The organism is Pseudomonas sp. ES3-33 (assembly GCF_000952175.1).
GTDB lineage: Bacteria > Pseudomonadota > Gammaproteobacteria > Pseudomonadales > Pseudomonadaceae > Aquipseudomonas > Aquipseudomonas gregormendelii.
In genome coordinates this window covers 1-57,671 of record NZ_JZRI01000119.1, presented here as the reverse complement: position 1 = coordinate 57,671, position 57,671 = coordinate 1, and the positions used below count along the sequence as shown (strand labels likewise).

The following is a 57,671-nucleotide window of genomic DNA, read 5'->3' as shown; positions in this document are numbered from 1 at the left end:
GGCCCTGCATGCGGGTCTGGCCCACGTGGGAGGCGCTTTGCCGCGGACCATCGAACAACTGGCACGCGGCAAACAATGGCAGCAAGGCAACAAGGACAAGGGAACGGGCAACACGCATCTTTGGTTCTCCAGACAAGTGCCGCCACGTTACGCAGCCTGACCGCTCATCACAACCCCGGCGATGCAGTGGGCCCCCCTGGCTCCCACTGCCTGAAACCGGATCAAACTGGATCAACCTGGATCAACTGTGGGAGCAAAGCTTGCTCGCGATAGCGATCTCAAGGGCGCCATCGCGGGCGAGCCTTGCTCCCACAGATTCACTGGCAAGGCCCCACAGGTCACTGGCGAGCTTCCCGCAAATTATTTCAGGCTCAGCCCACGTGAAAAGTCTGACCCGTCTGCAAGCCTTCTACGCTTTTGGCGTAAGCCAAAGCCACATCGGCCGCAGGAACCGGTTTGTACCCGCGGAAGTACGGCGCATAACTGCCCATCGCCTCCAGCAGCACGGTCGGGCTGATGGAGTTCACGCGTAACCCGCGAGGCAATTCGATAGCCGCCGCGCGCACGAAGCTGTCCAGCGCACCGTTGACCAGGGCCGCCGAAGCGCCGCTGCGGATCGGGTCATGGCTCAGGACGCCAGTGGTGAAGGTGAACGAGGCGCCATCATTGGCGAACTCGCGGCCGATCAACAGCAGGTTGACCTGCCCCATCAGTTTGTCCTTCAGCCCCAGTGCAAAACTCTCCTCGGACATCTCATCCAGCGGCGCGAATGTCACGTTGCCAGCGGCACAGACCAGGGCGTCAAATTTTCCGGTCTGCTCGAACAGTTTGCGAATCGAGGCGCTGTCGCTGATATCCACCTGCAGATCGCCACTGTTACGACCGATGCGAATGACTTCGTGACGTTGCGACAACTCCTTGTCGATCGCTGAACCGATGGTGCCGCCTGCGCCTATCAACAGAATTTTCATGCCCTGATCCCCGGGTGGTTTAAACGAGGCTCCAGTCTAGGGGTGGTTTTTTTCGCTGATAAGCGTGCTAATAGGCAACCTTTGGTTTTTAAACGGAAACAATCAATGAGCGAAATGGATGACCTTGCGGCGTTCGCGGTATTGATCGAGGCGGGGAGTTTTACCCTGGCTGCGCAGCAACTGGGTTGCAGCAAGGGGCAATTGTCCAAGCGCATCAGCCTGCTGGAAAGCCGATTTTCCGTAGTCCTGCTGCAGCGCACCACCCGCCGCCTGAGTTTGACGGCGGCCGGCGCTGCGCTATTGCCCCAGGCCCAGGCACTGGTGGTGCAAGTGGAGAGGGCGCGGCAGGCATTGGCGCGATTGAAGGACGATATGGCCGGGCCAGTGCGCATGACTGTGCCGGTGTCGCTGGGCGAAACTTTCTTCGATGGGGTGTTGCTGGAATTCTCCCAACAGTACCCAGAGGTGCAAATCGAGCTGGACCTGAGTAACGAATTCCGCGATTTATCCCGAGAGGGTTTTGATCTTGCAGTGCGCTCCGAGGTTGGTAACGACGAGCGGCTGGTGGCCCGACCGCTGTTGGCCTGGCATGAGATGACCTGCGCCAGCCCGGTGTACCTTGAACACTATGGTGAGCCCACAACACCGCAGGCACTGGCAGAGCACCGCTGCCTGCTCAACAGCCATTACAGCGGTCGCGAAGAATGGCTCTATCACCAGCAGCACGAGTTGCTGCGGGTGCGAGTGATGGGACCGTTCGCCAGCAATCATTACAGTCTGCTGAAGAAAGCGGCGCTGGCGGGGGCGGGGATTGCGCGGTTGCCGTCGTATTTATTGCAAACGGAGTTGGCCGACGGGCGCTTGCGCTGGTTGTTGCGTGATTATCAGACCCGCAGGATGCCAATGTATCTGGTGCATCCGTATCAGGGCGGTTTGCCGAAACGCACGCAGGTGCTGGCGGACTATCTGATGGGGTGGTTCAAGCGCAGTGGTGAGGCCTTGGACAAGCTTTGAGGCACGACACATGACCACTGTAGGAGCTGCCTCCGGCAGCTCCTACAGGGTATTGTGCTTAGCCGCCCAGATAAGCCTCGCGCACTTTCGGATCGGTCAGCAGCGCTTCACCAGTGCCTTGCATCACCACCCGACCGTTCTCCAGAACGTACGCTCGGTCAGCGATTTTCAGCGCCTGGTTGGCGTTCTGCTCCACCAGGAAGACCGTGACGCCATCCTTGCGCAGCTGTTCGATGATGTCGAAGATCTGCTGGATGATGATCGGCGCCAAACCCAGTGACGGCTCGTCCAGCAGCAGCAGCTTGGGCTTGCTCATCAGCGCGCGGCCGATGGCGAGCATCTGCTGTTCACCGCCGGACATGGTGCCGCCGCGTTGACTGAAGCGCTCCTTCAGGCGTGGGAAAAGTCCGAGGACCTTGTCCATCTGTTCCTGGAAATCGCCCTTGTCGGTGAAGAATCCGCCCATGGCGAGGTTTTCTTCCACGGTCAGGCGAGCAAACACTCGACGGCCTTCCGGCACCACGGCAATGCTCTTGCGCATGATCTGCGCCGAAGTCTGCCCGACCAGTTCCTCGCCCATGTAGCGAATACTGCCGCTGTGAGCTTGAGGTGAACCGCACAACGTCATGAGCAAGGTGGACTTGCCGGCACCGTTGGCACCAATCAGGGTGACGATTTCACCCTGGCGGATTTCCACATTGACGCCGTGCAAGGCCTGGATTTTGCCGTAGAAGGTGGAAACGTTTTCGAACTGCAGCATTACGCTTCCCCCAGGTAGGCTTTGATCACTTCAGGATTATCGCGGATCTGTTCCGGCGTGCCGTCGGCCAGGGGAGTGCCCTGGTTGATGACGACAATGTGGTCGGAAATACTCATCACCAGCTTCATGTCGTGTTCGATCAACAGCACGGTGACGTTGTGCTCTTCACGCAACACGCCGATCAGCGCCTTGAGGTCTTCGGTTTCCTTGGGGTTCAGGCCAGCAGCCGGTTCGTCGAGCATGAGGATCCGCGGGCGGGTCATCATGCAGCGGGCGATTTCCAGGCGACGTTGCTGACCGTAGGCCAGCGTGCCAGCCGTTCGGTTGGCGAATTCCCTGAGGTTGACCTTGTCCAGCCAGTACTCGGCAAATTCCATCGCCTCGCGCTCGCTTTTGCGGAACGCCGGGGTCTTGAACAGACCCGCCAGGAAGTTGGTGTTCAGGTGACGATGCTGGGCGATCAGGAGGTTCTCGACCGCCGTCATGTCCTTGAACAACCGCACGTTCTGGAAGGTTCGCACCACGCCTTTACGGGCGATCTCATGCCCGGCCAGGCCTTCGATCGCCTGGCCGTCGAGCAGGATGCTGCCACCGCTCGGCTTGTAGAAGCCGGTCAGGCAGTTGAACACCGTGGTCTTGCCAGCGCCGTTAGGGCCGATCAAGGCGACGACCTGTTTTTCCTTGACGGTCAGGGCCACGCCGTTGACCGCCAGCAAGCCGCCGAAGCGCATGCTCAGATTTTCGACTTTCAGGATCTCGCGGCTCATTTGCGCAGCTCCATGTGAGGACGTTGCATGGGCAGCAGTCCCTGAGGACGCCAGATCATCATCAGCACCATCAAGGCACCGAACATCAACATGCGGTATTCACTGAATTCACGCATCATTTCCGGCAGCAGGATCATCACCACGGCAGCCAGGATCACCCCCAGCTGCGAGCCCATGCCACCCAGAACGACGATGGCGAGGATGATCGCCGACTCGATGAAGGTGAATGACTCGGGCGTGACCAGGCCCTGGCGGGCAGCAAAGAAACTGCCTGCAAAACCGGCGAAGCTGGCGCCCAGGGTGAAGGCCGACAGCTTGATGACGGTCGGGTTGAGACCGAGTGCACGGCAAGCGATCTCGTCTTCACGCAACGCTTCCCACGCACGGCCGATTGGCATGCGCAACAGGCGATTGATGACGAACAGGGCCGCCAGGGCCAGCAACAGCGCAACCAGGTAGAGGAAAATCACCTTGTTGATCGAGTTGTATTGCAGCCCGAAGTACTCATGGAACGTCTGCATGCCTTCGGCCGCTTTGCGTTCGAAGGTCAGGCCGAAGAACGTGGGCTTCTCGATGTTGCTGATGCCGTTCGGGCCGCCAGTGATGTCCGTGAGGTTACGCAGGAACAGACGGATGATCTCACCGAAACCCAGGGTCACGATCGCCAGGTAGTCACCCCGCAAGCGCAGAACCGGGAAGCCGAGCAGGAAGCCAAAGGTGGCTGCCATCAGGCCGGCGACCGGCAGGCAGACCCAGAAGCTCCAGCCCAGGTAGTGCGACAACAGCGCATAGCTATAGGCACCGACGGCGTAGAAACCGACGTAACCCAGGTCGAGCAGGCCTGCGAGACCGACCACGATGTTCAGGCCCAGGCCCAGCATCACGTAGATCAGGATCAGGGTCGCAATGTCCACCGCGCCACGGGAGCCGAAGAACGGCCAGACCAGGGCACCGATGATCAACGCGATGATGATCCAGCGCTGAGTGGTCGGCAGGGTCAGGAAGTTGCTGGCCTTGGCCGGAATCAACGGCATGGACGGCGAGGATTTCCAGGCCTTGCTGATAGGGTCGTCGAACAGTACCCGCAAGAACATGAGTGCCGAGCAGATCGCGATGATTGCAAGGGTCATGTTGCTGGTGCCGTGGACTTCCAGGTTGATGCCAACGATGGTCAGTTTGAGGCCGAGCACCGGATAGGCAACTGCCCAGACCAGGAGCGCGCTGAAGAGCGCTTGCTTAAGATTCTTAGTCATACCTTTTCAACCTCCGGACGGCCCAGGATGCCGGTCGGCCGGAACAACAGAACCAGAACCAACAAGCCGAAAGCCACGACGTCCTTGTACTGGTCGCCGAAGATATCGGCACCAAAGGCTTCCGCCACCCCAAGCACCAGTCCGCCGAGCATGGCGCCGGGAATGCTGCCGATGCCGCCAAGTACCGCAGCGGTAAAGGCCTTGAGGCCAACGAGGAAGCCGGCGTTCGGGTTGATCACGCCGTATTGCATGCTCAACAACACGGCTGCAATGGCTGCCAGCGCCGCACCGATGACGAAGGTCAGGGCAATGATGTTGTTGGTGTTGATACCCAGCAGGTTGGCCATCTTGATGTCTTCGGCGCAGGCGCGGCAGGCGCGACCCAGTCGGGAACGGGAGATGAACATCGTCAGGCCGAGCATGGCGACCAGGGTCACCACGAACACGACGATCTGCATGTACGAAATCAGCACTTCATGTGCACCACCTGGCCCGAATGAGAGATTCCCGGGGATCAGGTTGGGGATGGATTTGTCCTTGGAGTCTTGCGACAGCAGAACGGTGTTCTGCAGGAAGATCGACATGCCGATGGCCGAGATCAGCGGAATCAGACGGTTGCTGCCACGCAAGGGGCGATAGGCAATCCGTTCGATGCTGTAACCGTAGGCACTGCAGACGACGATGCTCGCGATGAAACCGGCAGTCATCAGGAGCGGGACGCTGTCGAGTCCCATCATGGCCAGGCCTGCGATGGCGATGAACGCCACGTAGGAGCCAATCATGTACACCTCGCCGTGGGCGAAGTTGATCATTCCAATGATGCCGTAAACCATCGTATAGCCGATGGCGATCAGGGCATACGTGCTGCCAACGGTCAGGCCGTTAACCAGCTGTTGGAAAAAGTGATAGATGTCAGGCATTACAGCGCTCCTAAAAACCTGATACGCATTTCACTGGTGGAGTCATTTTCCCGCCCGATCCCGCGGATCTGCATCCACTTCGAATTCGGGGTTTGCCAGCGAACCGCTGATGACGGTTTTGAGATTTTCAGGTGGGGAGACTTGCGGATCACGCAAGCGCGGCCCAGTACATTTGTAAAACAAAGCCCACGGCACGCCGTGGGCTTTGTGGGCAGTCAGTCAGGCAAGGCCTTACTGAGGCGAAGCTTCAGTTTTAGGTTTGCCGAAGTGCCACTCGTAAACCACAAATTTGAAGTCTTTCAGGTCGCCCTTGGCGTCGAAGCTCAGGTCGCCAGTCGGGGTTTTGAAAGTGCCAGCGTGAATGGCTTCAGCCACTTTTGCCGGGTCTTCGCTCTTGGCGGCAGTGATGCCACCAACAATGACTTCAACAGCCGAGTAGGAAGGGAACACGAACGGACCGCTCGGATCTTCTTTCTTGGCTTTGAATGCGTCAGCCAGGGCAATGTTGGCAGGGTCCTGGTCGAAGGATTTCGGCAGGGTTACCAGCAGGCCTTCGGAGGCGTCCTTGGCGATCTGCGAAATGGAGTCGTTACCCACGCCTTCCGGACCCATGAACTTGGCTTTCAGGCCTTTTTCCGAGGCTTGACGCAGGATCAGGCCCAGCTCCGGGTGGTAGCCGCCGTAGTAAACGAAGTCGACGTTGGCTTGCTTGAGCTTGGCGATCATCGAGGAGAAATCCTTGTCGCCGGCATTGATGCCTTCGAACACGGCAACCTTGGTGCCTTTCTTCTCGAGTGTTTGTTTCACGGCGGTAGCGATGCCTTCACCGTATTGCTGTTTGTCGTGCAGGACGGCAACGATTTTCGGCTTAACGTGATCGGCAATGTAGTTACCGGCTGCAGGGCCCTGGGCGCTGTCGAGACCGATGGTGCGGAACACCATCTTGTAACCACGGGAGGTGATGTCCGGGCTGGTGGCGGCCGGAGTGATCATGATCACGCCTTCGTCTTCGTAGATGTCCGAAGCCGGTTGAGTGGAGCTGGAGCACAGGTGGCCGACCACGAACTTGACGCCGTCGTTGACGACTTTGTTCGCAACCGCTACCGCTTGTTTTGGATCACAGGCGTCATCGTATTCAACGGCTTCGAGTTTCTTGCCGTCTACGCCGCCTTTGGCGTTGATCTGCTCGATGGCCATTTTGGCGCCACTGAACTGCATGTCGCCGTACTGGGCTACAGGACCGGTCTTAGGGCCGGCGATGCCGATCTTGATGGTGTCAGCTGCGAACGAATGGCTGGCAACCCCGGCCAGAACCATAGCGGCAAACAGTTTGGAAATCTGCTTAGTAGCCTTAGTCATAGTGCTCCACTCTTACTGTTGTAGTTTTTATAGTCCTGGCGCCGTAGCAGCAGAACCGGGTCAGATATCGTCGATACCCTCCGGAAATGCCCCCGACAACTGTACCGGTACAGTGTAGAGCGCCGATTGTCAGCCTGGGAAGGCAGCGCCGGGGGGCAAAACCAGAGGGTGTCGCTTAATTGAAAGAAAAATACAGAATCGCGGCGGGATGTTAGCTGGCTAATAGCTTGATTCACCTGCATTCCTTGGCTTTCCTGCGGTTTTCAATCGGTGAAGCAAATTGCATCCGGGTTTTGCTGCCAGACCATCGACGTTTATCATTCGCGTCGATTTCTTTTCCGGACAGAACCCATGAATCAAGAACCTAGCACCCTCTATGCCAAGCTGCTTGGTGAGACCGCATCTATTACCTGGAAAGAGCTTGAACCCTTCTTTGCCAAGGGTGCCCTGTTATGGGTCGACCCGGCTCTGGATTTGATCGCCGCGGCCGAGGCGGTGGCGGTTGACGAAGGTGAGAAAGTGGCTGCCTGGCTGGCCGACGACAAACTCGCCAAGGTCTCTGAATCGCGGGCGCTGGATCTTTTCGAGCGAGATCCAGAGCTGTGGGCCGTGGTGGTTTCGCCGTGGATTCTGATCCAGGAAAGGGCGGGCGAATAATCCTCTGCGCTTTTTTGGTGCATGAGCTGCTTGCTGGAAAGTGTGTAGGCCCGTAGCGTGATGGCATGTTGCCGTGGAGAAAGGCCACATCGAATGCCTGGCGAGGGTGACGTGCACGTAACGGGAACAGTTGGCTGACCCGCCATTGGTCTATTTAATTGTTTCCAGATGTTGGCCCAGTTCGAGCGCACCAGGCTTTTTACCGCTATTCAAATGGAGGAACCACCCGTGGCAACTTTACCTTCCCTGGGATTTGCCGGTATCGGCCTGATGGGCTTGCCGATGTGCCAACGATTGATGGCGGCGGGCTTTGCGTTGACTGTGTGGAATCGCAATCCGGACAAGTGCTTGCCGCTGGTCGAGGCCGGGGCGCGACAGGTTTCGACGCCGGCCGAGCTGTGTGCGCACGCGGACGTGGTCATGCTTTGCCTGGCGGATACTGCAGTGGTGCGCGAAGTGGTGTTTGGCGCGGCAGGCATTGCCGAGGGTGCGAGAAACGGCCAGTTGCTGGTGGACTTTTCCAGCCTGGAGCCTGCGGCCACCAGGGAAATGGCCGCTGCGTTGAACGCATCAAGCGGCATGCAATGGCTGGACGCGCCAGTGTCTGGTGGCGTGGTGGGCGCCGAAGCGGGGTCGCTGGCGATCATGGTCGGCGGCGCGGCATCAGACCTCGAACGGGTCAGGACTGCATTGCTGAGCGTCGGTCAGCGGGTGACCCACATGGGGGGCGTCGGTGCGGGGCAGGTGACCAAGGCCTGCAACCAGATGATCGTTGCCTGCAATGCATTGGTCATTGCCGAGGTGGTGGCCTTGGCCGAGCGGTCCGGCGTTAACGCCAGCCTGATTGCCGAAGCGCTGGCAGGGGGGTTCGCCGATTCGAAGCCGTTGCAGATACTTGCGCCGCAAATGGCCGACAACCGTTTCGAACCGGTGAAATGGCACGTTCGCACACTGCTCAAGGATCTCGACACGGCAGTGAAATTATCCCGCGAGCAGGGGGCAGCGACACCCCTCAGCGCACTGGCCGCGCAATTGATGCGGTTGCACGGGAGTAAGGGCTTCCTGGAAAAGGATCCGTCGACGTTAGTGCAGATGTACCGCGAGCCTGGCCCGAGGGAATGACCGGGCTCGAATACTGGCGCTGGTTGATTTCGTTAAGGACGGGGCGCAGTTCGGCCAGCGGAACCGGGCGACTGAGCAAGTAGCCCTGGACGAAATCACAGCCGTAGCGCTCCAGGAATTCGTATTGCTCCAGCGTTTCGACGCCCTCGGTGACAACCTGCAAGTGCAGGGTATGGGCCATGATAATGATCGCCTGGACGATTTCCATGTCCTGGGTCGACTCGGGAATCTCCTGGATAAATGACCGATCGATCTTCAAGGTGTTGAGCGGCAGGCGTTTGAGATAGGCAAGGGAGGAATACCCGGTGCCGAAGTCGTCGATCGACAGGGATACCCCCAGCGCACGAATCTGGCGCAGCAACACCAGCGTGTTGGCGATGTTGCCCATCAGCGCATTTTCCGTGACTTCCAATTCCAGCCGTTGCGGGGCTACGCCGGCGACCCGCAACGCCTGTTCGATTTCATCGGCGAGTTCCTCGCGCGCCAGGTTCAGGGGTGAACAGTTCACCGCAATCCTGAGTGCTTCGCAGCCCTGGCGGGACAATTCACTCAAGTCTTCGCAGGCTTTGCGAAGCACCCAGTTGTCCAGTTCCGCAATCAGGCCGTTGGCTTCGGCGATGGCGATAAACCGCTCTGGCGAGAGCAGGCCATGCACCGGATGCTGCCAGCGCACCAGGGCTTCGAGCTTGCTCACCAGCCCGGTCTTGAGGTCGAAGATCGGTTGGTAATACAGCATCAGTCCGATGTTCTCGCGCAGGGCATGACGCAATTCTTCTTCCAGTTGCAATTCCAGCGTTGCACGGGTCTTCAGGTTCGCGCTGAAAAAATTCAGGCCGTTGCGGCCATTGCCCTTGGACTGGTAGAGCGCCAGGTCGGCGTTTTTCAACAGTTCTTCGCAGGTGCTGCCATCTTCGGGAAACAGGCTGATGCCAATGCTGGTGGTCATCACCATGCGCCGTCCCGCCAGCTCGATGGGTTCCTTCATTTTCATCATGATGCGCTGGGCCATTTGCCGGGCTTCTTCACGGTCCTGCAACCCAATGAGAATGCAGAACTCATCACCGCCGAAGCGTGCCACCACATCTTCATGGCTGCGTACCGAACTCTTGATGTGACTGGCCAGGACCTTGAGCAATTCGTCGCCGGCGTCATGGCCGAGGCTGTCGTTGATACGCTTGAAGTGGTCGATGTCCAGGAACACTACCGCGAGCATGCCGCCTTCCTTGGTCTTTTCGCTGAGCTTCTCGGCGAACAGTTGGTTGAACCCGCGGCGGTTGACCAGGCTGGTCAGGGCGTCGTAATGCGCTACCTGCTGCAACGACATCCGTGCCTGGTCGAGTTGGCTGAGCAAGGCATTGACCCGTTGCAGGTCGTGCTCCTTGTGTTGCAGCTTTTTGTCGGCCAAGGCCGCGCTGATACTGCTGCCGATGATCAGCAGCGTAATGACGGCCAGGGTGAGTCCCAGTTGCAGGTGATCGTTTTCGCCAGGCGGCGTCAGGACACTGCCTGCAGGCAGCACCAGATTGAACGCGGCCATGCCCGTGAAGTGCATGCTGAAGAGACCGGCGCCAAGCACCAGGCTGGCGGTGTATTTCTTCAGTTGATGGGGCAGGCCCATGCCGCCGCGCAACTGCCGGGCGATCAGCAGGGCGGCAAGGCCGGCCAGCATGGCGATTAGCACAGACAGTGTGAACAACGTCGGCTCGAAGTAAGCGGCGGCTTCGGAGCGCATGGCACCCATGCCGACGTAATGCATGGCGGCGATACCCAGGCCAATGCACACCGAGGCTTTTACGTAACACCACAGGGTTTGTTGCGCCTGGCTGAGGGTGAGCATCACCAGCCATGAGGCGAGCAGGGCAATCATCAGGGAGGCGAGGGTGATGGGCAGGGCGTAATGGACTTCGACAGGCGCTTGAAACGCTAGCATGCCAATGAAGTGCATGGCCCAGATTCCACCTGCCAGGCAGGCGGTTCCTGTCAGGCGCCACAGGCGCTGGGATTGCGCCTTCTGTGCATGATCCACCCGTTCGGCCATGTCCAGCATGGCAAAGCTGCCAACGCACGCAACCACGTATGCCAGCAGCACCAGAAAAGGATTGTGGGTGCAACCCAGGATTACCTGTCCACTGTCTGGTAGGCCGGTAATGAAAGGCAAACCAAGCCATTCCATAGCATTTCCCGTTTGTCGTCATCCTGGCTGCCGCCACTGCTGCAGGCGGGTTGCCTTGGAGTATAGAGCGCACGGCGGAAGCGCAAGCCGTGGTGGCAGTTTGGCGTCAATCGATTTGGAATGAGTATTAGAGCGTTTGGCAATAACCAAATCGCGCCGGCAGTTGGCTCTTCATGGCCGCCTATCAGCTTAACGAATAATTACAGACAGCTTGTGCGGGCGTGACTAGATTGCATGTTCCGGGGGCAGTTAAGCCCCATAACAATAAAAGAGACGGAAGCATGCAGAACTCGACCCAAGCGGCGAATGCGTGGCGCATTCTGTTCCTGTTGTTCCTGGCCAACCTGTTCAACTTTTTCGACCGCACCATCCCGGCCATCATCATCGAGCCCATCCGCATGGAATGGCACTTGAGTGATTTTCAGCTGGGGATCATCGGTACGGCATTTACCATCGTCTATGCAATCGCCGGCCTGCCCCTTGGGCGAATGGCCGATACCGGTTCACGGGCCAAGTTGATGGGGTGGGGGCTGGCGGCCTGGAGCGGGCTGACAGCGGTCAATGGCCTGGTCGGCAGTTTCTGGACGTTTTTGCTCGTGCGCATGGGTGTTGGTATTGGCGAAGCCAGTTATGCACCGGCAGCCAATTCGTTGATCGGCGACCTGTTCCCGGCGCACCGGCGTGCCCGGGCCATGGGTATCTTCATGCTGGGCCTGCCACTGGGTCTGTTGCTGGCTTTCTTCACCATCGGCTGGATGGTCAAGACATTCGACAGCTGGCGTGCGCCGTTTTTCATTGCCGCAGTGCCGGGCCTGCTTCTGGCGGTGTTCATGTTTTTCATCAAGGAACCCAAGCGTGGTGCCGCGGAAAGTGTGCAGGTGTCCCAGGAGCGCGTCGAGCGGCCAATCCGTCGGGTATTGGCCGTGCCGACCTTCCTGTGGCTGGTGATGGCGGGGTTGTGCTTCAACTTCGCGACTTATGCCTGTAACTCATTCCTGGTGCCGATGCTGCAACGCTACTTCCTGATGCCACTGCATGACGCTGCGGTGGCGACCGGGGTGATTGTCGGTGTCACCGGGTTGTTCGGCCTGACCCTGGGCGGGTTGGTCGCTGACAAGATCCACCAGCGGGTCGCCAATGGGCGGCTGCTGTTTGCAGCCTTCAGCCTGATTGTCTCGACCGTATGCACTGCCTGGGCCCTGCACGCCGGGCGAATCGAGATCGGACTCTTTGTCGGGGTATTCAGCCTGGGCTGGCTGTTTGCCTACAACTTCTACACCTGCGTCTACACCGCGATCCAGGACGTGGTCGAGCCGCGCTTGCGAGCAACGGCGATGGCGCTGTTTTTTGCCGGCTTGTACCTGCTGGGCGGCGGAATGGGGCCGGTGGTGGTAGGTGGGCTGTCCGATCACTTCGCCCACACGGCGATGCTGGCGGCTGGCGCCGGGCAGATGACCGAAGCGTTCAAGGCGGTAGGCCTGCACGATGCGATGTACCTGATACCGGTGGCACTGTTCTTCACCATGGTGTTTCTGTTCATGGCTTCGCGGTGTTTTGTGCGGGATGCGAAGCGGATGAAGGATGGGCTGGTGGCTGTGGTTGAGCCAGGGGGTTGTACGGCGACTGCGTAATCGCCTGCGTCGGAACGCCGCCCCGACCAAGCCCTCCCACAGCGGATCTGTGGCGTTCAAAAATCCACTGTGGGCGCGGGCTTGCCCGCGAAGAGGCCATCAGCAACACCACAACAAACAGGAATAAAAAAGGCCCGCATCGCTGCGGGCCTTTTCCGTTTGCCGATGGGGCAGGGGACTTACCCCGCCACCAGCACCCGAATCGCTTCCAGTCGCAACGCAGCCTTGTCGAGCATGGCCAGGCCTTGCTCGCGTTGTTTGCGCAGTGCTACCAGTTCGCTGTCGCGTACCGTCGGGTTGACCGCTTGCAGGGCGGTCAGGCGTGCCAGTTCTTCGTCCGTGTCGGCGGCCAGGCGGCGCTGGGCTTCGGCGACGCGCTCGGCATGGCGCGGGAAGATCTTTTCTTCACCGGCGTTGATCCGTGGCGTCAGCTGGTCACGCTGGGCCTGGATGAACTTGTTGGCGCTGGCCCGAGGAACGCTTTCGAGCTGGTCGTTGAGGGTTTCGAACGCTACGCGAGCCGACAAGTCGTTGCCGTTGGCATCGAGCAGGCAGCGCAGGGCTGCTGGCGGCAGATAGCGCCCCAGCTGCAGTGAGCGCGGCGCCACCACTTCGCTGACGTAGAGCAGTTCCAGCAACACGGTGCCAGGTTTGAGCGCCTTGTTCTTGATCAGCGCCACGGCGGTATTGCCCATCGAGCCGGACAGCACCAGATCCATGCCACCCTGGACCATCGGGTGTTCCCAGGTGATGAATTGCATGTCTTCGCGAGACAGCGCCTGGTTGCGGTCGTAGGTGATGGTAACGCCTTCGTCGTCGCCCAGCGGGAAGCTGGCGTCGAGCATTTTTTCACTCGGCTTGAGGATCAGCGCGTTTTCCGAGTGGTCTTCGCTGTCGATGCCGAAGGCGTCGAACAGGGTTTCCATGTAGATGGGCAGGGCGAACTGATCGTCTTGCTCAAGAATGTCCTCGACCAGTGCATCACCTTCGCCGGCACCGCCGGAGTTGAGCTCCAGCAAGCGGTCGCGGCCGGTGTGCAGCTCGGCTTCCAGGCGCTCGCGCTCGGCGCGGGCTTCGTCGATCAACGCTTGCCACTCGCCGTCGTCGGCATTTTCCAGCAACGGCAGCAGGCGCGAGCCGAACTGATGCTGCAGCGCGTTGCCGGTCGGGCAGGTGTTGAGGAACGCGTTCAGGGCCTCGTGGTACCACTGGAACAGACGCTCCTGCGGACTGGTTTCCAGGTAGGGCACGTGCAGCTCGATAATGTGCTTCTGGCCGATCCGGTCGAGACGACCGATGCGTTGCTCCAGCAGGTCCGGGTGCGCAGGCAGGTCGAACAGCACCAGGTGATGCGAGAACTGGAAGTTGCGACCTTCACTGCCGATTTCCGAGCAGATCAGGACTTGGGCACCAAATTCCTCGTCGGCGAAATAGGCGGCGGCGCGGTCACGCTCAAGGATGTTCATGCCTTCGTGGAACACCGTCGCCGGGATGCCGGAACGCACGCGCAGGGCGTCTTCCAGGTCCATCGCGGTTTCGGCATGGGCGCAAATCACCAGAACCTTGGTGCGCTTGAGCATCTTCAGTTGATCGATCAGCCACTCGACACGTGGGTCGAACTTCCACCAGCGCTCTTCTTCATTGGCATCCGGCTGGGCCTGGAAGCTCACTTCCGGATACAGCTCGGCGTGATCGCCCAGGGGCAGCTCGAGGTATTCGTCCGGGCACGGTAGCGGATACGGGTGCAGTTTGCGTTCCGGGAACCCCTGCACGGCGGCGCGGGTGTTACGGAACAGCACGCGTCCGGTGCCATGGCGATCCAGCAGTTCGCGAACCAGGCGCGCACTGGCTTCGGTGTCGCCATCGTTGACCGCAGCCAGCAGCGCTTCGCCTTCATTACCGAGGAAACCGTGGATGGTCTTGTGCGCTTCAGGCGACAGACGCCCCTGGTCCAGCAGCTCCTGAACGGCTTCGGCCACCGGGCGGTAGTTTTCGCTCTCGGCGCGGAAGGCGTGCAGGTCATGGAAACGGTTCGGATCGAGCAGGCGCAGGCGTGCGAAGTGGCTGTCCTGGCCGAGTTGTTCCGGGGTGGCGGTCAGCAACAGGACGCCGGGAATGACTTCGGCCAGTTGCTCGACCAGGGAATACTCAGGGCTGGCCTTTTCTTCGTGCCAGACCAGATGGTGTGCTTCATCGACCACCAGCAGGTCCCAGCCGGCAGCAAACAGCGCGTCCTGGGCTTTTTCGTCGTCCACCAGCCACTCAAGCGCAACCAATGCCAGCTGGGTGTCTTCGAACGGGTTGGTCGCATCGCTTTCGATAAAGCGTTCTTCGTCGAACAGCGCGACCTGCAGGTTGAAACGGCGGCGCATCTCTACCAGCCACTGGTGCTGCAGGTTTTCCGGAACCAGGATCAGCACACGGCTGGCGCGGCCCGAGAGCAATTGGCGATGGATCACCAGGCCGGCTTCGATGGTTTTACCCAGGCCTACTTCGTCCGCCAGCAGAACCCGAGGGGCGATGCGGTCAGCGACTTCGCGGGCAATGTGCAGCTGGTGGGCGATCGGTTGCGCCCGAACGCCGCCCAGGCCCCACAAAGAGGACTGCAGCTGGCGGCTGGTGTGTTCCAGCGTGTGGTAGCGCAGGGAGAACCAGGCCAGCGGGTCGATCTGGCCGGCGAACAGACGGTCGCTGGCCAGGCGGAACTGAATGAAGTTCGACAGCTGGGTTTCCGGCAGGGTGACGGTTTCGTTCTGCGCGTTGAGGCCGTGGTAGACCAGCAGGCCGTCGACATCGTCGACTTCCTGTACGGTCAGTTTCCAGCCTTCGAAGTGAGTGATCGAGTCACCCGGAGAAAACCTCACGCGGGTGAGGGGCGCATTCCGTAGCGCGTACTGGCGGGTATCGCCAGTGGCCGGATAGAGCACGGTCAACAAGCGGCCGTCCTGTGCCAGAACGGTGCCCAAACCCAGCTCGGCTTCGCTGTCACTAATCCAGCGTTGCCCCGGTTGATACTGCTGCGCCATGCTGCCTGACTCCCACCTTGAAAAAGCGGGCTATCTTAACGGAATGAGGGCTCCAGGCCAAAGGATAACGCGCGCAGGCGCTGCCGCAAGCGGCGATCTTTTTGATCCTGGTGGAACGTCTGGGTCAGACGTTGTCCGATAAATGACAGTCCAATCCCCCAAGCCCGCCGCCACCGCGCAAGTGCCAACCGGGTCACAGTTTGCGTGAGCTGGCTCAAGTCGCGGTCCCCGCAGCCGACAGCCTGCTGACAGGAGAACAAAAATCATGCTGCCACCGATGCTCCCATTGAGTGCCGTGCCGATCACTTCACAGCAGGACCCGGTTCGCCAGCGCCCGGACATCGCGCCCGTGACCCCGGTACAGCAGACCTCCAGCGACAGCACGATCGACCTGCAGCAGCGCGACCCCGAGGAAGCAGCATTTCAGCTGCGCGAAGAACAGCGCCGTCAGCAGCAGCGAGAAAAGCGTCGGCGAGAAGCCGATGGCCAATCTGATCAGCATTTGCCGATTCCCGGCTATGAGTTGAACGCGGACAACACGGTGCCAGTGGCGCCGTTGATCGAAGACGAGCCGAGGCAGGGTTTGTGGGTCGATATCGAGATCTGATGCCAGCACTGGTCAGCGCCGTCGTCAGGCTCCATTATTGGCGGGAACATGCGTGCAAGCGCAGCACCTTTAAACGATGCGATGTATTAAAAAACATGAGCCAGGACGACAAACTGATCGATCTCAACACTGAACGCGCCAAGCGGGTTCATGACCTCAACGAGAAGCGCCTCAATGAAGTGCGCCAGGCATTCGAGCAGGCCATGCCTTTGGGAAAACCCAAGAAGAAGCCGAAGAACAAGCCGAAAAAGCGTTAAGCCCCCCCCCTGCATTGTTTGATGCAGGTCAGTTTTGCCTCTCCTTTACGCCCAGTCTCGGGCGACATTGATCCCGGTCAATTTTCTCTCCTGCCCGATTGGTTAACTTAGCCCTATCGCAACAGGGCAAGTGCTGGAGGCCAGTCATGTTTTTCGACAACGTGGTGATCGCCGGAGTGCTGACAGTCGGCCTCATGGTTCTGTTTTTTGCAGGGTTTGGATTTTTCATCTGGCAAGACTCGCACAAACGGAAAAAACCGTAGGTCTTTCTGGAAACAATGAGCACGCAAGGCATTTTGGGCAACTTCGGTTGCCCTTTTTTTTTGCCCGCGAAAAGGCCGGGGCTTCCCAAGATTGGCGGTTGTTTGCAGGCATAAAAAAGGCGCGAACCTCACGGGACGCGCCTTTTTTGTGCCGCTGACTATCAGCTACCCAGCGCCTTCGACGCCAGCCAGAACAGGCCGGCCGACAAGCCTACCGTTGCCGGCAGGGTCAACACCCAGGCCAGCAGGATGGTTTTCACGGTGCCGCCTTGCAGGCCACTTTTGTTCGCGACCATGGTACCGGCCACGCCCGAGGACAGTACGTGAGTGGTGGAAACCGGCAGGCTAAAGATGTTTGCCATGCCGATCAGGCTCGCGGTGGTGATCTGCGCCGACATGCCCTGGGAATAGGTCATGCCCTGCTTGCCGATTTTCTCGCCGATGGTCAGTACCACGCGCTTCCAGCCAACCATGGTGCCCAGGCCCAGCGCCAGGGCGACCGCCAGGATGACCCAGAACGGGGCGTATTCGGTGGTGGTGGTCAAGTCCTTGCGCAGCTTGTCCAGGTCGGCCTTTTCACGTGCGGCCAAGCCAGGCAATTTGCTGACTTTCTTCGCCGTGTCATCCAGGCAGAGCAGGTAGCGACGCACTTCGATGCGACTGTCCGACGGCAGCGAGTGGTAGTCGGAAACACCTTTCAAAGTGCCGAGCAGGGCGGTGATGGTCGGTTCGGTCTGTTGCGGGTTGCACCGGAATTTCTCCGGCAGATCGCCTTCCACGCTCTTGCCCAGGGCCAGGAACTCGCCCAGGGTATCGGCATTGCGCTTGTAGAACTGGCTCAAGTGCAGGGTCGCGTCGCGAGTCCGTTCGATCTGGTATGTAGTGCTGCCCAGGTCAAGTACGAACTGCGCCGGGACGATACCGATCAGCACCAGCATGATCAGGCCGATACCTTTCTGGCCGTCGTTGGAACCGTGCACGAAACTCACGGCCATGGCCGAAATAACCAGGACCAGGCGGTTCCAGAAAGGCGGGTGTTTCTTGTCGTCGACCTTGCGGCGCTGTTCCGGCGTCTTGTGCATCTTCGACAGCGGGCGCCACCATTTCAGGCCGATCAGGATCAGCGCGGCGATCAGGAAACCAGCCATTGGCGAAAAGACGAGGGAGGCGGCGATATCGATCGCTTTCTGCCAGTTCACACCGTCTGCCAGCGGAATGTCGTTGATCAGGGCGTTGGCCAGGCCGACACCGAGAATCGAACCGATCAGCGTGTGGGAGCTGGAGGCCGGGATACCGAAGTACCAGGTGCCCAGGTTCCAGGTGATGGCCGCGGCAAGCAGCGAGAACACCATGGCCAGCCCGTGACCGGTGTTCACATTGATCAGCAGTTCTACCGGCAGCAGGTGGACGATGGCATACGCCACGCCGACACCGCCCAGCAGCACGCCGAGAAAGTTGAACACACCGGAAAAGAACACCGCCAGATGGGGCGGCATGGCTTTGGTGTAAATAACGGTGGCCACCGCGTTAGCGGTGTCATGAAAGCCGTTGATGAACTCGAAGGCGAGGACAAAGGCCAGGGCGAGCAAGAGGCTCACGAGCACCCAAGCATCCAGTCCGCTGAATAAATCGATCATGAAGGTTTTCTGACCCGGTCGTAAGGGGGCGCGATTATGCCAGAAAAGGATGGAAATCGATGCACTAGCTGCTCATCGGTAACATTCTTCAACGATTTAGTTTGCGCTTGGCGGTGCCTCGGCGGGTTTTGCAGGTCTTTGAATCTTAAGGTAAAGGCTGCACACACAGGGGTTTCTCCGAGCAGCTGGAAAAATATGAACACCCGTAGGAAATTTCTGAAATAAGGGTCAGAAATGAACCTGTCACCTCATCCGGTGGACAAGGTAGCCGCTGCCCGCTCGTAGCGGGCGCGAAGGCATCATCGACTCAAGCCGCTTTTAGCAGGCCCGCATCCAGACCCCTGGAAAGATCAAAGCCTAGCGATTCATGGCTCTTCGGCTTTGAGTTCCTTTTCCATCTTTTGCAGTTCCTGGCTGAACGCCTGATCCTGAACGGTGGCGCGTTTACGCCAGGGTTTACGTTCCGGTTCGGGCTGTGCGGCGTAGGTGGTGACTTCCCCGCCGTAAACTTCCTTGTAACGTTGTTCCTGGCGCTCAAGTTCCGCGCGCAGTTCGTCTTTCGTCACAGTGCTACCTGTATGAGTTGAGATTGATTCTGGTGAAACGCACTGCACAGCGGTATCGAGTGCAGTCGGCGTCAACCCGGGAGGTTTTCGTTGGCGAGAGCATTCAATACAGGTTACAGGCGGCCACGGCACCAGAGATAAACAGCTGACGTAGCATCAGTCTCCAGTTTCAGCGAGCGCGTTGGCGTTGAATCCAGTGATCAGCGGCAGGCGCTTGCTGCTGGGGGCGACAATGGAACATTGCGCCACCCAATGGTGGACTCGGCAGGTGAGTAGCCGAGTCGCCATTGAATTGTATTATAGCGGCCGTTTCGTAGAACACTATCTCTAAACCGTTAAAACAAGATATTGCGCGAAGTTTGTTTAATGCGACATAAGTTTTACCCTGAACTAGGCCGTTCAGCGTATGTATTTTGTGACGCTGTCTTTCTGACGCCATTGTGGCCGGCAAGTTCGCAGCCAATTGCCCACCCTTAGTTGTACGAGAGTTCCGTTCCAGGAAAACTTCCGGCGCTCGTCAGCTGTGTGGCCGACAGTGGGTTTGCGATAATCGGTTGATGGTTCGATAATCGCCCGATGTTGACCGGTGTCTCTTGTGCACCGTACCGGAGCCGCTTGTAATGGCTCCCGAATCGTGTGGGAAAAGGACCTGATATGAACGACCAACTGCGCAACTCCTTCGCTTCAGTGGCGCCGCCGATAGTCGCGTCTCCCGCCAAACGGATCCAGGCGCTGACCGGCGACCCGGATTTCATGACGTCGCTGGCCCGCGGCCTGGCGGTGGTGCAGGCCTTCCAGGAGCGCAAGCGCCACCTGACCATTGCCCAAATCAGCCACCGCACGGAAATACCTCGCGCTGCAGTGCGACGTTGCCTGCACACGCTGATCAAGCTCGGCTACGCCACCACGGACGGGCGCACCTATTCACTGCTGCCCAAAGTCCTGACGCTCGGCCATGCCTACCTGTCATCGACGCCGCTGGCGGTCTCCGCCCAGCCGTACCTGGACCGCATGAGCGAACAACTGCACGAGGCCTGCAACATGGCCACGCTGGAGGGCGATGACATTTTGTACATCGCGCGCTCGGCGACCACCCAACGGCTGATCTCGGTCGACCTCTCGGTGGGCGGGCGGCTTCCCGCCTATTGCACCTCTATGGGCAGAATCCTGTTGGCCGCGCTGGACGACACTTCGCTGCGCGAGTACCTCGATCACGCCGAGTTACAGGCCAAGACCAGCCGTACCCTGCACACCCCCGAAGCCTTGCTCGAATGTTTGCAAGAGGTACGGCAACAGGGCTGGTGCATCGTCGACCAGGAACTCGAACAAGGCCTGCGCTCGATCGCCGTTCCCGTGTATGACGCCTCCGGGCAGGTGGTGGCGGCATTAAACGTCAGCACCCACGCTGGCCGGGTCAGTCGCAACGAACTCGAACAGCGATTCCTGCCTGGGCTGCTCAGTGCCAGCCGCGACCTCAGCAGTCAGCTCTTTGCCTAGCGCACAGCTGCGAAGTGTTCGATAAACGCACAGACTCGCGTTTATCGAATTGACGCTGTTTCCCCAGGATTATTAATGTCGCCGCAGCGCCAGCACCAGGCTGGCACCTGTTCGACTGCGTTCTTGCGTGGAATAAAAATAATGAACCAGCCCCAGTCTGTTGTAGGTAACTGCCTCGACGTGCAGTCCTTCATCAATGCCCAACCCATTTCGCGCTACCAGTGGCGAGTGGTGATCCTGTGTTTCCTGATTGTCTTTCTCGATGGCCTTGACACGGCGGCCATGGGTTTCATCGCGCCGGCCCTGTCCCAGGACTGGGGGATCGATCGGGCCAGCCTCGGCCCGGTAATGAGTGCTGCCCTGATCGGCATGGTGTTTGGCGCATTGGGCTCCGGCCCGCTGGCTGACCGCTTCGGACGCAAAGTGGTGCTGGTCGGTGCGGTGGTGCTGTTCGGCGCATTCAGCCTCGCGTCGGCCTACAGCACCAACGTCGACCAACTGCTGGTATTGCGGTTTCTCACGGGCCTGGGCCTGGGGGCCGGGATGCCGAACGCGACCACACTGCTGTCGGAATACACCCCGGAGCGCAAAAAATCTTTGCTGGTGACCAGCATGTTCTGCGGTTTTAACCTGGGCATGGCGGGCGGCGGGTTCATCTCGGCCAAGCTGATCCCCATGTTCGGCTGGCACAGCCTGTTGTTTATTGGCGGGGTCCTTCCGCTGATCCTCGCCGTTGTCCTGCTGTTCTGGTTACCGGAATCGGCGCGTTATCTGGTGGTACGCAATCGCGGCACCGATAAAGTGCGCAAGACCCTCGCGCCCATCGACCCGGTCGTTGTCGCCCAGGCTGCAAGCTTCAGTGTGCCGGAACAGAAAACCGTCAAAGCCCGCAACGTGTTTGCGGTGATCTTCAACGGCACCTACAGCACTGGCACGTTGCTGTTGTGGCTCACCTATTTCATGGGGCTGGTGATTGTCTACCTGCTGACCAGCTGGTTACCGACCTTGATGCGCGATAGCGGCGCCAGCATGGAACAAGCGGCCTTCATCGGCGCGTTGTTTCAGTTCGGCGGGGTATTGAGCGCCGTAGGAGTGGGCTGGGCGATGGATCGCTTCAATCCGCACAAGGTCATTGGCACTTTCTACCTGCTGGCGGGGGTGTTTGCCTACGCGGTGGGACAGAGCCTGGGCAACATCACTCTGTTGGCGACGTTGGTGCTGGTGGCCGGGATGTGTGTTAACGGTGCGCAGTCGGCCATGCCGTCGCTGGCGGCGCGGTTTTATCCGACACAGGGGCGGGCGACCGGCGTCTCGTGGATGCTGGGTATTGGCCGCTTCGGCGCGATTCTCGGCGCATGGATGGGTGCGACGTTGCTGGGCCTGGGCTGGAACTTCGAGCAGGTGCTGACGGCGCTGGTGATACCGGCGGCACTGGCGACGGCGGCGGTGGTGATCAAGGGCATGGTCAGTCATGCGGATGCGACCTGAGCCCGGTTGCGGCCCGCTAAAGATTGCAGCCTGCGGCAGCTCCTACGTGTGCGCGAAGTCCGGTGGGAGGTGCTGAAGGCTGCGATTTTTCGCGGGTCACGCAGAACGATAGCCCAACAACAATCTGTTCGATAAACGAACACTCAGTCGATTATCGGATTGTTTGGCCCATTGCGCAGGCTTACTCTTCAGTTACTCCGGCGCTGCGCATCGCGCCCTTTTCATCCACTGTCGGTTCATTACAAAACGGGAGCCTGCCCCATGGCTGAAATCCTTTCGCTGCACGAAGCAGTGAAGCAATTCGTAAACGACGGCGATACCGTCGCGCTCGAAGGCTTCACTCACCTGATCCCTACGGCGGCGGGTCACGAAATCATTCGCCAGGGCAAGAAAGACCTGACGCTGGTACGGATGACACCTGACCTGATCTACGACCAGTTGATCGGAGCCGGATGCGCGCGCAAGCTGATTTTCTCCTGGGGCGGCAACCCTGGTGTTGGCTCGCTGCACCGTTTGCGTGACGCGGTCGAGAAGCAGTGGCCACACCCGCTGGAAATCGAAGAACACAGCCATGCCGACCTGGCCAACGCCTACGTTGCCGGCGCCTCCGGGCTGCCTTTCGCAGTACTGCGCGCCTACGCCGGCTCGGACTTGCCCAAGGTCAATCCGCTGATCAAGACGGTCACTTGCCCCTTCACTGGCGAAGTATTGGCCGCGGTGCCTTCGGTACGCCCGGACATCACCGTGATCCATGCACAGAAAGCCGATCGCAAGGGCAACGTATTGCTCTGGGGTATTCTTGGGGTGCAGAAAGAAGCGGCGCTGGCAGCCAAGCGTTGCATCGTCACCGTTGAAGAAATCGTCGACGACCTGAACGCGCCGATGAACTCCTGCGTGCTGCCCACCTGGGCGCTCAGCGCGGTCTGCCACGTACCGGGCGGTGCGCATCCGTCTTACGCCCATGGGTACAACGAGCGGGACAACCGCTTTTACCAGGCCTGGGATCCGATCGCCCGTGACCGTGAGACTTTCACCGCATGGATCAACGAATACATCCACGGTAGCGCTGACTTCAGCGAGTTCCAGGCCAAGCTGGCCGCTGCTTCGGAGGCCAAGTAATGACTTACACCACCAATGAAATGATGACCGTCGCTGCCGCCCGCCGCTTGAAGAACGGTTCGGTGTGTTTCGTCGGCATCGGCCTGCCTTCCAAAGCCGCCAACCTGGCACGCCTGACATCGTCGCCTGATGTCGTGCTGATCTACGAATCCGGCCCGATCGGTGCCAAGCCTAGTGTGCTGCCGCTGTCGATTGGTGACGGTGAACTGGCGGAAACTGCTGACACTGTCGTGCCCACCGGTGAGATCTTTCGCTACTGGCTGCAGGGCGGGCGCATCGACGTCGGCTTCCTCGGCGCCGCGCAGGTCGATCGCTTCGGCAACATCAATACCACCGTGGTCGGCGACTACCATTCACCCAAGGTCCGTCTGCCGGGTGCCGGCGGTGCTCCGGAAATTGCCGGCTCGGCCAAGAGCGTATTGATTATCCTCAAACAGTCGTCACGCTCGTTCGTCGACAAGCTGGACTTCATCACCTCGGTGGGTCATGGCGAGGGCGGCGATTCGCGTAAACGCCTGGGCCTGCCGGGTGCCGGTCCTGTAGGCATCATTACCGACCTGTGCATCATGGAACCTGAAGAGGGCACTCACGAATTTGTGGTGACCGCATTGCACCCAGGCGTGACCCGCGAGCAAGTGGTGGCGGCCACCGGCTGGGCCATTCGCTTCGCCGAAACCGTCGAGCACACCGCCGAGCCTACTGAAGTCGAACTCAAGGCGCTCAGGGATCTGGAAGCCCGCACCGCAGCCGCCCATGGCCAAGCCCCCGGAGAAGCCTGATGCGTGACGTTTTTATCTGCGACGCGATTCGCACCCCTATCGGCCGCTTCGGTGGCGGACTGTCGGCGGTCCGCGCCGATGACTTGGCCGCCGTGCCGATCAAGGCTTTGATGGAGCGCAATCCATCAGTCGACTGGAACGCAGTGGACGAGGTATTCCTCGGCTGTGCCAACCAGGCCGGCGAAGACAACCGCAACGTCGCACGCATGGCCTTGCTGTTGGCCGGGCTGCCGGAGTCCATTCCGGGCGTTACGCTCAACCGCCTCTGCGCTTCGGGCATGGACGCCATCGGCACCGCGTTTCGGGCGATTGCCAGTGGTGAAATGGAACTGGCCATCGCCGGCGGGGTGGAGTCGATGTCCCGGGCACCGTTCGTGATGGGCAAGGCCGATGCCGCGTTTTCTCGCAGCATGAAGCTGGAAGACACCACTATCGGCTGGCGTTTCATCAACCCGTTGATGAAAGCCCAGTACGGTGTGGATGCAATGCCGCAGACTGCTGACAACGTCGCCGACGATTATGAAGTCTCGCGCGAAGATCAGGACGCGTTCGCACTGCGCAGCCAGCAACGGACCGCCGCTGCCCAGGCAGCCGGCTATTTCGCAGAAGAAATCATCGAAGTGCGCATTGCCCACAAAAAGGGTGAAACAGTGGTCAGCCAGGACGAGCATCCTCGCGGCGACACTACCCTGGAAACCCTGGCCAGGCTCAAACCGGTTAACGGTGCGGACAAAACGGTTACTGCCGGCAACGCTTCAGGCGTAAATGACGGCGCAGCGGCATTGATCCTGGCATCGGCCGACGCTGTAAGGAAACACGGCCTGACGGCTCGTGCGAAAGTGCTGGGGATGTCGAGTGCCGGTGTTGCACCTCGGGTCATGGGCATCGGCCCGGTGCCGGCGGTGCGCAAGTTGACCGAACGCCTGGGCCTGGCCGTCAGCGACTTCGACGTGATCGAACTCAACGAAGCATTTGCCAGCCAGGGCCTCGCCGTCCTGCGCGAGCTGGGGTTGGCGGACGACGCACCTCAGGTCAACCCGAACGGCGGCGCCATTGCCCTGGGCCATCCGTTAGGCATGAGCGGTGCGCGCCTGGTACTCACGGCCTTGCATCAACTGGAAAAAACCGGCGGCAGCAAGGGCCTGGCGACCATGTGTGTCGGCGTCGGCCAAGGCCTGGCCCTGGCGATTGAACGCGTCAGCTAACAAGAACAGAGGAAAGCGTAATGACTGACAAGCCTGGTTACCGCCGCCCGCAGGAGGGCACTCAACCGGCCTACCTGCACCCGGCCTATCAATCCACCAACCTGCGCGCGCCGTCGCAGCCGTTGGTGTTTTTGCCGCACTCGTTGTCGGAGATCACCGGTCCGACCATCGGTGCCGAGCGTATCCAAGCCCAGGACAACGACCTGACCGCGCAACATTCGGGCGAACCCCAGGGTGAGCGCATCATTGTCCATGGTCGCGTGCTGGACGAAGACGGCCTGCCGGTGCCGGGTATCCTGGTGGAAATCTGGCAGGCCAACGCCGCCGGGCGCTACAACCATGCGCGTGACCTGCACGACGCGCCGCTGGACCCGAATTTCACCGGCACCGGTCGCACCGTGACCGATGCTGAAGGCTGGTACCAGTTCCAGACCATCAAGCCGGGTGCTTATCCGTGGGGCAACCACCACAATGCCTGGCGCCCTGCGCATATCCATTTCTCGCTGTTCGGGCCAAGCATCCTGACGCGTCTGGTCACCCAGATGTACTTCCCGGGTGACCCGCTGCTGGCGTATGACCCGATCTACAACTGCGTACCGGATACCAGCGCCAAAGAGCGCTTGATCGCCAGTTTCGATCTGGAGAAAACCATCCCTTCCTATGCCCTCGGTTACCGCTGGGACATCGTTTTGCGCGGCCGCGAAGCCACGCCGATGGAGAAATAAGATGACGCTCAACGCGACCACATCCCACACCGTCGGACCCTATTACCACATCGGCCTGACCTGGCTGAACCGCGAAGACCTGACCGTCGAACAGACCCTGGGCCAGCGCGTCGCCATCAGCGGGCAGGTGGTGGACGGCAACGGAGACTTCGTCAACGACGCCATGCTGGAAATCTGGCAGGCCAATGCCGCTGGCAAATACGATCACCCGGAAGATGACCAGGCCAAGGCGCTGGACCCGAACTTCGAAGGGTTTGGCCGGGTACCGGTGGATGCGCAGGGGCGCTTCCGCTTTACCACGATCAAGCCAGGTATCGTGCAAGGCCTGAAAGGCACGACTCAGGCGCCGCATCTGGTGGTGCTGGTGTTCGCCCGCGGGCTGGTGAAGCATCTGCTGACACGGATTTACTTCGATGGCGAGCCGGCGAACGTCGATGATTCGCTGCTGGAGTGCGTACCTGCGGAGCGCCGCAGCACCTTGCTGGCGAAGCAGGACGCGGCCGGCGTGTACCAGTGGAATGTGATTTTGCAGGGCACTGAGGCGGAGACGGTGTTCTTCGATTATTGAGAACCCCGCAAATGTTAATCCCGTGCGGGTTCCCCACACGGGATTGCTTTGCCTGATGCATCTGCGGAACGGGACTGTTGCAAAGTATGTCTAGACTGTCACTGTCCCCAAAGAGTGAAAAACAATGACAACCCCCACCGCTACTCCAGCGCACTACACCGGCGAAGAGCGTAAAAAACGAATCTTCGCAATTGTTGGCGCCTCCTCGGGCAACCTCGTTGAATGGTTCGACTTCTACGTTTACGCCTTCTGCGCCATCTACTTCGCCCCGGCGTTTTTCCCGTCCGACAACCCGACCGTGCAACTGGTCAACACGGCGGGCGTGTTCGCTGCCGGGTTCCTGATGCGGCCCATCGGCGGCTGGATCTTCGGTCGCGTCGCGGACAAGCACGGGCGCAAGAATTCGATGCTGATATCGATTCTGATGATGTGCTTCGGCTCCTTGCTCATTGCCTGCCTGCCGACCTACAAGGACATTGGCGTCTGGGCGCCGATCATGCTGCTATTCGCCCGTTTGCTGCAGGGCCTGTCGGTTGGCGGCGAATACGGCACCACCGCTACCTACATGAGTGAAGTCGCTCTCAAGGGCCAGCGCGGATTCTTCGCCTCGTTCCAGTACGTGACGCTGATTGGCGGGCAGTTGCTCGCGGTGTCCCTGGTTGTGGTGCTGCAGCAATTTCTCACCGAGGATGACCTGCGTGCCTACGGCTGGCGGATCCCGTTCGTGGTCGGTGCGGTGGCGGCGCTGATTTCGCTGTTCCTGCGCCGTTCGTTGAAGGAAACCAGCAGCAAGGAAATGCGCGAGAACAAGGACGCCGGCAGTATCCGTGCGCTGTTCCGTGATCATAAAGCTGCGTTTATCACCGTGCTGGGCTACACCGCCGGTGGTTCGCTGATTTTCTACACGTTTACCACGTACATGCAGAAATACCTGGTGAATACCGCCGGCATGCACGCCAAGACGGCCAGCTACATCATGACCGGCGCGCTGTTCCTGTACATGTGCATGCAGCCGCTGTTCGGCATGCTCGCGGACAAGATCGGCCGGCGCAACTCGATGCTCTGGTTCGGCGCCCTCGGGACCCTGTGCACCGTGCCGATCCTGCTCAGCCTGAAAAGTGTCAGCAGTCCTTTCCTGGCGTTTGTGCTGATTACCGTGGCACTGGCGATTGTGAGTTTCTACACCTCCATCAGTGGCTTGGTTAAAGCCGAGATGTTCCCGCCGGAAGTACGCGCATTGGGCGTGGGCCTGGCGTATGCGGTGGCAAATGCAATTTTCGGCGGGTCGGCCGAGTATGTGGCGCTGAGCCTCAAGGCCGTGGGCATGGAAAACTCTTTCTACTGGTACGTGACGGTGATGATGGCGGTGGCGTTCCTGTTCAGCCTGCGCCTGCCGAAACAGGCGAAATACTTGCACCACGACCTTTGATATTTACCCGTGGGCCTGAACGGCCCACGCTTGCAGGGATAGTTTATGAACGAGCGACCGGGCAATCAGTTGTTCGATGCCTATTTCACTGCCCGCGACATGCGCGAAGTGTTCTGCGATCGGGGGCGCGTCCAGGCGATGCTCGACTTCGAGTCGGCGCTGGCTCGGGCCGAGGCAACAGTCGGCCTGATCCCGCAGACTGCTGTGGCGCCGATCCAGGCGGCTTGCCGGGCCGGACTCTACGACTTTGCAGCGCTCGGCGAGGCCATTGCCACAGCGGGCAATTCGGCCATCCCGCTGGTTAAAGCCCTGGGCAAACAGATCGCGGCGACCGATGCCGACGCCGAACGTTATGTGCATCTTGGCGCAACCAGCCAGGACGTGATGGACACCGGCCTGGTGCTGCAACTGCGCCGGGCGCTGGAGCTGATCGAAAGTGACCTGGCACAGCTGGGTGCAATCCTCTCGACTCAGGCCGAACGCTATGCTGCCACGCCGTTGGCTGGCCGGACCTGGCTGCAACACGCCACGCCCGTCACTCTGGGCATGAAGATCTCCGGTTGGCTGGGGGCGGTGACCCGCAGCCGTCAACGCCTGCAAGAACTCAAGCCGCGCCTGCTGGTGCTGCAATTTGGTGGCGCCTCCGGAACCCTGGCTGCTCTCGGCGACCAAGCGCTGCCGATTGCCCAGGCGCTGGCCAAGGAACTGCAACTGGGCTTGCCGGATCAACCCTGGCACACCCAGCGAGATCGCCTGGTGGAGTTCGGTTCCGTACTGGGGTTGATCGCCGGCAGCCTGGGCAAGTTGGGGCGCGATGTCAGTCTGCTGATGCAGACTGAAGCAGGGGAGGTTTTCGAGCCCTCGGCACCAGGTAAAGGCGGCTCCTCGACCATGCCGCACAAGCGCAATCCGGTGGGCGCCGCAGTGCTCATCGGTGCGGCCACGCGGGTGCCCGGCCTGATCTCGACCCTGTTCAGTGCAATGCCGCAAGAGCACGAGCGCAGCCTGGGCTTGTGGCATGCCGAATGGGAAACCCTGCCAGAGATTTGTTGCCTGGTGTCCGGCAGCCTGAAGCAGGCGCTGCTGATGGCGGCCGGCCTGGAAGTAGACGCCGAACGCATGACCCGCAACCTCGACCTGACCCAGGGGCTGGTGCTCGCCGAAGCCGTGAGCATTGTCCTTGCCCAGCGGGTGGGGCGTGATACCGCGCACCATGTGCTGGAGCAATGCTGCAAACGTGCTGTCGCCCAGCAACGGCACCTGCGCGCAGTCCTTGGCGAAGAGCCGCAAGTCACTGCCCAGCTGTCTGGGGCTGAACTGGATCATCTGTTGAACCCTGCCCACTACCTCGGTCAGGCCCGAACCTGGGTCGAGCGAGCGGTGGCTGAACATTCTGGATTAACTGCCTGAAGGAGATTGCTGTGGCTTTTGTACAACTCGCCGAGGGCGAACTGCATTACCAAATCGACGGACCGCAGGATGCGCCGGTGCTGGTGCTCTCCAACTCGCTGGGCACCGACCTGCATATGTGGGACGCGCAGATGGCCGCGTTCACCGAGCACTTCCGGGTACTGCGGTTCGATACTCGAGGTCACGGGAAATCCCTGGTGACGCCGGGCCCGTACAGCATTGAGCAACTGGGGCACGACGTCCTGGCGCTGCTCGATGCCCTGAACATCGAGCGCGCGCATTTTTGTGGCCTGTCGATGGGCGGTTTGATCGGCCAGTGGTTGGGGATCAATGCCGGTGATCGCCTGCTCAAGCTGGTGGTGTGTAACACCGCAGCGAAAATCGGTGATCCGTCGGTGTGGAACCCGCGCATTGAAACCGTCCTGCGTGATGGTGCAGCGGCCATGGTCGCCCTGCGGGATGCGTCGATTGCGCGCTGGTTCACCCCGGACTTCGCCTCGGCCAATCCTGCTGTCGCCAGCCGCATTACCGACATGCTCGCAGCCACTTCGCCTGAAGGTTATGCCGCCAATTGCGCTGCGGTGCGCGATGCCGATTTCCGTGATCAACTGGGCTCGATCAAGGTGCCGCTGCTGGTCATTGCAGGCTCTGGAGATGCGGTCACGCCGCCAGCGGGTAGTCACTTCATTCAGGAGCACGTGGCCGGCGCCGAATACGCCGAGTTCCATGCCGCCCACCTGTCCAACGTCCAGGCCGGCGCAGCATTCAGCGAGCGCGTCGTGGCGTTCCTGTCAGCTCGATAAGGGGGAGTTTCGTGGACGAACAACAACGTTACGATGAGGGGCTGAAAGTTCGCCGTGCGGTTCTCGGCGACGCCCATGTCGATCGCAGCCTGAACGCCCTGACCGAGTTCAACTCGGAGTTCCAGGAAATGATCACACGCCATGCCTGGGGCGACATCTGGACCCGCCCAGGCCTGCCACGTCATACCCGCAGCCTGATCACCATCGCGATGCTGATCGGCATGAATCGCAATGAAGAACTCAAATTGCACCTTCGCGCAGCCGCCAATAACGGGGTGAGCCGTGGCGAGATCAAGGAAGTGATCATGCAGAGCGCGATCTACTGCGGCATCCCGGCTGCCAATGCGACTTTCCACCTGGCCGAGTCAGTGTGGGACGAACTGGGCGTTGAGTCCCGGGAGTGATTTATGATTTTTGTTGCCTGAACTGACGCCATCGCGGGCAAGCCCGCTCCCACAAGGTTTTGTGTCATTCCCCAAACATTCGCAAGACATAAACCTGTGGGAGCGGGCTTGCCCGCGATGACGCTGGTGAGGCTTACAACAGGCTGATCGGGTAGCTGACGATCAGCCGGTTCTCATCGAACTCGTTATTGCTGTAGTCCCGGCGCATGGTCGAATTGCGCCATCTGACGTTCAAGTCCTTCAGCGCACCGCTCTGTACGGTGTAGCCCAGTTCGCTTTCGCGACCCCATTCCTTGCCATCAGTGATCGTGCCGGTGTGGACGTTGCTGCCGCTGATGTAGCGGTTCATCAAGGTCAACCCGGGCATACCGACGGCGACGAAGTTGTAGTCGTGGCGCAGTTGCCAGGATTTCTCCCGGGCATTGTCGTAGCTCGAGTTGTAACTGTCGTTGGCCAGCGTACCGCCGCTGGTACCGTTGACCCGCATCCACGCGCTATCGCCGGTGAGTTGCTGCAGGCCCAGGTAGAAAGTATGGCCGCCATACTTCGCCGAGAACAGACCGGACCAGGTCTTGTTGTCCAGCTCGCCAGCGCGAGCGCTACCGTCGTCCTTGCCGTAGAAAAAGCCGAGGTTGGCGCCCAGTGTCCAGTCGCCCAGGGGCTGGCTGTGGATCACATTGACGAACTGCTGGCTGTAGATGTCCTTCAACTCGGCGTTCCACAGCGCAAGCTGGGTGCGTTTATCGTTGAACACATATTCGCCGCCCTGGAAGTTGAATCTGTCCGAGGTGAAAGACGGCTTCCCGGTCATCGACATGTCGCTCATGCTGCTGTCGTCGCGCGGACTATTGGCGCGGAACTGCCCACCGTACAGCGTCAGCCCAGCCCACTCCCTGGAAGTGATCTGGCCGCCCCTGAAGGTTTGCGGCAGGGATCGGCCGTCGTCCGAACGCAGGACCGGCAGCACGGGCATCCATTCGCCGACTTTGACTTCGGTTTGCGACAGCTTCGCCTTGAACGCCACGTTGGTGCGACCGAAGTTATCGGCCGGACGGCCGTCCTGATCCAGAGGTAAAAGCTGAGTCCCGCCGGTGCCCTTGCCGCCATCGAGCTTCACCGAGTACAGCCCCAGCACATCCATGCCTAGCCCGACGGTGCCTTGGGTGAACCCGGATTTCGCATCCAGGATAAAACTCTGCGTCCACTCTTCAGCCTTGCCCTGGGTCTTGGTCGGGTTGGTAAAGTTACGGTTGATGTAGAAATTGCGCAGGTTCAGATTGACCTTGGCGCCCTCGACGAAACCCGACTCCTCGGCGGCCGCGGTGCCAGCTGCGGCGGCCAGGGCAAAGGCGATCAGGCTGGGATATAAGTAGTGCGCAGTGGGAGGCGTCATGGGTAGGGGTCTCTCTATTTATTGGGGATGCAACGGGTGATGCCGCAACCTGAGGCTGCAGTTGAAGATGCGTATCGTGGAAGTAGAGAAACGGATTCAGCCGGACAGGGCAGGGCGCTGAGACATGGTCGAACCTGGAGGTTATTGGTTTTGTGGAGCGAATGGTGCGCGGAATGTACTAGATAGTTCAATCTGTAGCTGAGGGTTTTGGGCGATTATCGAACTATAAAAGATCAACAGATCGCAGCCTTCGGCAGCTCCTACAGGTGTGCGCGAATGCCTGTAGGAGCTGCCGAAGGCTGCGATCTGTTGGTCCTGAAGCCCAACAAAAAGCCCACCGGTAAGGTGGGCTTCGATATTGCGAAAAGCGCTATCAGAACAACTTCAGTTTCGGCGCTTCTTCTTTCACCGGCTCGTTTTGCGCGGTTTGCGCATTCCAGCCACCACCCAGTGCCTTGTACAGATTGACTGCGCTGACCAGTTGGGCCAGACGATCGGTGATCAGTACCTGCTGGGCGCTGAACAACTGGCGCTGGGCATCGAGGAAGGTCAGGTTGCTGTCGACACCAATGCGATAACGTCGCTCGGCCAGACGGTAGTAGTCCTGGTTCGCGGTGACGAAATCACGCTGCGCCTGCAGCTGCTGGGTGTAGGTCTGGCGCGCTGCCAGGCCGTCGGCGACTTCCTGGAAGGCCGTTTGAATGGACTTCTCGTAGTTCGCCACGCCAATGTCTTTCTGGATTTTCGAGTAATCCAGGCTGGCACGCAGGCTGCCGGCGTTGAAGATCGGCAGGTTGATCTGCGGCTGGAACAACCAGGTGCCCGAGCCGCCCTTGAACAGGCCGGACAGGTCCGGACTCAGGGAACCGGCATTGGCTGTCAGGCTGATGCTCGGGAAGAACGCAGCCCGCGCGGCGCCGATGTTGGCGTTGGCGGCCTTGAGGTTGCGCTCGGCCTGGAGGATGTCCGGGCGCCGTTGCAGCAAGTCCGACGGCAGGCCTGGCGGTACATCGCTCAGCAAGTCGTCAGCCAGGGGCCGGGTGGGCTGCAGGTTCGCCGGCAGGCCGGTACCGAGCAGCAGCACCAGGCTGTTTTCATCCTGCGCGACCTGGCGGGTGTACTTGGCCAGTTGCGCCCGGGCGTTTTCCACCGAGGTGCGCGACTGCGCCAGGTCCAGTGCCGAGGCGACGCCCACTTCGTTGCTGCGCGAAGTGAGCTTGTAGCTCTCCTCGAACGCACCAAGGGTGTCCTGGGTCACCTTGAGCAGTTCCTTGTCGGCTTGCCAGGTCAGGTAGGCGTTGGCCACGTTGGCCACCAGGCTGATTTGCGTGCTGCGACGGCCTTCTTCAGTGGCGAAGTACTGTTGCAGGGCTTCTTCACTCAGGCTGCGAACACGACCGAACAGGTCGAGTTCGTAAGCGCTGATGCCGACCGTAGCCGAGTAGGAACTGGTGATCCCTGCCTCGCCGGTTTGCGAAGCGTTGGCCGGAACGCGCTGGCGGCTGCCAGTGCCATTGGCCGACACCGCCGGGAACAGGTCCGCACGCTGGATGCGGTACTGCGCGGCAAAGGCGTCGATGTTCAATGCGGCGACTCGCAGGTCACGGTTGTTTTCCAGGGCCACCTGGATCAGCTGTTGCAGGACCGGGTCATGGAAAAACTGCTTCCAGCCCTGTTCAGCAGCGGCCTGACCTGGCGCCTGGGCCGGCGAATAAGCCGGCCCTTGCGGGTACTGGCTCGCCACCGGTGCTTCAGGCTGCTGATAATCGGGTATCAGCGAGCAGCCACCAAGTACGAACGCGGCGACTGCCAGGGAGAGTAGTGACTTGCTCATTGGCCAGCCTCTTTAGGAGTTTCAGTAGTGTCATCCGGGTCGGTTTTTTTGCGCTGACCAATGGACGACACGGTAACGAAGAACAGTGGTACCCAGAAAATCGCCAGGACCGTGGCCGTGATCATACCGCCAATAACGCCTGTACCGATGGCATGTTGGCTACCTGAGCCGGCACCAGTGGAAATCGCCAGGGGCACTACGCCCAGGACAAAGGCCAGCGAGGTCATGATGATCGGGCGCAAACGCATGCGGCAGGCTTCGATCGCCGCCTCTCGCAGGCTCTTGCCCTGCTCGTGCAGTTCCTTGGCGAATTCAACGATCAGGATGGCGTTTTTCGCCGCCAGGCCGATAGTCGTCAACAGGCCCACCTGGAAGTAAACGTCGTTGGACAGCCCGCGCAGACTGGTCGCCAGCAGTGCCCCGATGATCCCCAAAGGTACTACCAGCATCACCGCAATCGGAATCGACCAGCTTTCGTACAGAGCCGCCAGGCACAGGAACACCATCAGCAGCGATAACGCGTACAGCGCCGGAGCCTGCGAGCCGGACAGGCGTTCCTCGTACGACAGGCCGGTCCAGGAAATCCCTACACCCGCCGGGAGTTTCTTCGCCAGCGCTTCGACTTCGGCCATGGCCTCACCGGTGGAATAACCCGGCGCCGGGGCTCCGAGAATTTCCATCGCCTCTACACCGTTATAACGCGACAGCTTAGGTGCGCCGTAGATCCACTTGCCCTTGGCGAAGGCCGAGAACGGCACCATGGTTCCTTCGGAGTTACGCACGTACCATTTCTTGATGTCTTCGGGGCTCATCCGCGAATCAGGCTGGCCTTGCACGTACACCTTCTTCACCCGACCGCGGTCGATGAAGTCGTTGACGTAGCTACTGCCCAAGGCAATCGACAGGGTGGTGTTGATGTCGCTGAGCGTGAGGCCCAGGGCACTAGCCTTCTCGTCATCGATTTCCAGCTGGTATTGCGGTTCGTCGTTCAGGCCGTTGGGACGTACCTGCGACAGCACCTTGCTCTGCGCGGCCATGCCGAGGAACTGGTTGCGCGCTTCCATCAGTTTTTCGTGGCCGATGCCGGCACGGTCCTGGAGGAATACGTCAAAGCCCGTGGCGTTGCCCAGCTCCAGTACCGCAGGTGGCGCGAAGGCGAACACCATGGCGTCACGGAACGAGAAGAAATGCTTTTGGGCCCGGGCGGCCAGGTTGAATACGCTGTTATCGGCGTTTCGCTCGCCCCAGGGTTTGAGCATGATAAAGGCCAAGCCCGAACTCTGGCCGCGACCGGCGAAGTTGAAGCCGTTCACGGTAAACACCGAGGCCACCGCATCGCCTTCGCCGCCGTCCTTGGACGGCCGTAGCAGGAATTCGCGCATTTCGTCGATCACCACCTGGGTCCGCTGGGCGCTGGAGCCGGCCGGGGTCTGCACCTGGGCGAAGAGTACGCCCTGGTCTTCTTCCGGAAGGAACGCCGTTGGAATGCGGGTGAACAACCAGATCATGCCGACCACGATGATCACGTAGGCCAGCAGGTAAGGGGCCTTGTGCGTGAGCATGTTGCCAACGCCGCGCTCGTAGCTTTTGACGCCGCGGTCGAAACTGCGGTTGAACCAGCCAAAGAAGCCGCGTTTCGGGGTGCCATGTTCGCCTTTCGGAATCGGCTTGAGCATGGTGGCGCAAAGCGCCGGCGTGAAGATCAGGGCAACCAGTACCGACAGGGCCATGGCCGAGACGATCGTGATCGAGAATTGCTTGTAGATCACCCCGGTAGAACCGCTGAAGAACGCCATTGGCAGCAGTACCGCCGAGAGCACCAGGGCGATACCCACCAGTGCACCCTGGATCTGCCCCATGGATTTCTTGGTGGCCTCCTTGGGTGACAGGCCTTCTTCACTCATGACCCGTTCGACGTTTTCCACCACAACGATGGCATCGTCCACCAGCAAGCCGATGGCCAGCACCATGCCGAACATGGTCAGGGTGTTGATGCTGAAACCGAACGCCGCGAGAATCCCGAAGGTACCCAGCAGTACCACCGGCACCGTCATCGTGGTGATGACCGTGGCGCGGAAATTCTGCAGGAACAGGAACATCACCAGGAACACCAGCACGATCGCTTCGACCAGGGTTTCAACCACACCCTTGATCGATTCGGTCACCACTGGCGTGGTGTCGTACGGGAACACCACTTCCATTCCTTGCGGGAAGAAGGGCTTGAGGGTTTCGATGGTGTTGCGCAGTGCCTTGGCGGTGTCGAGGGCGTTGGCACCGTTGGCCAGTTTCACCGCCAGGCCGGAAGCCGGTGCGCCGTTGAACTGAGCGTTGATGCTGTAGTTCTCACCGCCCAGACCCACATCCGCGACATCGGACAGACGCACTTGCGAGCCGTCCTTGTTGACCTTGAGCAGGATCTTGTTGAACTGCTCGGCGGTCTGCAGGCGGGTTTTGCCGATGATGGTAGCGTTCAGCTGCTGGTCAGGTGCAGCAGGCAAGCCGCCCAGTTGGCCGGAGGACACCTGGATGTTCTGCGCCGCGATGGCCGCCTTGACGTCTACCGGGGTCAGGTTGAAGTTGTTCAACTTGGCCGGATCGAGCCAGACGCGCATGGCGTACTGGGAACCGAAGACCTGGAAGTCACCGACACCGGCGGTCCGCGAGATCGGATCCTGCATGTTGGACACGATGTAGTTGGACAGGTCGTCCTTGTTCATGCTGCCGTCACGCGACACCACACCGATGACCAACAGGAAGTTTTTCACCGCCTTGGTTACGCGGATCCCCTGTTGCTGCACTTCTTGCGGCAGCAGCGGGGTGGCCAGGTTCAGCTTGTTCTGCACCTGGACCTGGGCGGTATCGGAGTTGGTACCCTGCTCGAAGGTCGCGGTAATGGTCATGCTGCCGTCGGAGTTACTTTCCGAGGAGACATAACGCAGGTTATCGATACCGTTGAGCTGTTGCTCGATCACCTGGACCACGGTGTCCTGCACGGTTTGTGCGGACGCGCCTGGGTAGGTTACCTGGATCGCAATGGCCGGTGGCGCAATGCTCGGGTATTGGTTGATCGGGAGTTTGAGGATCGATAGTGCCCCGACCAGCATGATCACCAGGGCAATTACCCAGGCGAAAATCGGACGGTCGATAAAAAATCTGGACATGGGTTACTCCCCTTTGCCGCTGGAAGCCTTGTCAGCTGCCTGTGCGGGGACCGGGTTCTTGGTGCCTACGTTAGTCGCTTCAGTGGCTTTGACTTCGACACCAGGTTTGACGTACTGCAGCCCTTCGGTGATCAGCCGATCGCCCGCCTTCAGGCCATCTTCGATCAGCCACTGGCTGCCCACGGTGCGACTGGCCTTGAGCTGGCGCAGCTCGACCTTGTTGTCCGGGCCCACGACCAGTGCCGTTGGCGCGCCCTTGAGGTCACGAGTCACGCCTTGCTGGGGTGCCAGGATCGCTGCGCTGTTCACACCGGCCTGCAGCTGAGCGTGAACGAACATGCCGGGCAGGAGGGTGTGGTCAGGGTTGGGGAACACGGCGCGCAACGTCACGGAACCGGTGGTCTGGTCTACCGAGACTTCGGAGAACTCAAGTTTACCGTCCAGCTTGTACTGGCTGCCGTCTTCAAGGGTCAGCTTGACCGCCGCGGCGGTGTCACCGGCCTTTTGCAGGCGCCCGCTTTCCAGTTCACGGCGCAGTTCCAGCAGCTCCACGGACGACTGGGTCACGTCGACATAGATCGGATCGAGTTGCTGGATCACCGCCAAGGCCTCGGCCTGGCCATTGGTAACCAGGGCACCTTCGGTCACGTTGGAGCGACCGATTCGACCGCTGATAGGCGCGTAGACTTTGGTGTAGCGCACATTGATCTGGGCCGTCTGCACCGAAGCTTCCGCCTGCATGCGGTTGGCCAGCGCCGTGTCGTATTCCTGACGGCTCACGGCCTGCTCTTTCACCAGCAGCTTGTAGCGGTCGGAAATCGACTTGGTCTGCTGCAGGTTGGCTTCGGCGCTTTTCAGCGTGGCTTCATAGACGGCCGGATCGATCTGGTACAGCTGCTGGCCGGCCTTGACGTCGCCGCCTTCCTTGAACAGGCGCTTGAGAATGATGCCGTTGACCTGCGGGCGGACTTCGGCAATGCGGAACGCACTGGTACGACCCGGAAGCTCGGAAGTCAGGGTGAACGATTGTGCCTGCAGCGTCACGACGCCGACCTGAGGGGGTGGTGCGGCGGGGGCCGCCTCTTCCTTTTTACATCCGCTGAGCAGCGATGCAAGGGCGACGGCAGTGACCAGAGCGGTAACAGCTGGCTTGAATTGCATGAAAATCCTCGGGTCAGGCGCGCTAGGTGCGCACTAGAAAGTGTGAAAGGTAAAAAATGTGCGCTGAGTGGATAAGTAGCTTGCTAAGGAATATACTTACGTTCATGGTTGTTTGTAAATACCTTTGGCGTTGTACTTATCCCGTTACAAATGCTCCGCGAAGGTTTGAATTGTAGGCCGCAGACGAGTCCCAAGAGCGCTCGCTGCAATTTTATTCAGTGGATGTTCAGACTGCTGAAGCATCCTGATCGAGGTTGTACTGCCATGGTCCGTCGTACCAAAGAGGAAGCCCAGGAAACCCGTAACCAGATACTCGAAGCGGCAGAAAAAGCCTTCTACGAGCGGGGTGTGGCGCGCACGACACTGGCCGATATCGCGACCCTGGCCGGCGTCACTCGCGGGGCCATCTATTGGCATTTCAGCAACAAGGCCGATGTGGTGCAGGCGATGCTCGATAGCTTGCACGAACCACTGGATGACATGGCCAAGGCCAGCGAGAGCGAGGACGAACCCGACCCCCTGGGCTGCATGCGCAAGCTGCTGATTCATTTGTTTCATCAGATTGCCCTGGACCCGAAAACCCGGCGTCTCAATGAGATCCTGTTTCACAAGTGCGAATTCACCGATGAAATGTGCGACCTGCGTCAGCAGCGTCAGGCCGCCAGCCTGGACTGCAACGTGCGGATCGGCCTCGCCTTGCGTAACGCAGTCAACCGTGGGCAATTGCCGGCAGACCTCGACACCGTCCGTGCCGCCATCAGCCTGCATGCCTACATTGACGGCATTCTGTATCAGTGGCTGCTGGCACCGGACAGCTTTGAGCTGCACGCCGAGGCCGAGCGCTGGGCCGATACAGGGTTGGATATGCTGCGCTTCAGTCCCAGCCTGCGCAAATGAAACAAAATGCGTAAGTAGCAGCAGCGATGTCAAGGGACGAGCGCCGCAGACTGCTTTATATACGTAGAGCCGCCAGGTGGACAGGTAGCGGGGTGCGTATTTTGTAGGAGATTTGTGTCAATTGATCTAACGGGTCTAGCCGTCAGCGCGCCAATACCCTCACTGCCTGAAGGTCAAGACACCCGTAATACAAAGCCCCGGCTCTTTCGAGACGAGGCTTTGTTGTAGTGCGTGTTGCTGTTCGGTTTTACAGCACCGGATAGTCGATGTAGCCCACTGGACCTTTAGCGTAAAACAGTTCCGGACGCGGCTCGTTCAACGGCGCATCAGCCTTCAAGCGGGCCGGCAAGTCCGGGTTGGCAATGAACGGCACGCCGAAGGCTACTGCGTCAGCCTTGCCAGCCGCCAGCCAGGCGTTGGCGCTGTCTTTGGTGAAACGTTCGTTGGCGATGTACGGGCCGCCGAATGCTTCTTTCAGTTGTGGGCCGAGGCTGTCGGCGCCTTCTTTTTCCCGGGAGCAGATGAACGCGATGCCACGTTTGCCCAGCTCTCGAGCGACGTAGGTAAAAGTCTCCGCCAGGTTGTCATCGCCCATGTCGTGGGAGTCGGCGCGAGGCGCCAGGTGCACGCCCACGCGGCCGGCGCCCCAGACTTCGATGGCGGCGTCGGTCACTTCCAGCAACAGGCGGGCGCGGTTTTCCAGGGAGCCACCGTAGTGGTCGGTGCGCTGGTTGGTGCTGCTTTGGAGGAACTGGTCAAGCAGGTAGCCGTTGGCGCCGTGGATTTCCACGCCGTCGAAACCGGCGGCCTTGGCGTTTTCGGCACCCGTGCGGTAGGCGTCGACGATGTCGGCGATTTCAGCGGTTTCCAGGGCGCGTGGGGTCGGGTAGTCGGCCAGAGGGCGCACCAGGCTGACGTGGCCTTTTGGCTGAATGGCGCTTGGTGCGACAGGCAGCTCACCGTTCAGGTACGACTCGTGAGAGACCCGGCCGACGTGCCACAGTTGCAGGAAGATCTTGCCGCCCGCGCCGTGGATGGCCTTGGTTACGTTGCTCCAGCCGCGTACCTGGTCGTTGGACCAGATACCCGGGGTATCCGGGTAGCCGACACCCATCGGCGTGACCGAGGTGGCCTCGCTGAGGATCAGGCCAGCCGAGGCCCGTTGTACGTAGTACTCGGCCATGAGCGCATTCGGCACCCGGCCTTCGTCGGCGCGGCAGCGGGTCAATGGCGCCATGATGATGCGGTTGGCGAGTTCGACGTGGCCCAGTTTGATCGGATCGAAAATAGTCGTCATGAAATACAAACCTCGTGGCAGATCAATGGGTAGCAGGGGCCAGTTCGGCATTGCCGCTCTGGCGGAAAGTAATCAGCGTCACCAGCAGGGCGAGGACTGCCAGGGCAGCGGCCGCCAATGGCACGCGGGTCAGGCCGAAGCCGTGGGCGATAACGCTGCCGCCGACCCAGGCGCCCAGTGCGTTGCCGACGTTGAATGCGCCGATGTTCAGGGTCGACACCAGGTTCGGTGCCGCCTTGCCGAAGGTCACCACGTTGATCTGCAACGCCGGGACGGCGGCGAACGATGCGGTGGCCCAGAGGAACAGGGTGATTTCGGTCGGGATCAGCGCCACGCTGGTCCAGGTCAATACGGTGGAGACCACGGCCATCGAGATGAAAACGCCAATCAGGGTCGCTGCCAGTCGCTTGTCCGCCAGCTTGCCGCCGATGATGTTGCCCACGGTCAGGCCCAGGCCAATCAACAGCAGGGTCCAGGTAACGCCTTTGGGCGAGACCCCGGTAACGTCGCCGAGCAGCGGCGCGACATAGGTGAACAAGGTGAACATCGAGGCGGCGAACAGCGCGGTCATGCTCAGGGACAACCAGATGCCGGCGCCCTTGAGTGCCCGCAATTCGGCGCGCATGTCGAGTTTCTCTTCATCCCGCTTGGCGGGCAGGAACCGAATCAGGCCGATCAGCGCAATCACGCCAATGACGGTTACTGCCCAGAAGGTCGAGCGCCAGCCGGCTTCCTGGCCGAGGGCGGTGCCCAGTGGCACGCCGAGGACGTTGGCCAAGGTCAGGCCGGTGAACATCAGGGCCACGGCGGATGCGCGCTTGTTAGCCGGAACCAGGCCTGCCGCCACCACCGAGCCGATGCCGAAGAAGGCGCCGTGGCAAAGCGCCGTCACGACACGGGCGAACATCAGCACGTTGTAGTCACTGGCCAGCGCGCAAAGCAGATTGCCGATGATGAAAATGCCCATCAACGCTACCAGGGCGGCCTTGCGCGGCAGTTTGGCGGTGGCCAGTGCCATGAACGGCGCACCGATGGCCACGCCCAGTGCGTAACCGGTCACCAACCAGCCCGCGCCAGGAATCGACACGCCGAGGTCGGCCGCCACATCGGGCAACAGGCCCATGATGACGAACTCGGTGGTACCGATGGCGAAGGCGCTCAAGGCCAGGATGAGGAGCGAGAGGGGCATGTTGGTTCCTTGTGGGCTGGCTGACTGAAAGGGTCAGAGCTCTTTACTGAAGGTGCTGAGGAATTCCTGGATGGTTTCCTCGTTGCGTTTGAAAAAGTGCCATTGACCAACTTTGCGGCTGCTGATCAGGCCGGCGCGTTGCAGGGTGGCCAGGTGCGCGGAGACTGTGGATTGCGACAGGCCACAGCGTTGATCGATTTGTCCGGCGCAGACTCCGTGCTCGTTGCTGTGGGTCTGGTCGGGGAATTCGAGGGTAGGGTCTTTCAACCAGTGCAGGATTTCTCGCCGGACTGGGTGTGCCAGGGCTTTTATTATTTCGTCGAGATTAATAGGCATGGTATGGGCTCGTGATGAGTAAAACGCTATATCGCGATGAGGCGAACTTTAAATCGCTATTTCGCGATACACAAATATGATTTTGGTCTCACGACCACATAATTCGCTATATCGAGTTATAACGATACGTTGGCTGTAACGATTCGGGTGCGCAGTGCTAAGCTGGCGACATGAATTATCTCGCACATCTGCACCTTGGTGGGCAGCGCCCCGGTCAATTTCTCGGCAGCCTATATGGCGATTTCGTCAAAGGGCGGCTGCAGGGGCAATTTGATCCGGAGGTCGAGGCGGCCATCCAGCTGCATCGCAGCATTGACGTATTTACCGACCGGCATCCGTTGGTCGATGTATCGTTGTCGCGTTTTTCCCTGACTCGCCGGCGTTACGCCGGGATCGTCCTCGATGTGTTTTTCGATCACTGCCTGGCGCGGGACTGGGGCCTGTATGCCGAGCAGCCGCTGGAACGGTTCACTTCGGATGTGTACCGGGTGCTGGCCAGTGAGCGGCAACTGCCGGAACGCCTGGCGAGGATTGCGCCGCACATGATGGCCAATGACTGGTTGGGGTCTTATCGCCAGTTCGATTTGCTGGAGCAGGTGCTGCGCGGGATTTCGCGGCGGCTGACCCGGCCGGAGGAACTGGCCGGGGCGATGCAGGAGTTGCGGGTGCTGTATGAGCCGCTGAGCGAGGATTTCCGGTTGTTCTACCCTCAGCTTCAGCTCTTTGTGCAGAACCATCCAGCAAAATAGACCTGGGGGAGACCCTGCGGGAGCGAGCCTGCTCGCGATTGCGGTCTGTCAGCCAACAGAGTTGTCGACTGATACACCGCTATCGCGAGCAGGCTCGCTCCCACAGGAGAATTGTTTTTTCGGGAATGGTTGTCAGGCAGCTATAGCAGGGCGCATCGGCCTTTGCTGCTGTTCCGGAATCGCCCCAAACAATGCCTTCTGCACCGCCTGCTGTGCATCGAACGCCAGCGCCGCGCGTTCCCGGCCTTCACAAGCGATTGGCTTGAGCAGATGAATTTCCACATCACCGCGCTCATCGCCGAACAGGCGCATCAGGTGCGACAGCAAGTCATCGTCGCCAATAAAAGGCGCCAGCGAATCCAGCTCACCCCCGCGCAGATAACGAATCGCCACCGGTTGCAGCTTCACCTGGGAATCAATCGCCGCGGATAGCAGGCGACCATGGAAGGTGCGCAGCGAGCGGCCATCGGTGGTGGTGCCTTCCGGGAACATCAACAGGGGATGGGCCTGCTGCAGATGACGGGCCATTTGCTTGCGGATCAACTGGCTGTCGCCCGAACCACGACGAATGAACAGGCTGCCGGCCTTGGCCGCCAGCCAGCCCGCCACCGGCCAGGTGCGCACCTCGGCCTTGGACAGGAACGACAGCGGGGTGAGCATGCCCAGCAGCGGAATGTCTGTCCAGGACACGTGATTGCTGACCCAGAGCATCGGTTGCTGCGGCAGTTCGCCGTGGACGGTCACACGAAAGGGCAGGGCATTGGCCAGGCGCGCCATGAAGAAACGCGACCAGCGCTGGCGGCGCGCCATGGAGTGCGCGATGCCCAGGCGCTCGAACAACCCGAACACGCCAGCCATGCTCAACCCCAGCGTTACCACCACCAGCACTCGTGCGATTCGTGCGTACACCCTCAACCGGCTCATCACATGGCCGCCTTGAAGTGCTTGGCGTAACGCGGGCAGAGTTCATCGCGCTTGAGCAGGATAAATACGTCGGCCACCTGGAAATCTTCATCCCAGCAGGGCTCGCCGCAAATCTTCGCGCCCAGGCGCATGTACGCCTTGAGCAGCGGTGGCATTTCGGCGATGACGTTGGAGGGAATGGCCAGTGCCGGCAGCGGCTTTTTCGGCTCGGCACGCAGGTGTTCGGTGCACAGGTAGCGCTCGCGCAGGCGCTGCATGATCGCATGGGCCTGGATTCCGCCATCCTGCATCGGGATGCTGGCACAGCCCATCAGGTAGCTATAGCCGCCCTGGTTCAACACTTCGGCCAGCTCACCCCAGAGCACGGCGATGGTGCCGCCGTTGCGATAGGCGGGATCGACGCAGGTGCGCCCGATTTCCAGAATCGGGCCCTGCAAGTGGACCAGGCCATGCAGGCTGAACTCCTCTTCGCTGTAGAACCTGCCCAGGCTGCTCGCGGCCTGGTGGTCAAGCAAGCGGGTAGTCGCCACCAGGCGGCCGGTGTTCAGGTCGCGCACCCCGATGTGGGCGCAGTGAACGTCGTAGTCATCCATGTCCAGACCCCACTCCGCGCCTTTCAGCTTGGCGTTGAATTCGCCGCTGAACACGTTGAAGCGCAGAGCCTGGGCTTCCTGCAGCGCGTCGGCACCTACCAGGCGTTCGGCTTGCAGGCGACGTTCATTGCCGGTGTCGCGGATGTGGGCGATCTGGGTCATGGCGAATCTCCGTGCGGGCTGGTCACCCGTCTTGGGTGGCAGTCGATCGACTTTCTTTATGCAGCCGTGTTGTGCAAAGTCAGGCTATGTAGCCCCGGTGTCATCGCCATGAAGCTTTGGTGATGCTTGTATGACAGCCCTTGAGGAGCCTTCAATGCCTTGGCAGAACCTGTTGAAACGTTGTGATCGAGTGCCGGCCAGTTCGGACCTGGCGGAAGGCTTTGCCAATCTTTTGCAGCAACTGGGGAGTGTCACGCCCTTCGAGCTGGCAGTGGCGGGCGGGCGATTGATGGCGACGCCGGGGCTGGCATTTCTGGTGGGGTATCAGGCTGCGTTACGCATGCTCTGGCCAAGCGCGCCGCTGAGCCTGGGCGCCATGTGTGCGACCGAGCAGCGCAGCCTGCGGGTGGCGGACATGCAGACTCGCCTGGGCGATTTACGCCTGAGCGGCCGCAAGGATTTCGTCACCGCGGGCAATGCTGCCGACTGGCTGCTGGTCGCCGCTCGCAGCGAGCAGCCCGGCGAAGCGCCTCGCCTGAGCCTGGCGGTGGTGTATCCGGGCGAGCCCGGGGTAAGCCTGGAGCACCTGCCGTCGATACCGTTGATGCCGGATATCAGCCACTGTCGGCTGGTTCTGGAGAACGCCCAGTGCGAATTGCTGGCCGGGGACGGTTGGGACGCCTACGTCAAACCGTTCCGCACCCTGGAAGATATCTATGTGCTGAGCGCAATGACCGCCTGGCTTTACGGTATAGGGCAGGACAGTGACTGGCCACGGTCCCTGCAACTGCGCTTGCTGGCGTTGCTCGCCGGATGTGCGGAAGTCAGCCGTCAGGCGCCGAACAATCCGGCAGGGCATGTGTTGCTGGGCGGTTTGTTCGCCCAGTTCGACGGGCTCAAGGTCGAGATCGGCCTGGCGCTGGCGGATGGGCCGCCGCACTGGGCGGCGATGTGGCAGCGCGATCAGGCGGTGATGGATCTGGCAGCGGTGGCGCGGGGCAAGCGGTTGGCCAAGGCATTGGCGTGATCTGCGCTGGATTGAATGGCCCCATCGCGGGCAAGCCTTGCTCCCACAGGGATTTGCAGTGCACACGCGATTCCTGCGCGATGGTCTGCACCCCAAAATTGATGATTGAGGTCCAACATTTTTGGGCCAGACCAGTCAGCGGTGTGGCCGCTGACCTGTGTGAGCAAGGCTTGCCCGCGATGGCGTCTCCAAGGTCCACACCCAACTTAAAACTGTAATTAGCTTCAACTAGGCTCAACAGGTTCAACCTCCCGAGCCCTCACCATGTCCAAAGGTTTGTCCCTGTGTTTCCTGGTGATGCTCAGTGTCTGCGCCCGTGCCGAAACCTGGCCCGGGGAGCAGTGGTCCAGCGGCCCGAGCCTGAGCGGGCCAACGCTGCAAGCCCTGGAGGCCTATGCATTCGCGCCCCGTAATGACAGCACCCGGGCAGGTATACGTACCGATGCCTTGCTGGTGATCCGCGACGGCCAATTGCTTTACGAACGCTACTGCGCACCGATCACTGCCGACACGCCGCACCTGACCTGGTCGATCAGCAAGAGCCTCATGGCCGCGGTCCTCGGCGTGGCCTATGGCGAAGGCCTGTTCAAGCTTTCGGACCCGGTGCTGAAGTTCTATCCGGCGCTGGGAAAGCATCCGGCCATCAGCATGGCTGACCTGCTGCACTGGGCCTCCGGCCTGGACTGGCAGGAAGACTACGAGTACGCCCCGCTGAAGTCCTCAGTGGTGGCGATGCTGTATACCCGCGGTCATTCAAACATGGCTGCGTTCACTGCCTCCCACGACGCTTACGCCGAGCCCGGCCAGGTGTTTCGCTATTCCAGTGGCGACAGCAACCTGCTGTCCGCCGCGTTGAAAGCCATCGTTGGGCCGACGCGTTATGCGGATTACCCATGGAACGCCTTGTTCGAGCCGCTGGGCATCCGCGACGCGACCTGGGAGGCCGACGCCAGTGGCCCTTTCGTCGCGTCCTCCTATGCCTACCTCACCGCCCGCGATCTGGCACGCATCGGTTTGCTGATGGCGCGCGACGGGCGCTGGGGCGAACGACAATTGCTGCCCAAGGATTGGGTCGCCTTCAATCGCGAGCCCTTCACGGGGTACAAGGCCCACCAGGATGCTACGGTGCCGGGCGGACATTGGTGGCTTAACCGCGTCGTCGAGGGGGCAGCGCGACCCTGGCCCGATGCTCCTGCCGATACCTTCGCGGCGCTCGGGCATTGGGGCCAGGCGCTGTACGTGATCCCCAGCGAAAACCTGGTGATCGTGCGCTACGGTGATGATCGCGATGGCAGCTATAGCCACAACACATTGCTCAGGCTCGTGCGCCAGGCAGTCGCCGGGCAGGTGCAGCGGTGACTCGCCGCAGCTTTGTACGCCGCCGTCCTCTCATCACGCTGTGGCTGATTCTGCTGCTCGCCCTGCTTGGCTGGGTCTGGCAGGAGCGGATGGCGCTGTGGGCGTTTCCTGACATCATCAGCGCCTACACCGCGAAGGAGTATTGCTCGTGCCGATACGTGATGAACAGCCCCGCCGAGTATTGCCACAGCTACGTGAAACAGTGGCTGCCCACTAGCGGATTTACCGATGACCCGGTCGGCAAGCGCATCACCGTCAGCGGGATGGGCCGCAGTAACAGCGCGCAATGGATCAGCAAGCACCAGGGTTGTCGCCTGTCGCCCTGAGTCCGCCGAACCTGCGCGTTGTTCTGCTCAACTGCTTCAGGTTCCACCCAGTGGAACCACATTCGATTGTCCTCGCGCCGCGCTCGCGGTTATCTGGTGGGGAGCGCGACCTGCCTTGATGTGTCGCGCTCAACACCCGACAACCGCGAACAACAAGAACGGGAATCAACCCGGCCAGAGGACAATCGTCATGAACCGACATCAGCACATTCTTGCCTGGCTCAACGATGTGGCCAGCGATCTGCACGCCACGCGCCAGGACATTCACGCTCACCCTGAACTCGGCTTCGAGGAAACCCGCACCTCGGCGCTGGTGGCCAGATCCCTGCAGGCGTGGGGTTATGAAGTGCATACAGGGATCGGCAAGACCGGCGTGGTTGGAGTCCTGCGTAACGGCAACAGTTCGCGAAAAATCGGGATTCGAGCGGACATGGACGCGCTGCCGATCATCGAGAACACTGGCGCCACTTACAGCAGTCAACATCAGGGCTGCATGCACGCCTGCGGCCATGACGGCCATACCACCATGCTGCTGGGTGCGGCACGTTACCTGGCGGCAACCCGTCAGTTCGACGGTACCCTGACCCTCATTTTCCAACCCGCCGAAGAAGGCCAGGGTGGTGCCGAGGCGATGCTCGCCGACGGCCTTCTTGAGCGCTTTCCCTGCGACGCATTGTTCGGTATGCACAACATGCCGGGGCTGCCTGCCGGTCACCTGGGCTTTCGCGAAGGCCCGATGATGGCTTCGCAGGATTTGCTTGCGGTCATCATTGAAGGTGTCGGCGGTCACGGTTCGATGCCGCATCTGGCGGTCGATCCGCTGGTAGCGGCGGCCAGCGTGGTCATGGCTCTGCAAACCGTGGTTGCACGCAACATCGATGCTCAGCAGGCGGCAGTCGTCACAGTCGGAGCGTTGCAGGCCGGGGAAGCGGCCAATGTCATTCCACAGCAGGCGATCCTGCGCCTCAGCCTGCGCGCGTTGAATGCCCAGGTGCGCGAGCAAACCCTCGACCGGGTGCGCGCGATCATTGAGGCCCAGGCCCGGAGTTTCGGTTGCACTTCGCGCATCGAACATCGTCCGGCCTACCCGGTGCTGGTCAATCACGCGGCCGAAACCGAGTTCGCCCGGCAAGTGGGCGTCGAACTGGTCGGCGCCGATGCGGTGGACGGTAGCACGCCAAAACTCATGGGCAGCGAGGACTTTGCGTGGATGCTGCAGCGTTGCCCGGGCACCTACCTGTTCATCGGCAATGGCGTTTCGCGGCCGATGGTCCACAACCCCGCCTATGACTTTAACGACGACATCCTGCTGATCGGGGCGGCGTACTGGGGGGCGCTGACCGAGAGCTGGCTCAAGCCGGCCTGACCCGCACTTTCTACTGCCGCTGTACCGGGCGCGCACTCTTGCGCCCGTTCTCACCAACAGGGTTTTTGGAGAGTCCTTCATGCAGACTTCGAGCACAGGTGTTTCGCGTACCCGGCAGGTCGTCGCCGCCGTTATCGGCAACGCGCTGGAATGGTATGACTTCATTGTCTATGGCTTTCTGGCGAGCATCATCGCCCGCCAGTTCTTTCCGTCCGAAGACGAATACGCTTCGCTGCTGATGGCGCTAGCGACCTTTGGCGTCGGTTTTTTCATGCGCCCGGTGGGGGGCATCCTGCTGGGCATGTATTCCGATCGCAAAGGCCGCAAGGCCGCGATGCAGATGATCATCCGCCTGATGACAGTGTCCATTGCACTGATCGCGTTTGCGCCCAATTACGCCGCCATCGGCATGGGCGCTCCGCTGTTGATCGTGGTCGCGCGAATGCTCCAGGGCTTCGCTACGGGCGGCGAATACGCCAGCGCCACGGCGTTTCTGGTGGAGAGTGCGCCTGCTCACAGAAAAGGTCTGTACGGTTCGTGGCAACTGGTAGGCCAGTGTCTGGCGGTATTTTGCGGCGCGGGAATGGTGGCATTGGTCACTCATCTGTTTTCCCCCGAGGCGCTGGACAGCTGGGGCTGGCGGATTCCGTTTGTGCTCGGCTTGCTGATCGGCCCGGTCGGCCTGTGGATTCGCAAGCACATGGAGGAGCCGGAGGAGTTTCTTGAGGCTCGCCGGCAGGCAAAGGGCGAGAGCCCGAGCCTCATGCAAGTGATCCGCGAGCATCGGCGCAGCATCCTGGTATCGATGGGCCTGGCATGCGGCGCAACGGTGTCGTTTTACGTGGTGCTGGTGAATATGCCGACCTTCGCGCATAAGAATCTGGGTCTGCCTCTTGATCAGGTACTGCTGGTGCAAATGCTCGCGGTGGCGGTGATGACGGTAGTGATTCCACTGTCCGGCGCACTGTCGGACAGGCTAGGTCGGCGGCCGGTATTGATGGCGTTTACCCTGGCGTTTTTCCTGATGGTGTATCCGCTGTACGTGTGGGTTGCAGCGGCACCCTCGGTGGAGCGACTGCTGGTGATGCAGATGTTGTTATGCAGTGCGATTGGCGGATTTTTCGGCCCGGCACCGACTGCACTGGCTGAGCAGTTTCCTATCGAAGTACGTTCCACCGGAGTGTCGGTGGCCTATAACGTGGCGGTGATGGTCTTCGGCGGTTTCGCCCCGCTGATCGTCACGTGGCTCAGCAAGGTGCTGGCGACTCCGGTTGCCCCAGCGTTCTACGTGTTGTTCGCTTGCGTGCTGACGCTGCTTGGCACTTACTGCATGCACGAGACGCCGCGCAAGAAAGCTGTCGCCCTTGACCTTGAGGTGAAACCTTGAGCCTGCATCCGATTGTTCAACTGGACGCCGATGCGTTGTCCCGTGCCATTCACTCCCGACAGGTATCCTGCCGGGAGGTGATGCAGGCTTATCTGGCGCAGATCGAGCGCTTCAATCCACAGGTCAATGCCCTGGTGTCGCTGCGCCCGACTGATGAGCTTCTGGCCGAGGCTGACGTCTGCGACCGGCAACTGGATCAAGGCCAGTCCCGTGGCTGGATGCACGGGATGCCACAGGCGATCAAGGATCTGGCTGCTACTGCGGGGTTGCGCACGACCATGGGCTCGTCGCTGTTTGCCAGGCACGTTCCACAGCACGACGCGATCAGCGTGGCGCGGGTGCGCGCTAATGGCGCGATCATCGTTGGCAAGAGCAATGTCCCGGAATTCGGCCTCGGCTCGCAGACCTATAACAGCGTGTTTGGCATCACCACTAACGCTTATGACCCGACGTTGATTGCCGGCGGTAGTAGCGGCGGTGCAGCGGTGGCGCTGGCTTTGCGCATGCTGCCGGTGGCCGACGGCAGCGACATGATGGGTTCGCTGCGCAATCCGGCGGCGTTCAACAACGTCTTCGGTTTTCGTCCATCGCAGGGCCGGGTACCCTATGGGCCCGTGCCGGAAACGTTCGTCCAGCAACTGGCCACTGAAGGGCCGATGGGCCGCAGCGTCACCGATGTGGCGCGGTTGTTGGGCATCCAGGCCGGGCATGACCGGCGCGTGCCGCTGTCACTGACCAGCGACCCGCAGCAGTTCAACGAGCCGTTGCAATGCGACTTCGCCGGGGCCAGGCTCGGCTGGCTGGGAGACTACAACGGCTACCTGCCGATGGACGTCGGTGTGTTGAATCTGTGCGAGTCGGCCTTGGGGGACTTCACTGCCCTGGGTTGCCAGGTTGAAACCTGTCACCCGGATTTCTCCATGGAGCGTTTGTGGCAGTGCTGGCTGGTGCACCGGCACTGGCTGGTGCAGGGCAGTCTCGGGGCGCTGCATGCCGACCCGCTGAAGCGCGAACAGATGAAGCCTGAAGCGCAATGGGAAATCGAGGGCGGACTGCGAATGACCGCAGCCGATGTCTACCAGGCATCCGTCAGCCGCAGCGAGTGGTACTGCGTCCTGGGCAAGTTATTCGAACGTTACGATTTCCTGCTGTTGCCCACCGCGCAAGTGTTCCCTTTTGATGCACAAACCCCTTGGCCGCGCATCGTCGGCGGGCGTTCCATGGACACATATCACCGCTGGATGGAAGTGGTGATCGGGCCGACGTTGGCCGGCTTGCCTTGCATGAGCGTACCCGTGGGATTCAACTCGGCGGGGTTGCCCATGGGCCTGCAAATCATAGGCCCGGCGCAGGCGGATCGGGCGGTCCTGCAACTGGCCTACGCCCATGAACAGCTGACGCAATGGGTCAAGCGCCGACCGCCAGCGTGCCTGCAAATAACTTGATTCGATGCGACGGGCCCGCATCTTGCTGCATAAAGTGATCATCCATCCGGGCTACCTGAACCGGACTTAGGGAGGTCCAATCATGGAGAGTAAAACCGACACCGGCAGCGTCCGATCCGTTGAACGGGCCCTGGCGATCGTCGAACTGCTGGGCAAGCACCAGGCGTTGGGCCTCGAAGAGTTGCACTACCTGACCAGCCTGCCCAAAGCGACGGTGTCGCGCATGTTGCTGACCTTGCAGGAACAGGGCTGGATCTTTCGCGGCCTGAGTGATCGGCGTTATCGGCTGTGTGCCAGGCGCCTGTTTGGCGACAGTCAACAGCGCTTCAAGCGGCGCCTGGTGGAAAGCGCCGCGCCGCTGCTGATGGAGCTGAGCGAGCGCACGGGGCTGGTCGCCGACCTTTCCAGCTTTGACGGCGAGCGGGTCGAGGTCATGGAAAGTTCGATTCCTGCCGTGCTGCGCAAGCGTTACCCGAACAACTGCCAGATCGTCGGCCAGCACGCCAGCTTGTTTCATTCAGCAATGGGTCGGGCGTGCCTGGGCGAGCTGGAAATCGATGAGGTAGAGCGCCTGGCCGGTCGTGAGCGATTGACCGATGAGAGTCTGTTCCGTGCCAGTGAGCAGGCGTTGCATCAGGGCTTTGGCCAGCGCACCGAAGGTTTTTGGGAGTACCCAGTGCGCCTGCCTTTTCTGATCCGCGCGGTGGCGCTGCCGATTCATGCCGATGGCCGCCTGGTGGGCAGCATGGCGCTACACTGGCCGATGGACCAGGCGCCGGTGGAGCGGGTGCTGAGCCTGCATCTGAGCAGCCTGGCTGCGACCATTGGCGAGGTACGGCACGCGCTGGCCTAGCCACCTCAGGGGCGCCGCTGGAGTAACAGGTTGTTTGCAAGCGGCCTCAGGCCAGTTAAGGTTCGTGCAAGTTTATCCACCCACGAGTCTCTATGCTCAACCGCTCCCTGGTCAAAACTATCGCCCTGATGCTGCTTGCCGGCACAACCCTTTCGGCCCAGGCCAACTGGTACCTGGACGGCGAATCCTCGCGGCTGTCGTTCGTCAGCACTAAAAACGCCAACATTTCCGAAGTGCAGCGCTTCCTCGTGCTGCACGGCAAGGTCAGCCCCAAAGGCCTGGCCGAGGTCGAAGTCGAGCTGGACTCGGTGAACAGTGGTATTCCATTGCGCGACGAACGCATGCGCAAGGAGCTGTTCGACACCAAGACCTTCGCCGAAGCCCTGATCACTACGCAAATTGACCTGGGCCCGATCAATGATCTCGCCTCCGGTGCGCAGCTCGAGTTGCGTCTGCCGGTGACCGTTAACCTGCATGGCAAGACCCACGAATACAACGCCGAGCTGTTGGCGACTCGTCTTGATGACCGGCGATTTCAGGTAGTGACGCTGGAGCCGCTGGTGATCAACGCGGCGGACTTCGACCTTGCGCCGGGGCTGGAAAGCTTGCGCAAGGTCGCCGGTCTATCGGCGATCAGCCTGTCGGTACCGGTGGGTGCGGTACTGATCTTCACGGCGCGCTGACTGCCATGGCCGGTGCGATCTTCCCCTGGCGCGAAGGCAACAGCTTTGAGCTGTTGATCGATGGTCCGCAGTTCTTCCCGCGAATGCTGGTGGCGATCGCACGCGCCGAAGAACAGGTCGAACTGGAGCTGTATCTGGTGGAGGCGGGCGCCTGCGCCGAAGCCATGGTGCAGGCGTTGACCCAGGCCGCCGAGCGCGGAGTGCGTGTGCGCTGCCTGTTCGATGACTATGGCAGCCTCGCATTTACCCAGGCCCTGCGTCAGCGCCTGATAGCCGCTGGCGTGGAGTTGCGCTTCTACAATCGCTTGAGCTGGCGGCGCTGGGTGGGCAACTTCTATCGTGACCACCGCAAAGTGCTGTTGGTCGATCAGAGCCTGGCGGTGGTCGGCGGCACTGGCGTCACCGATGAGTTCTGGAACCCGGGGGAGGACGTCAGCGAGTGGCACGAGGTCATGGTGGAAATTTCCGGTCCTCTGGTGATCGACTGGCAGTTACTGTTTGACCGCCAATGGATCGCCAACCGCCATCGCCGCGCATGGAGGCCTGCGGCGCATTTCGGTTTGCCGCGCCTGCCCAAGGTGCCTTCCGCGGGCGAGGGCATGGGGCGGGTGGCGTACGCTGATGCGCGCCAGCACCGCGATATTCTGCAGTCGCTGATCCGTGCGCTGAACAGTGGGCAGAAACGCATCTGGCTCGCCACGCCCTATTTCCTGCCGACCTGGAAGGTCCGTCGCTCGCTGCGCCGCGCTGCCTCGCGGGGGATCGATGTGCGGCTGCTGCTGACTGGGCCGCGCACCGATCATCCGTCGGTCCGCTACGCCGGGCATCGTTATTACCCCAGGTTGCTGAAGTCTGGCGTGAAAATCTTCGAGTACCAGCCCTGTTTCCTGCACTTGAAAATGGTCCTGGTCGATGACTGGGTCAGCATCGGCTCGTGCAATTTCGATCACTGGAATTTGCGTTTCAACCTGGAAGCCAACCTTGAAGCCCTGGACCCAGGGTTGACCCGAGCAGTGGTGGCCAGTTTCGAGAAGGATTTTACCCAGAGTCAGGAAGTCAGCCTGGAGGCCTGGCAGCGCAGGCCGCTGTGGCGGCGGGTGAAGCAGCGGGTGTGGGGATGGGTGGATCGGCTCGTGGTGAATTTGCTGGATCGGCGGGGGTAGTCGTAAATTATTGTGGGAGCGGGCTTGCCCGCGATGACGGCCTGACAGTCAACGTAGATGTTGAATGTTATGGCCTCATCGCGGGCAAGCCCGCTCCCACAGTGATTCGCAGTGTCCGAGGGGTTACAGCAACTCGAAACTCTGCTGAGTCACGTCCTGCGAGTCCAGGCCGATCTGCACGTTGAACTTGCCAGGCTCTGCCGCGTACTTGAGCCGGGTGTTGAAGAACTTCAGGTCATCCTCGGTAATGGTGAAGTGCACGACTTTCTGTTCGCCGGCCTTGAGCATGATTTTCTGGAAGTTCTTCAGCTCCTTCACTGGCCGGATCATCGAACCGGTGACGTCCTGGATATACAACTGCACCACGGTCTCGCCATCACGCTTGCCAGTGTTCTTCAGCATGACGCTGGCATCGAGCTTGCCGGTCTTGTTCAGTGTGGTCGATGACAACGCCATGTCGCTCAGGCTGAAATCGGTGTAGCTCAGGCCAAAACCGAATGGAAACAGCGGGCCGGTTGTGTCATCGAAGTACTGCGAGGTGTAGTTGCCCGGCTTGCCCGGCGTGAACGGCCGGCCAATGCTCAGGTGGTTGTAGTAGGTCGGAATCTGGCCTACCGAACGCGGGAAGGTCAGGGGCAGCTTGCCCGAGGGGTTATAGTCGCCGAAGAGCACGTCAGCGATGGCATTGCCCCCTTCGGTGCCGCTGAACCAGGTTTCCAGAATCGCATCTGCCTGGTCCTTTTCTTCAAGGATCGACAGTGGACGCCCGTTCATCAACACCAGGACCAATGGCTTGCCGGTGGCCTTGAGGGCCTTGATCAGTTCGCGCTGGCTGGCGGGTATGTTCAGGTCGGTGCGGCTTGAGGACTCGTGGGACATGCCACGGGATTCGCCCACCGCTGCCACCACCACATCGGCGTCCTTGGCCGCTTTCACGGCTTCGTCGATCAGCACCTGGGCCGAGCGCGGATCATCAACCACTTCCGGTGCGTCAAAGTTCAGGAAGTTAAGGTAATCCAGGACCTTCTTGTCGCTGGTGATGTTGGCGCCGCGGGCGTAGATCAAAGTTGCCTTGTCGGCCATGGCCGCGTTCATGCCGTCGAACAGGGTCACTGATTGCGCGGGTCTGCCGGCAGCGGCCCAACTGCCCATCATATCGATTGGCGCCTTGGCCAACGGACCGACCAGGGCGATCTTCGCGGTATTCTTCAACGGCAGGGTCTCGCCCTGGTTCTTCAGCAGCACCAGGCTGCGACGTGCTACGTCACGGGCCTCGGCACGGTGCAGGCGGCTTTCGGCGTAGGTGTCGGCCGGGTCATCCTCGGCCTTGCCGATGCGCAGGTACGGGTCCTTGAACAGCCCCATGTCGTACTTGGCGCCGAGCACAGCCCGCACGGCATTGTCGATGTCGCTCTGCTCGATCTCGCCAGCCTTCAGCAACCCTGGCAGTTCCTTGCCATAAAGCGTGTCGTTCATGCTCATGTGGATGCCGGCCTTGATCGCCAGCTTCGCCGCTTCACGGCCATCGCGAGCAACGCCGTGCTTGATCAGCTCGAAAATCGCCCCGTGGTCGCTGACAGCCAGGCCCTTGAAGCCCCAGTCCTTGCGCAACAGGTCATTCATCAGCCAGGTGTCGGCGGTCGCCGGTACGCCGTTGATTGAGTTCAGTGCCACCATGACTCCGCCGGCGCCAGCATCAATCGCGGCGCGGTACGGCGGCAGGTAGTCCTGGTACATCTTGACCGGGCTCATGTCGACCACGTTGTAGTCGCGACCGCCCTCTACCGCGCCATACAAGGCAAAGTGCTTGACGCTGGCCATGATGCTGTCGGCCGCATTCGCGCCGGCACCCTGGAACGCCTTGACCATGACCCCGGCGATGCGCGACACCAGGTAGGTGTCCTCGCCGAAGCCTTCGGAAGTGCGGCCCCAGCGCGGGTCGCGGGAGATGTCGACCATCGGTGCGAAGGTGATGTCGAGACTGTCGGCCGCGGCCTCTTTGGCAGCAATGCGCCCGGACAGGCCGATGGCGTCCATGTCCCAGCTCGACGCCAGCGCCAGCGGAATCGGGAAAATCGTCCGGTGGCCGTGGATCACGTCATAGGCGAAGAACATCGGGATCTTCAGCCGGCTGCGCATCGCTGCGTCCTGCATCGGACGGTTTTCCGGGCGGGTGATCGAGTTGAACGTGCCACCGATGTTGCCGGCGGCAATTTCCTTGCGGATCATCTCGCGCGGCATTTCCGGGCCTATGCTGATCAGGCGCAGCTGGCCGATTTTTTCATCGAGGGTCATCTGCTTCATCAGGTTACTGACGAAGGCATCCTTGTTTTCCAGAGGTGCGGGCGTCGCGGCGGCCAGTACGTTATGACTGGCCAGGCTGACGAACAGGCCCAGCAAACACAGCTTCTTCATGAATTGTCTTCTCGAAAGCCTAAGCGGCGATGACTTCGCGCCGGTCAGCCAAAATTGAGGGAGCGACTATTGTTGTTCAGGTAAATGCAGCAAACTTCTGAACTGTTTTAATCCTGGAGCATCTTTTAGCCCATCGGCAGGATGCAATCCAGTGGCGGCGCCGATTATGCCCCAAGAGCCGCGTTCAAAGTTCGCAGGTTGTTTTTTCAACGGAATGTGCAAGGGAGCGTCAACCAGATGAATGTACGACACCACTATCGGTCGAGCCTGCAGGTGGCCGCCCTGATGTTGCTGACCACGCTGTTGGCCGGCTGTGGCATCAACAATATTCCAACCCTGGACGAACAGGCGAAGGCCGCCTGGGGTCAGGTGCAGAACCAGTACCAACGCCGTGCCGACCTGATCCCCAACCTGGTGGAAACGGTCAAGGGCTACGCCAAACATGAAGAAGAAACCCTGACGGCGGTCATTGAAGCCCGGGCCAAGGCGACTTCGATCCAGGTGGATGCCAGCACCCTCGACAACCCGGAAAAGCTCAAGCAGTTCCAGCAGGCCCAGGATCAGCTGACCGGTGCCCTGAGTCGCCTGATGGTGGTGTCCGAGCGTTATCCGGACCTCAAGGCCAACCAGAACTTCCTGGCGCTGCAGTCGCAACTCGAAGGTACCGAGAACCGTATCGCGGTCGCACGACGGGATTTCATCCTGGCAGTGCAAAAATACAATACCGAGATCCGCACTTTCCCTGGGCGCCTCTGGCACAGTGTGATGTACAGCGATCTGCCTGTGCGTGAAACCTTCGAGGCGACCAGCCCCGATGCCGATAAAGCACCTCAAGTGAAGTTCTGATCGGGCTGCATTACCACGGATGAGGTTGCCAATGCGCGTGTTGAAAGTTGGCCTGGTGCTGCTGCTCTGGGTGTTTGCCCTGGCGGCCCAGGCCGAGTTGAAGTTTCCCCAGCTGACCGGGCGGGTGGTTGATAACGCCCAGATGATCGAGCCCGCGGTTCGCGAGCAACTGGCCCAGCAACTCCAGGCTCACGAAAAAGCCACCGGTGAACAGTTGGTGGTGGTCACTGTGGCGGATTTGCAGGGCACAGACATTGCCGACTTCGGCTATCAACTGGGGCGGTACTGGGGCATTGGCCAGAAGGACAAGAACAACGGCGCACTGCTGATTGTGGCCCGGGATGATCGACGTTTGCGTATCGAGGTCGGTTACGGGCTGGAAGATCGCCTGACCGATGCGCAGAGTTCGGTGATCATCAATCAGGTGATCACTCCATCGTTCAAGACCGGTAATTTCAGCAAGGGCATCAGCGACGGCGTTGCGGCCATGCTGGTCGTGCTGGGCGGCAATCCGCTGGACGAACCTTCCACGGTCTACGAACCCCGCGGGGATCAGGATAGCGATTTCCTGTCACGGCATCCCGGGGTATTGGTGTTCCTCGTCATGCTGTTCATCCTCACCGTATTTGTCTGCCAGATGCTCGGCATCCTGCCCAGTGGTGGCGGTGGGCGAGGCGGTTCGGGCGGTTTTGGCG

52 protein-coding genes (1 of these 52 running past the window's edge) are annotated in these 57,671 nt (G+C 60.6%); 31 read left to right on the top strand and 21 right to left on the bottom strand.

Features of this window, described 5'->3' with window-relative positions:
- A protein-coding gene (locus UB23_RS20155; RefSeq protein WP_045061065.1) for a COG3650 family protein crosses the window boundary here: on the bottom strand, positions 1-118 show its 5' end (the start). Its footprint begins 536 nt before the window's first position; the window shows 118 of its 654 coding nt (coding positions 1-118); the start codon lies at positions 116-118; the stop codon falls past the left edge of the window.
- A gap of 253 nt (positions 119-371) precedes the next feature.
- Complete coding sequence (locus tag UB23_RS20150) at positions 372-971, bottom strand: short chain dehydrogenase (RefSeq protein ID WP_045061064.1); 600 nt, start codon at positions 969-971, stop codon at positions 372-374.
- 105 nt (positions 972-1,076) lie between these two features.
- On the opposite strand from UB23_RS20150, the gene UB23_RS20145 reads away from it, so the two are divergent.
- Positions 1,077-1,985, top strand: coding sequence for a LysR family transcriptional regulator (locus UB23_RS20145; protein WP_045061063.1), 909 nt, complete (start codon positions 1,077-1,079; stop codon positions 1,983-1,985).
- 58 nt (positions 1,986-2,043) lie between these two features.
- Here UB23_RS20145 and UB23_RS20140 read toward each other — a convergent pair whose 3' ends face one another.
- From UB23_RS20140 to UB23_RS20120, 5 genes are all read right to left on the bottom strand, one after another.
- Positions 2,044-2,745, bottom strand: coding sequence for an ABC transporter ATP-binding protein (locus UB23_RS20140; protein WP_045061062.1), 702 nt, complete (start codon positions 2,743-2,745; stop codon positions 2,044-2,046).
- Complete coding sequence (gene livG, locus UB23_RS20135; protein WP_045061061.1) at positions 2,745-3,512, bottom strand: high-affinity branched-chain amino acid ABC transporter ATP-binding protein LivG; 768 nt, start codon at positions 3,510-3,512, stop codon at positions 2,745-2,747. Before livG ends, UB23_RS20140 begins: the two co-directional genes overlap by 1 nt.
- Positions 3,509-4,765 carry a high-affinity branched-chain amino acid ABC transporter permease LivM gene (locus UB23_RS20130; RefSeq protein WP_045061060.1) on the bottom strand — a complete coding sequence of 419 codons (1,257 nt, stop codon included), beginning with the start codon at positions 4,763-4,765 and terminating at the stop codon, positions 3,509-3,511. The genes livG and UB23_RS20130 overlap by 4 nt, the downstream gene beginning before the upstream one ends.
- Positions 4,762-5,685: a high-affinity branched-chain amino acid ABC transporter permease LivH gene (livH, locus tag UB23_RS20125; RefSeq protein WP_045061059.1), complete on the bottom strand. Its 924-nt coding sequence runs from the start codon at positions 5,683-5,685 to the stop codon at positions 4,762-4,764. The genes UB23_RS20130 and livH overlap by 4 nt, the downstream gene beginning before the upstream one ends.
- Before the next feature lie 231 nt (positions 5,686-5,916).
- Positions 5,917-7,044 carry a branched-chain amino acid ABC transporter substrate-binding protein gene (locus tag UB23_RS20120; RefSeq protein WP_045061058.1) on the bottom strand — a complete coding sequence of 376 codons (1,128 nt, stop codon included), beginning with the start codon at positions 7,042-7,044 and terminating at the stop codon, positions 5,917-5,919.
- A gap of 351 nt (positions 7,045-7,395) precedes the next feature.
- Between UB23_RS20120 and UB23_RS20115 the strand changes: the two genes are divergently transcribed.
- Both UB23_RS20115 and UB23_RS28760 read left to right on the top strand, forming a co-directional pair.
- On the top strand, positions 7,396-7,701 hold the full coding sequence (locus tag UB23_RS20115; RefSeq protein WP_045061057.1) for a DUF2288 domain-containing protein: 306 nt from the start codon (positions 7,396-7,398) through the stop codon (positions 7,699-7,701).
- A gap of 228 nt (positions 7,702-7,929) precedes the next feature.
- Complete coding sequence (locus tag UB23_RS28760) at positions 7,930-8,823, top strand: NAD(P)-dependent oxidoreductase (RefSeq protein WP_269082911.1); 894 nt, start codon at positions 7,930-7,932, stop codon at positions 8,821-8,823.
- Here UB23_RS28760 and UB23_RS20100 read toward each other — a convergent pair.
- Positions 8,714-10,996 (bottom strand): putative bifunctional diguanylate cyclase/phosphodiesterase, encoded by a 2,283-nt coding sequence (locus UB23_RS20100; protein WP_045061054.1) that lies wholly within the window; start codon positions 10,994-10,996, stop codon positions 8,714-8,716. The genes UB23_RS28760 and UB23_RS20100 overlap by 110 nt on opposite strands.
- 281 nt (positions 10,997-11,277) lie before the next feature.
- On the opposite strand from UB23_RS20100, the gene UB23_RS20095 reads away from it, so the two are divergent.
- The gene (locus tag UB23_RS20095; RefSeq protein WP_045061053.1) at positions 11,278-12,627 is read left to right on the top strand and encodes a spinster family MFS transporter; all 1,350 of its coding nucleotides are present in this window, start codon (positions 11,278-11,280) and stop codon (positions 12,625-12,627) included.
- 179 nt (positions 12,628-12,806) lie between these two features.
- On the opposite strand, the gene rapA is transcribed toward UB23_RS20095, so the two are convergent.
- Positions 12,807-15,653 (bottom strand): RNA polymerase-associated protein RapA, encoded by a 2,847-nt coding sequence (gene rapA, locus UB23_RS20090; protein WP_045061052.1) that lies wholly within the window; start codon positions 15,651-15,653, stop codon positions 12,807-12,809.
- Between the two features lie 265 nt (positions 15,654-15,918).
- On the opposite strand from rapA, the gene UB23_RS20085 reads away from it, so the two are divergent.
- The 3 genes from UB23_RS20085 to ccoM all read left to right on the top strand — a co-directional run bounded on the left by UB23_RS20085 (position 15,919) and on the right by ccoM (position 16,780).
- Positions 15,919-16,260, top strand: coding sequence for a hypothetical protein (locus UB23_RS20085; protein WP_045061051.1), 342 nt, complete (start codon positions 15,919-15,921; stop codon positions 16,258-16,260).
- A complete protein-coding gene (locus tag UB23_RS20080) occupies positions 16,260-16,517 on the top strand; it encodes a hypothetical protein (RefSeq protein WP_045061050.1) in 258 nt (85 codons plus the stop codon). Before UB23_RS20085 ends, UB23_RS20080 begins: the two co-directional genes overlap by 1 nt.
- Before the next feature lie 146 nt (positions 16,518-16,663).
- Positions 16,664-16,780, top strand: a complete 117-nt coding sequence (gene ccoM / locus UB23_RS30600; protein ID WP_045061049.1) for a cytochrome c oxidase subunit CcoM — start codon at positions 16,664-16,666, stop codon at positions 16,778-16,780.
- A gap of 161 nt (positions 16,781-16,941) precedes the next feature.
- On the opposite strand, the gene UB23_RS20070 is transcribed toward ccoM, so the two are convergent.
- Positions 16,942-18,417: an inorganic phosphate transporter gene (locus tag UB23_RS20070; protein ID WP_045061048.1), complete on the bottom strand. Its 1,476-nt coding sequence runs from the start codon at positions 18,415-18,417 to the stop codon at positions 16,942-16,944.
- A 365-nt stretch (positions 18,418-18,782) separates the two neighbouring features.
- Positions 18,783-18,983, bottom strand: coding sequence for a hypothetical protein (locus UB23_RS20065; RefSeq protein ID WP_007903846.1), 201 nt, complete (start codon positions 18,981-18,983; stop codon positions 18,783-18,785).
- Positions 18,984-19,637: 654 nt separating this feature from the next.
- On the opposite strand from UB23_RS20065, the gene pcaR reads away from it, so the two are divergent.
- From pcaR to pcaC, 11 genes are all read left to right on the top strand, one after another.
- On the top strand, positions 19,638-20,480 hold the full coding sequence (pcaR, locus tag UB23_RS20060; protein ID WP_045061047.1) for a pca regulon transcriptional regulator PcaR: 843 nt from the start codon (positions 19,638-19,640) through the stop codon (positions 20,478-20,480).
- 141 nt (positions 20,481-20,621) lie between these two features.
- Entirely contained in the window at positions 20,622-21,968 is a 1,347-nt protein-coding gene (locus UB23_RS20055; protein WP_045061046.1) for an MFS transporter, read from the top strand.
- Positions 21,969-22,229: 261 nt separating this feature from the next.
- Positions 22,230-23,087: a CoA transferase subunit A gene (locus UB23_RS20050; RefSeq protein ID WP_045061045.1), complete on the top strand. Its 858-nt coding sequence runs from the start codon at positions 22,230-22,232 to the stop codon at positions 23,085-23,087.
- On the top strand, positions 23,087-23,866 hold the full coding sequence (locus tag UB23_RS20045; protein WP_045061044.1) for a CoA-transferase subunit beta: 780 nt from the start codon (positions 23,087-23,089) through the stop codon (positions 23,864-23,866). Before UB23_RS20050 ends, UB23_RS20045 begins: the two co-directional genes overlap by 1 nt.
- A complete protein-coding gene (gene pcaF, locus UB23_RS20040) occupies positions 23,863-25,071 on the top strand; it encodes a 3-oxoadipyl-CoA thiolase (RefSeq protein ID WP_177328580.1) in 1,209 nt (402 codons plus the stop codon). The genes UB23_RS20045 and pcaF overlap by 4 nt, the downstream gene beginning before the upstream one ends.
- Before the next feature lie 20 nt (positions 25,072-25,091).
- The gene (pcaH, locus tag UB23_RS20035) at positions 25,092-25,796 is read left to right on the top strand and encodes a protocatechuate 3,4-dioxygenase subunit beta (RefSeq protein ID WP_045061042.1); all 705 of its coding nucleotides are present in this window, start codon (positions 25,092-25,094) and stop codon (positions 25,794-25,796) included.
- Between the two features lies 1 nt (position 25,797).
- The gene (gene pcaG / locus UB23_RS20030) at positions 25,798-26,364 is read left to right on the top strand and encodes a protocatechuate 3,4-dioxygenase subunit alpha (protein WP_045061041.1); all 567 of its coding nucleotides are present in this window, start codon (positions 25,798-25,800) and stop codon (positions 26,362-26,364) included.
- Between the two features lie 124 nt (positions 26,365-26,488).
- Positions 26,489-27,793, top strand: a complete 1,305-nt coding sequence (locus UB23_RS20025; protein ID WP_045061040.1) for an MFS family transporter — start codon at positions 26,489-26,491, stop codon at positions 27,791-27,793.
- A 45-nt stretch (positions 27,794-27,838) separates the two neighbouring features.
- Positions 27,839-29,203, top strand: a complete 1,365-nt coding sequence (locus UB23_RS20020) for a 3-carboxy-cis,cis-muconate cycloisomerase (protein ID WP_045061039.1) — start codon at positions 27,839-27,841, stop codon at positions 29,201-29,203.
- A gap of 11 nt (positions 29,204-29,214) precedes the next feature.
- Positions 29,215-30,006 (top strand): 3-oxoadipate enol-lactonase, encoded by a 792-nt coding sequence (gene pcaD, locus UB23_RS20015; protein WP_045061038.1) that lies wholly within the window; start codon positions 29,215-29,217, stop codon positions 30,004-30,006.
- A gap of 11 nt (positions 30,007-30,017) precedes the next feature.
- Positions 30,018-30,410, top strand: a complete 393-nt coding sequence (gene pcaC / locus UB23_RS20010; RefSeq protein WP_045061037.1) for a 4-carboxymuconolactone decarboxylase — start codon at positions 30,018-30,020, stop codon at positions 30,408-30,410.
- A 133-nt stretch (positions 30,411-30,543) separates the two neighbouring features.
- Here the strand turns inward: pcaC and UB23_RS20005 are convergent, their stop codons facing one another.
- From UB23_RS20005 to UB23_RS19990, 4 genes are all read right to left on the bottom strand, one after another.
- The gene (locus UB23_RS20005) at positions 30,544-31,803 is read right to left on the bottom strand and encodes an OprD family porin (RefSeq protein ID WP_045061036.1); all 1,260 of its coding nucleotides are present in this window, start codon (positions 31,801-31,803) and stop codon (positions 30,544-30,546) included.
- A gap of 373 nt (positions 31,804-32,176) precedes the next feature.
- Positions 32,177-33,637: an efflux RND transporter outer membrane subunit EmhC gene (emhC, locus tag UB23_RS20000; RefSeq protein ID WP_045061035.1), complete on the bottom strand. Its 1,461-nt coding sequence runs from the start codon at positions 33,635-33,637 to the stop codon at positions 32,177-32,179.
- Positions 33,634-36,798 (bottom strand): efflux RND transporter permease subunit EmhB, encoded by a 3,165-nt coding sequence (gene emhB, locus UB23_RS19995; protein WP_045061034.1) that lies wholly within the window; start codon positions 36,796-36,798, stop codon positions 33,634-33,636. Before emhB ends, emhC begins: the two co-directional genes overlap by 4 nt.
- Before the next feature lie 3 nt (positions 36,799-36,801).
- A complete protein-coding gene (locus tag UB23_RS19990) occupies positions 36,802-37,959 on the bottom strand; it encodes an efflux RND transporter periplasmic adaptor subunit (RefSeq protein WP_045061033.1) in 1,158 nt (385 codons plus the stop codon).
- 264 nt (positions 37,960-38,223) lie between these two features.
- Between UB23_RS19990 and emhR the strand changes: the two genes are divergently transcribed.
- Positions 38,224-38,856, top strand: coding sequence for an efflux system transcriptional repressor EmhR (gene emhR / locus UB23_RS19985; protein ID WP_045061103.1), 633 nt, complete (start codon positions 38,224-38,226; stop codon positions 38,854-38,856).
- Between the two features lie 247 nt (positions 38,857-39,103).
- On the opposite strand, the gene UB23_RS19980 is transcribed toward emhR, so the two are convergent.
- The 3 genes from UB23_RS19980 to UB23_RS19970 are packed head-to-tail and all read right to left on the bottom strand — an operon-like array spanning position 39,104 to position 41,678.
- Positions 39,104-40,153, bottom strand: a complete 1,050-nt coding sequence (locus UB23_RS19980) for an alkene reductase (RefSeq protein WP_045061102.1) — start codon at positions 40,151-40,153, stop codon at positions 39,104-39,106.
- A 22-nt stretch (positions 40,154-40,175) separates the two neighbouring features.
- Positions 40,176-41,342, bottom strand: coding sequence for an MFS transporter (locus UB23_RS19975; RefSeq protein ID WP_045061032.1), 1,167 nt, complete (start codon positions 41,340-41,342; stop codon positions 40,176-40,178).
- Between the two features lie 33 nt (positions 41,343-41,375).
- Positions 41,376-41,678 (bottom strand): ArsR/SmtB family transcription factor, encoded by a 303-nt coding sequence (locus tag UB23_RS19970; protein ID WP_045061031.1) that lies wholly within the window; start codon positions 41,676-41,678, stop codon positions 41,376-41,378.
- Positions 41,679-41,848: 170 nt separating this feature from the next.
- Between UB23_RS19970 and UB23_RS19965 the strand changes: the two genes are divergently transcribed.
- Positions 41,849-42,427, top strand: coding sequence for an acyl carrier protein phosphodiesterase (locus UB23_RS19965; protein ID WP_045061030.1), 579 nt, complete (start codon positions 41,849-41,851; stop codon positions 42,425-42,427).
- Positions 42,428-42,559: 132 nt separating this feature from the next.
- Here UB23_RS19965 and UB23_RS19960 read toward each other — a convergent pair whose 3' ends face one another.
- The gene (locus UB23_RS19960) at positions 42,560-43,351 is read right to left on the bottom strand and encodes a lysophospholipid acyltransferase family protein (protein ID WP_045061029.1); all 792 of its coding nucleotides are present in this window, start codon (positions 43,349-43,351) and stop codon (positions 42,560-42,562) included.
- A complete protein-coding gene (gene olsB, locus UB23_RS19955) occupies positions 43,351-44,106 on the bottom strand; it encodes an L-ornithine N(alpha)-acyltransferase (RefSeq protein WP_045061028.1) in 756 nt (251 codons plus the stop codon). Before olsB ends, UB23_RS19960 begins: the two co-directional genes overlap by 1 nt.
- 154 nt (positions 44,107-44,260) lie before the next feature.
- On the opposite strand from olsB, the gene UB23_RS19950 reads away from it, so the two are divergent.
- The 9 genes from UB23_RS19950 (at position 44,261) to UB23_RS19910 (ending at position 53,715) form a co-directional block, all read left to right on the top strand.
- A complete protein-coding gene (locus UB23_RS19950) occupies positions 44,261-45,133 on the top strand; it encodes an acyl-CoA dehydrogenase family protein (RefSeq protein WP_045061027.1) in 873 nt (290 codons plus the stop codon).
- 264 nt (positions 45,134-45,397) lie between these two features.
- A complete protein-coding gene (locus UB23_RS19945) occupies positions 45,398-46,492 on the top strand; it encodes a serine hydrolase domain-containing protein (RefSeq protein WP_045061026.1) in 1,095 nt (364 codons plus the stop codon).
- Positions 46,489-46,818, top strand: a complete 330-nt coding sequence (locus UB23_RS19940) for a hypothetical protein (RefSeq protein ID WP_045061025.1) — start codon at positions 46,489-46,491, stop codon at positions 46,816-46,818. The genes UB23_RS19945 and UB23_RS19940 overlap by 4 nt, the downstream gene beginning before the upstream one ends.
- A gap of 190 nt (positions 46,819-47,008) precedes the next feature.
- A complete protein-coding gene (locus UB23_RS19935) occupies positions 47,009-48,184 on the top strand; it encodes a M20 aminoacylase family protein (protein WP_045061024.1) in 1,176 nt (391 codons plus the stop codon).
- A 79-nt stretch (positions 48,185-48,263) separates the two neighbouring features.
- A complete protein-coding gene (locus UB23_RS19930; RefSeq protein WP_045061023.1) occupies positions 48,264-49,571 on the top strand; it encodes a citrate-proton symporter in 1,308 nt (435 codons plus the stop codon).
- A gap of 2 nt (positions 49,572-49,573) precedes the next feature.
- Positions 49,574-51,016 (top strand): amidase, encoded by a 1,443-nt coding sequence (locus tag UB23_RS19925; protein ID WP_082069222.1) that lies wholly within the window; start codon positions 49,574-49,576, stop codon positions 51,014-51,016.
- A gap of 82 nt (positions 51,017-51,098) precedes the next feature.
- Entirely contained in the window at positions 51,099-51,869 is a 771-nt protein-coding gene (locus tag UB23_RS19920) for an IclR family transcriptional regulator (RefSeq protein WP_045061021.1), read from the top strand.
- Between the two features lie 92 nt (positions 51,870-51,961).
- Entirely contained in the window at positions 51,962-52,552 is a 591-nt protein-coding gene (locus tag UB23_RS19915; protein ID WP_045061020.1) for a YceI family protein, read from the top strand.
- A 5-nt stretch (positions 52,553-52,557) separates the two neighbouring features.
- Complete coding sequence (locus tag UB23_RS19910) at positions 52,558-53,715, top strand: phospholipase D-like domain-containing protein (RefSeq protein WP_045061019.1); 1,158 nt, start codon at positions 52,558-52,560, stop codon at positions 53,713-53,715.
- 123 nt (positions 53,716-53,838) lie between these two features.
- On the opposite strand, the gene bglX is transcribed toward UB23_RS19910, so the two are convergent.
- Positions 53,839-56,130, bottom strand: coding sequence for a beta-glucosidase BglX (gene bglX / locus UB23_RS19905; protein WP_045061018.1), 2,292 nt, complete (start codon positions 56,128-56,130; stop codon positions 53,839-53,841).
- Between the two features lie 237 nt (positions 56,131-56,367).
- Here bglX and UB23_RS19900 point away from each other — a divergent pair, with 237 nt between their 5' ends.
- The gene (locus UB23_RS19900) at positions 56,368-56,976 is read left to right on the top strand and encodes a LemA family protein (protein ID WP_045061101.1); all 609 of its coding nucleotides are present in this window, start codon (positions 56,368-56,370) and stop codon (positions 56,974-56,976) included.
- A gap of 31 nt (positions 56,977-57,007) precedes the next feature.
- Positions 57,008-57,671: TPM domain-containing protein (locus UB23_RS19895; RefSeq protein ID WP_045061017.1), on the top strand; the 664-nt coding region annotated here is incomplete at its 3' end.

Excerpts from the sequence above, each read along its gene's own strand:
- UB23_RS20150 (WP_045061064.1), bottom strand. The coding sequence starts at position 971 with ATGAAAATTCTGTTGATAGGCGCAGGCGGCACCATCGGTTCAGCGATC.
- UB23_RS20145 (WP_045061063.1), top strand. The coding sequence starts at position 1,077 with ATGAGCGAAATGGATGACCTTGCGGCGTTCGCGGTATTGATCGAGGCG.
- UB23_RS20140 (WP_045061062.1), bottom strand. The coding sequence starts at position 2,745 with ATGCTGCAGTTCGAAAACGTTTCCACCTTCTACGGCAAAATCCAGGCC.
- livG (WP_045061061.1), bottom strand. The coding sequence starts at position 3,512 with ATGAGCCGCGAGATCCTGAAAGTCGAAAATCTGAGCATGCGCTTCGGC.
- UB23_RS20130 (WP_045061060.1), bottom strand. The coding sequence starts at position 4,765 with ATGACTAAGAATCTTAAGCAAGCGCTCTTCAGCGCGCTCCTGGTCTGG.
- livH (WP_045061059.1), bottom strand. The coding sequence starts at position 5,685 with ATGCCTGACATCTATCACTTTTTCCAACAGCTGGTTAACGGCCTGACC.
- UB23_RS20120 (WP_045061058.1), bottom strand. The coding sequence starts at position 7,044 with ATGACTAAGGCTACTAAGCAGATTTCCAAACTGTTTGCCGCTATGGTT.
- UB23_RS20115 (WP_045061057.1), top strand. The coding sequence starts at position 7,396 with ATGAATCAAGAACCTAGCACCCTCTATGCCAAGCTGCTTGGTGAGACC.
- UB23_RS20100 (WP_045061054.1), bottom strand. The coding sequence starts at position 10,996 with ATGGAATGGCTTGGTTTGCCTTTCATTACCGGCCTACCAGACAGTGGA.
- UB23_RS20095 (WP_045061053.1), top strand. The coding sequence starts at position 11,278 with ATGCAGAACTCGACCCAAGCGGCGAATGCGTGGCGCATTCTGTTCCTG.
- rapA (WP_045061052.1), bottom strand. The coding sequence starts at position 15,653 with ATGGCGCAGCAGTATCAACCGGGGCAACGCTGGATTAGTGACAGCGAA.
- UB23_RS20085 (WP_045061051.1), top strand. The coding sequence starts at position 15,919 with ATGCTGCCACCGATGCTCCCATTGAGTGCCGTGCCGATCACTTCACAG.
- UB23_RS20080 (WP_045061050.1), top strand. The coding sequence starts at position 16,260 with ATGCCAGCACTGGTCAGCGCCGTCGTCAGGCTCCATTATTGGCGGGAA.
- ccoM (WP_045061049.1), top strand. The coding sequence starts at position 16,664 with ATGTTTTTCGACAACGTGGTGATCGCCGGAGTGCTGACAGTCGGCCTC.
- UB23_RS20070 (WP_045061048.1), bottom strand. The coding sequence starts at position 18,417 with ATGATCGATTTATTCAGCGGACTGGATGCTTGGGTGCTCGTGAGCCTC.
- pcaR (WP_045061047.1), top strand. The coding sequence starts at position 19,638 with ATGAACGACCAACTGCGCAACTCCTTCGCTTCAGTGGCGCCGCCGATA.
- UB23_RS20055 (WP_045061046.1), top strand. The coding sequence starts at position 20,622 with ATGAACCAGCCCCAGTCTGTTGTAGGTAACTGCCTCGACGTGCAGTCC.
- UB23_RS20050 (WP_045061045.1), top strand. The coding sequence starts at position 22,230 with ATGGCTGAAATCCTTTCGCTGCACGAAGCAGTGAAGCAATTCGTAAAC.
- UB23_RS20045 (WP_045061044.1), top strand. The coding sequence starts at position 23,087 with ATGACTTACACCACCAATGAAATGATGACCGTCGCTGCCGCCCGCCGC.
- pcaH (WP_045061042.1), top strand. The coding sequence starts at position 25,092 with ATGACTGACAAGCCTGGTTACCGCCGCCCGCAGGAGGGCACTCAACCG.
- pcaG (WP_045061041.1), top strand. The coding sequence starts at position 25,798 with ATGACGCTCAACGCGACCACATCCCACACCGTCGGACCCTATTACCAC.
- UB23_RS20025 (WP_045061040.1), top strand. The coding sequence starts at position 26,489 with ATGACAACCCCCACCGCTACTCCAGCGCACTACACCGGCGAAGAGCGT.
- UB23_RS20020 (WP_045061039.1), top strand. The coding sequence starts at position 27,839 with ATGAACGAGCGACCGGGCAATCAGTTGTTCGATGCCTATTTCACTGCC.
- UB23_RS20005 (WP_045061036.1), bottom strand. The coding sequence starts at position 31,803 with ATGACGCCTCCCACTGCGCACTACTTATATCCCAGCCTGATCGCCTTT.
- emhC (WP_045061035.1), bottom strand. The coding sequence starts at position 33,637 with ATGAGCAAGTCACTACTCTCCCTGGCAGTCGCCGCGTTCGTACTTGGT.
- emhB (WP_045061034.1), bottom strand. The coding sequence starts at position 36,798 with ATGTCCAGATTTTTTATCGACCGTCCGATTTTCGCCTGGGTAATTGCC.
- UB23_RS19990 (WP_045061033.1), bottom strand. The coding sequence starts at position 37,959 with ATGCAATTCAAGCCAGCTGTTACCGCTCTGGTCACTGCCGTCGCCCTT.
- emhR (WP_045061103.1), top strand. The coding sequence starts at position 38,224 with ATGGTCCGTCGTACCAAAGAGGAAGCCCAGGAAACCCGTAACCAGATA.
- UB23_RS19980 (WP_045061102.1), bottom strand. The coding sequence starts at position 40,153 with ATGACGACTATTTTCGATCCGATCAAACTGGGCCACGTCGAACTCGCC.
- UB23_RS19975 (WP_045061032.1), bottom strand. The coding sequence starts at position 41,342 with ATGCCCCTCTCGCTCCTCATCCTGGCCTTGAGCGCCTTCGCCATCGGT.
- UB23_RS19970 (WP_045061031.1), bottom strand. The coding sequence starts at position 41,678 with ATGCCTATTAATCTCGACGAAATAATAAAAGCCCTGGCACACCCAGTC.
- UB23_RS19965 (WP_045061030.1), top strand. The coding sequence starts at position 41,849 with ATGAATTATCTCGCACATCTGCACCTTGGTGGGCAGCGCCCCGGTCAA.
- UB23_RS19960 (WP_045061029.1), bottom strand. The coding sequence starts at position 43,351 with ATGAGCCGGTTGAGGGTGTACGCACGAATCGCACGAGTGCTGGTGGTG.
- olsB (WP_045061028.1), bottom strand. The coding sequence starts at position 44,106 with ATGACCCAGATCGCCCACATCCGCGACACCGGCAATGAACGTCGCCTG.
- UB23_RS19950 (WP_045061027.1), top strand. The coding sequence starts at position 44,261 with ATGCCTTGGCAGAACCTGTTGAAACGTTGTGATCGAGTGCCGGCCAGT.
- UB23_RS19945 (WP_045061026.1), top strand. The coding sequence starts at position 45,398 with ATGTCCAAAGGTTTGTCCCTGTGTTTCCTGGTGATGCTCAGTGTCTGC.
- UB23_RS19935 (WP_045061024.1), top strand. The coding sequence starts at position 47,009 with ATGAACCGACATCAGCACATTCTTGCCTGGCTCAACGATGTGGCCAGC.
- UB23_RS19930 (WP_045061023.1), top strand. The coding sequence starts at position 48,264 with ATGCAGACTTCGAGCACAGGTGTTTCGCGTACCCGGCAGGTCGTCGCC.
- UB23_RS19920 (WP_045061021.1), top strand. The coding sequence starts at position 51,099 with ATGGAGAGTAAAACCGACACCGGCAGCGTCCGATCCGTTGAACGGGCC.
- UB23_RS19915 (WP_045061020.1), top strand. The coding sequence starts at position 51,962 with ATGCTCAACCGCTCCCTGGTCAAAACTATCGCCCTGATGCTGCTTGCC.
- UB23_RS19910 (WP_045061019.1), top strand. The coding sequence starts at position 52,558 with ATGGCCGGTGCGATCTTCCCCTGGCGCGAAGGCAACAGCTTTGAGCTG.
- bglX (WP_045061018.1), bottom strand. The coding sequence starts at position 56,130 with ATGAAGAAGCTGTGTTTGCTGGGCCTGTTCGTCAGCCTGGCCAGTCAT.
- UB23_RS19900 (WP_045061101.1), top strand. The coding sequence starts at position 56,368 with ATGAATGTACGACACCACTATCGGTCGAGCCTGCAGGTGGCCGCCCTG.